Origin of the sequence: Demequina iriomotensis (genome assembly GCF_000971395.1) — a bacterium.
Classification (GTDB): domain Bacteria; phylum Actinomycetota; class Actinomycetes; order Actinomycetales; family Demequinaceae; genus Demequina; species Demequina iriomotensis.
In genome coordinates this window covers 1-48882 of sequence record NZ_BBME01000022.1, presented here as the reverse complement: position 1 = coordinate 48882, position 48882 = coordinate 1, and the positions used below count along the sequence as shown (strand labels likewise).

Annotated in this window: 40 protein-coding genes; 29 read left to right on the top strand and 11 right to left on the bottom strand. The window is 66.7% G+C overall.

All coding sequences use genetic code 11. The annotated features are described in order from the left end of the window. From AOM09_RS14245 to AOM09_RS14235, 3 genes are all read right to left on the bottom strand, one after another. Positions 1-976: hypothetical protein (locus AOM09_RS14245; RefSeq protein ID WP_156162393.1), on the bottom strand; the 976-nt coding region annotated here is incomplete at its 3' end. A 341-nt stretch (positions 977-1317) separates the two neighbouring features. Further along, positions 1318-1896 carry a tyrosine-type recombinase/integrase gene (locus AOM09_RS14240; protein WP_228375162.1) on the bottom strand — a complete coding sequence of 193 codons (579 nt, stop codon included), beginning with the start codon at positions 1894-1896 and terminating at the stop codon, positions 1318-1320. Between the two features lie 662 nt (positions 1897-2558). After that, positions 2559-3254: a hypothetical protein gene (locus AOM09_RS14235; RefSeq protein WP_062389949.1), complete on the bottom strand. Its 696-nt coding sequence runs from the start codon at positions 3252-3254 to the stop codon at positions 2559-2561. 146 nt (positions 3255-3400) lie between these two features. Between AOM09_RS14235 and AOM09_RS15035 the strand changes: the two genes are divergently transcribed. From AOM09_RS15035 to drmB, 5 genes are read left to right on the top strand one after another with little or no spacing between them, the layout of a single operon-like run. After that, on the top strand, positions 3401-4342 hold the full coding sequence (locus AOM09_RS15035; protein WP_228375161.1) for a hypothetical protein: 942 nt from the start codon (positions 3401-3403) through the stop codon (positions 4340-4342). Between the two features lie 47 nt (positions 4343-4389). Continuing rightward, positions 4390-5853, top strand: a complete 1464-nt coding sequence (locus AOM09_RS14230) for a DISARM anti-phage system protein DrmE domain-containing protein (RefSeq protein ID WP_228375160.1) — start codon at positions 4390-4392, stop codon at positions 5851-5853. After that, entirely contained in the window at positions 5841-7541 is a 1701-nt protein-coding gene (locus AOM09_RS14225) for a nuclease-related domain-containing DEAD/DEAH box helicase (protein ID WP_082099274.1), read from the top strand. The genes AOM09_RS14230 and AOM09_RS14225 overlap by 13 nt, the downstream gene beginning before the upstream one ends. Then, complete coding sequence (locus AOM09_RS14220; RefSeq protein ID WP_062389944.1) at positions 7538-11056, top strand: helicase-related protein; 3519 nt, start codon at positions 7538-7540, stop codon at positions 11054-11056. The genes AOM09_RS14225 and AOM09_RS14220 overlap by 4 nt, the downstream gene beginning before the upstream one ends. Further along, positions 11053-12984 carry a DUF1998 domain-containing protein gene (gene drmB / locus AOM09_RS14215; protein ID WP_062389941.1) on the top strand — a complete coding sequence of 644 codons (1932 nt, stop codon included), beginning with the start codon at positions 11053-11055 and terminating at the stop codon, positions 12982-12984. Before AOM09_RS14220 ends, drmB begins: the two co-directional genes overlap by 4 nt. 197 nt (positions 12985-13181) lie before the next feature. Here the strand turns inward: drmB and AOM09_RS15030 are convergent, their stop codons facing one another. After that, positions 13182-13886: a KpnI family restriction enzyme N-terminal domain-containing protein gene (locus AOM09_RS15030; RefSeq protein WP_228375159.1), complete on the bottom strand. Its 705-nt coding sequence runs from the start codon at positions 13884-13886 to the stop codon at positions 13182-13184. Between the two features lie 136 nt (positions 13887-14022). On the opposite strand from AOM09_RS15030, the gene AOM09_RS14210 reads away from it, so the two are divergent. The 3 genes from AOM09_RS14210 to AOM09_RS14200 are packed head-to-tail and all read left to right on the top strand — an operon-like array spanning position 14023 to position 18087. Continuing rightward, positions 14023-15429 carry a ParB N-terminal domain-containing protein gene (locus tag AOM09_RS14210; protein ID WP_062389938.1) on the top strand — a complete coding sequence of 469 codons (1407 nt, stop codon included), beginning with the start codon at positions 14023-14025 and terminating at the stop codon, positions 15427-15429. Then, on the top strand, positions 15429-17267 hold the full coding sequence (locus AOM09_RS14205; RefSeq protein ID WP_062389935.1) for a DEAD/DEAH box helicase: 1839 nt from the start codon (positions 15429-15431) through the stop codon (positions 17265-17267). Before AOM09_RS14210 ends, AOM09_RS14205 begins: the two co-directional genes overlap by 1 nt. Further along, positions 17251-18087, top strand: a complete 837-nt coding sequence (locus tag AOM09_RS14200; protein ID WP_062389933.1) for a protein NO VEIN domain-containing protein — start codon at positions 17251-17253, stop codon at positions 18085-18087. The genes AOM09_RS14205 and AOM09_RS14200 overlap by 17 nt, the downstream gene beginning before the upstream one ends. 189 nt (positions 18088-18276) lie before the next feature. On the opposite strand, the gene AOM09_RS14195 is transcribed toward AOM09_RS14200, so the two are convergent. The 5 genes from AOM09_RS14195 to AOM09_RS14175 form a co-directional block, all read right to left on the bottom strand. Further along, positions 18277-19527 (bottom strand): DNA cytosine methyltransferase, encoded by a 1251-nt coding sequence (locus AOM09_RS14195; RefSeq protein ID WP_062389929.1) that lies wholly within the window; start codon positions 19525-19527, stop codon positions 18277-18279. A gap of 515 nt (positions 19528-20042) precedes the next feature. Continuing rightward, the gene (locus tag AOM09_RS14190; RefSeq protein WP_062389926.1) at positions 20043-20411 is read right to left on the bottom strand and encodes a hypothetical protein; all 369 of its coding nucleotides are present in this window, start codon (positions 20409-20411) and stop codon (positions 20043-20045) included. Between the two features lie 177 nt (positions 20412-20588). Next, a complete protein-coding gene (locus AOM09_RS14185) occupies positions 20589-20921 on the bottom strand; it encodes a DUF3024 domain-containing protein (protein ID WP_062389923.1) in 333 nt (110 codons plus the stop codon). 12 nt (positions 20922-20933) lie between these two features. Then, positions 20934-24485: a MobF family relaxase gene (gene mobF / locus AOM09_RS14180; protein WP_062389920.1), complete on the bottom strand. Its 3552-nt coding sequence runs from the start codon at positions 24483-24485 to the stop codon at positions 20934-20936. 399 nt (positions 24486-24884) lie between these two features. After that, complete coding sequence (locus tag AOM09_RS14175; protein WP_062389918.1) at positions 24885-26054, bottom strand: hypothetical protein; 1170 nt, start codon at positions 26052-26054, stop codon at positions 24885-24887. A gap of 230 nt (positions 26055-26284) precedes the next feature. Between AOM09_RS14175 and AOM09_RS14170 the strand changes: the two genes are divergently transcribed. From AOM09_RS14170 to AOM09_RS14110, 13 genes are all read left to right on the top strand, one after another. Further along, positions 26285-27253: a helix-turn-helix domain-containing protein gene (locus AOM09_RS14170; RefSeq protein WP_062389914.1), complete on the top strand. Its 969-nt coding sequence runs from the start codon at positions 26285-26287 to the stop codon at positions 27251-27253. A gap of 164 nt (positions 27254-27417) precedes the next feature. Next, complete coding sequence (locus AOM09_RS14165) at positions 27418-28497, top strand: ArdC-like ssDNA-binding domain-containing protein (protein ID WP_062389910.1); 1080 nt, start codon at positions 27418-27420, stop codon at positions 28495-28497. Next, the gene (locus AOM09_RS14160; protein WP_062389907.1) at positions 28497-29417 is read left to right on the top strand and encodes a bifunctional DNA primase/polymerase; all 921 of its coding nucleotides are present in this window, start codon (positions 28497-28499) and stop codon (positions 29415-29417) included. Before AOM09_RS14165 ends, AOM09_RS14160 begins: the two co-directional genes overlap by 1 nt. A gap of 8 nt (positions 29418-29425) precedes the next feature. Beyond that, the gene (locus AOM09_RS14155) at positions 29426-30055 is read left to right on the top strand and encodes a DUF2637 domain-containing protein (RefSeq protein WP_062389958.1); all 630 of its coding nucleotides are present in this window, start codon (positions 29426-29428) and stop codon (positions 30053-30055) included. After that, complete coding sequence (locus AOM09_RS14150) at positions 30052-30465, top strand: hypothetical protein (RefSeq protein WP_062389904.1); 414 nt, start codon at positions 30052-30054, stop codon at positions 30463-30465. Before AOM09_RS14155 ends, AOM09_RS14150 begins: the two co-directional genes overlap by 4 nt. 10 nt (positions 30466-30475) lie before the next feature. Continuing rightward, the gene (locus AOM09_RS14145) at positions 30476-31378 is read left to right on the top strand and encodes a hypothetical protein (RefSeq protein WP_062389901.1); all 903 of its coding nucleotides are present in this window, start codon (positions 30476-30478) and stop codon (positions 31376-31378) included. Further along, the gene (locus AOM09_RS14140) at positions 31375-32415 is read left to right on the top strand and encodes a ParB N-terminal domain-containing protein (protein WP_062389898.1); all 1041 of its coding nucleotides are present in this window, start codon (positions 31375-31377) and stop codon (positions 32413-32415) included. The genes AOM09_RS14145 and AOM09_RS14140 overlap by 4 nt, the downstream gene beginning before the upstream one ends. Before the next feature lie 5 nt (positions 32416-32420). Then, positions 32421-33107, top strand: coding sequence for a hypothetical protein (locus AOM09_RS14135; RefSeq protein WP_156162392.1), 687 nt, complete (start codon positions 32421-32423; stop codon positions 33105-33107). A 13-nt stretch (positions 33108-33120) separates the two neighbouring features. Beyond that, positions 33121-34287, top strand: coding sequence for a M23 family metallopeptidase (locus tag AOM09_RS14130; RefSeq protein ID WP_062389892.1), 1167 nt, complete (start codon positions 33121-33123; stop codon positions 34285-34287). Positions 34288-34304: 17 nt separating this feature from the next. Then, positions 34305-34571, top strand: a complete 267-nt coding sequence (locus AOM09_RS14125) for a DUF6112 family protein (protein WP_062389889.1) — start codon at positions 34305-34307, stop codon at positions 34569-34571. 21 nt (positions 34572-34592) lie between these two features. Continuing rightward, positions 34593-34916 carry a DUF6112 family protein gene (locus tag AOM09_RS14120; protein ID WP_062389886.1) on the top strand — a complete coding sequence of 108 codons (324 nt, stop codon included), beginning with the start codon at positions 34593-34595 and terminating at the stop codon, positions 34914-34916. A gap of 27 nt (positions 34917-34943) precedes the next feature. Beyond that, positions 34944-36365, top strand: a complete 1422-nt coding sequence (locus tag AOM09_RS14115) for a hypothetical protein (protein WP_062389882.1) — start codon at positions 34944-34946, stop codon at positions 36363-36365. Positions 36366-36377: 12 nt separating this feature from the next. Continuing rightward, positions 36378-37841 carry an SCO6880 family protein gene (locus AOM09_RS14110; protein ID WP_062389880.1) on the top strand — a complete coding sequence of 488 codons (1464 nt, stop codon included), beginning with the start codon at positions 36378-36380 and terminating at the stop codon, positions 37839-37841. 162 nt (positions 37842-38003) lie between these two features. Here AOM09_RS14110 and AOM09_RS14105 read toward each other — a convergent pair whose 3' ends face one another. Further along, a complete protein-coding gene (locus AOM09_RS14105; protein ID WP_156162391.1) occupies positions 38004-39782 on the bottom strand; it encodes a hypothetical protein in 1779 nt (592 codons plus the stop codon). Between the two features lie 202 nt (positions 39783-39984). Between AOM09_RS14105 and AOM09_RS14100 the strand changes: the two genes are divergently transcribed. From AOM09_RS14100 to AOM09_RS14085, 4 genes are read left to right on the top strand one after another with little or no spacing between them, the layout of a single operon-like run. Beyond that, positions 39985-40446, top strand: a complete 462-nt coding sequence (locus AOM09_RS14100) for a hypothetical protein (RefSeq protein ID WP_062389874.1) — start codon at positions 39985-39987, stop codon at positions 40444-40446. Positions 40447-40451: 5 nt separating this feature from the next. Then, complete coding sequence (locus AOM09_RS14095) at positions 40452-41927, top strand: putative type IV secretion/conjugal transfer ATPase (protein ID WP_174452929.1); 1476 nt, start codon at positions 40452-40454, stop codon at positions 41925-41927. Further along, on the top strand, positions 41927-42514 hold the full coding sequence (locus tag AOM09_RS14090) for a hypothetical protein (protein ID WP_156162390.1): 588 nt from the start codon (positions 41927-41929) through the stop codon (positions 42512-42514). The genes AOM09_RS14095 and AOM09_RS14090 overlap by 1 nt, the downstream gene beginning before the upstream one ends. Beyond that, positions 42511-44322 (top strand): type IV secretory system conjugative DNA transfer family protein, encoded by a 1812-nt coding sequence (locus AOM09_RS14085; protein ID WP_062389868.1) that lies wholly within the window; start codon positions 42511-42513, stop codon positions 44320-44322. The genes AOM09_RS14090 and AOM09_RS14085 overlap by 4 nt, the downstream gene beginning before the upstream one ends. A 353-nt stretch (positions 44323-44675) precedes the next feature. Here the strand turns inward: AOM09_RS14085 and AOM09_RS14080 are convergent, their stop codons facing one another. Then, the gene (locus AOM09_RS14080; protein ID WP_062389865.1) at positions 44676-45470 is read right to left on the bottom strand and encodes a hypothetical protein; all 795 of its coding nucleotides are present in this window, start codon (positions 45468-45470) and stop codon (positions 44676-44678) included. A 450-nt stretch (positions 45471-45920) separates the two neighbouring features. On the opposite strand from AOM09_RS14080, the gene AOM09_RS14075 reads away from it, so the two are divergent. From AOM09_RS14075 to AOM09_RS14060, 4 genes are all read left to right on the top strand, one after another. Then, positions 45921-46349 (top strand): single-stranded DNA-binding protein, encoded by a 429-nt coding sequence (locus AOM09_RS14075; protein ID WP_062389864.1) that lies wholly within the window; start codon positions 45921-45923, stop codon positions 46347-46349. A 10-nt stretch (positions 46350-46359) separates the two neighbouring features. Then, positions 46360-46929, top strand: a complete 570-nt coding sequence (locus AOM09_RS14070) for a hypothetical protein (RefSeq protein ID WP_062389861.1) — start codon at positions 46360-46362, stop codon at positions 46927-46929. 290 nt (positions 46930-47219) lie between these two features. Next, positions 47220-47780 (top strand): ankyrin repeat domain-containing protein, encoded by a 561-nt coding sequence (locus AOM09_RS14065; RefSeq protein ID WP_169747671.1) that lies wholly within the window; start codon positions 47220-47222, stop codon positions 47778-47780. Positions 47781-48294: 514 nt separating this feature from the next. Further along, on the top strand, positions 48295-48726 hold the full coding sequence (locus tag AOM09_RS14060) for a single-stranded DNA-binding protein (RefSeq protein WP_062389955.1): 432 nt from the start codon (positions 48295-48297) through the stop codon (positions 48724-48726). The last annotated feature ends 156 nt before the right edge of the window (positions 48727-48882 follow it).

The window sequence follows — 48882 nt, the reverse complement described above, 5'->3', positions numbered from 1 at the left end:
GGTCGTTGTCGGGGCGCACCGTGCCGAGGCCGGCTTTGTCCCAGGCCGCGATCTCAGCCGGGCCCGAGCGGACATCAGCGTTCGTGCGATTGATGTAGATACTTCGCCCACCGTGGAGGTGGACCACCTTGCCGTATCCGGGCCACGCCGCTTCTGGGGTCATAAGCTTGAGCCCGAGCGCTTCGCAGACGCGCATGAGCGGCGCGACCTGCGACTGCGGTGTTCCGGCGGGTATGGCGTCAGTCATGAGGTGCTCTCCAGGTTCGATCGGTTCGACTGTAGTTCGAGTCTGTCCGGCAGTCTCTCGGGAGCCCGGGGTGTGAGCGCCCGATGCCGGAACGCGGCCAGCGAGGAAGTCCTGCACCGCCGCCCAAGGCCCCGAAGTCAGCTGCGGTGAGATCGGTGCCGGATCGACGATCACACCCCTGGCCGTGCGTACCTCTGGCGGGAGCTGCCAGAGTCCTGGGCGTTTGACGACGACATAGCGTTCTCCGCAGGCGGCCAGAGGCAGGACGGCGTCGATGAGCCAGCGCCGGATGAAGGCCGACGTGGGCAGCAACCTGACCAAGCGCTGGTTGTCGGGCTCCGCGCTGATTCTGGGACTCCGATACGGCGAGGCGTTGACCCAGACCGCGTCACCGCGGTAGACGAGGGGCCCGTAGTTCACGCGGTCGTAGTACGGGGACACGTTCGACCAGTCCGCATTCTCCGGATCCCGAATGCGTCCCAGATACCAGTCGAACGCCTCGGCATCGGGGAACTCCTCGGGTGTCGCCGTATTGCTGTAGCCGCCGTTGGCGCCGAGGATGACGACCTTTGCCGAGGTCACCGGGCCAAGGTAGGGGCAGGTCGGGTAGTCCAGGTTGAACGAGTGCTGCCCCGCCAGAACAACCCGGTCGTCCGGATGGGTCCAGTGGCCCGTTGATTCATCCCGTCCGAATCGCGCCCAGTACTCGACGATGTCGCTCACCTGCACGGCCGGCCTCCTCGCTCGAGATAGGGCTATCGCCTGAGGATCGCCCCCGGCGTCACTCCTGTGCGTCCCCGCGCTGCCGTAGCCATCATGGTCAGTGTTCGGCCACCGACGGTGCCCATGTCACCCAATTCCCCAACCTGACACGACACGTCCGAGGGCCCGCCGTGGCAGTGCCCGCCTATGCTCACCAGATAGCCCCGAATCGGCTGGCCGCCGTTCCGCGCCATGCACTGAGGCGGAACGACTATCAACCCCACTTACCCAGTTCGTCTCGCGCCCGTCCAGTAGCCTCGCCACTCCCGCTGGACGACGGTGCGGCACGATCGCGAGGGCGCCAGGGCTCACAGCCCCAGGTGTCGGCTCGACGTGGTCTGCATCTGCGTGATCGGTCGGATGTGGGAGTTCACGAGGGTAGCGAGGTCGCGGTGGCGGCTCTGCGCGGCGATGCGGTCCAGCGGCACTCCGGCCATCGCAGCGGAGGTGGCGTGGCCGGCGCGAAGGGAGTGGGCGACGACCCGGTCGCCGGTGAATCCGACGGCGCGGGCGCGGGTCTTGACGATCCGCACCACCGACGCGGCGTTGATCGGTTCGGCGTCGGCGGTGCCGTTGGCGTGCACACGGGTGAACAGGTGCTCGGCGTCAACTGGACGGACGCGGTGCCATGCGTCGAGCGCCGCAAGGGGGTGAGAGTCGGGCCATCGGCCTTGCGCGATGGCGATGGTACGGCAGACGCCGTGGGGGTCGCCTTTGGAGCGGCGCACGTTGACCATGATCCCGCCCGCAGCGGGGGTGATGTCCCCCACCTCAAGCGCGGCGAGCTCGCACCGTCGCATGGCCGAGGCGAAGCCGAGCATGATGATCGCGGCGGCGTGTTTGCCGATCGCGGTGGCGCGATCGATGGCGGCGAGGAAGTCGCGGATGTCCTCGACCAGAAGGGGCGTGCGCGGCGGCAGGGTGCGACGCCGAGGATGCGCCGCAATCCTCGGCGGACGCGCGTGACCAGCTCGCTGGTGGTGGGGTCCTCCTGGCCTGCGATTCCGTGCCGGTGGGCGAGGGTGCAGGTAACCATGCCACTGGTCAGACCGCGCTCGGCCTGGTGGGTGATGTACGCGCAGACGACCTCGGGTGCGGCTGGCAGCGCGGTGAACCCACGCTCACCGCAGTAGCGCTCGAACCCTCGCCAAGCTGAGGCGTAGGTCGTCAGCGTCGCGGGCGGGTGGTGCGCCTCGAGCGCGGTGTCGATCCGCGCCACGTCCGCCGGCGTGAGCCCCGCCGGGCGGGCTCGTGGTGCGCCGCCTGCCGTCTGCCAAGGAGTCATGCAGCCAGGCTGGCAGGGCGAGCGTGATCATCACGAAGGCAACAACTCTCCGACGTAGACCCCCCGACCGAAGAGACCAAGGAAGTCAGTCGGCTACTCACCTGATCGGCTACGTCGCATCGATCGCTCATCGGGTAGGTCTACCCCTCGAGTCGCGCTCCGTCGCAACGAGTAAGCACTGCACTAGCTGCGCGTATCAAGACGAACCGTGGCGCACCGGCGCGGATGCCTCCCTGCTGCGGCGGTCTGACGGACAGTTTCGCGTCAGCCGCTCTCGACGTCGCCGCGCTGTTCTGTGACCGCGGCCATCCTCCGAGCGACCATCTGGAGGACGGCCTCGTCGAACGGTGGGATCTCCTCGTGGATCCACTCCGTGTCTACGCGGCGGTCGTCGGCATACCGAGCTCGCCCGCTCTCGACCGCGTCGTGGTTCGAGGTGTTCACGAAGGTCTGCTCGCCCTCGATCATGGTGCCGGAGGATTCGATGATTTCCTCACGTCCGACGTAGTCGAAGAGGTCCGCGAGGACCTCGAACGGGATGCCGTGCAGGTGCTTTCCGCGGTCGAGGTCCGAGACGAAGACGACGCTGGTCGTTGCGTCCTCCTCGAGGTAGATCTGGAAGACGAAGCTGTGGATGACCTGGTTGCACAACCTTCCGACTTCCAGGTCGTTCCTCATCCCCTTCTGGAGGTCGTAGAACTGCTCCGGATCGAACCGATCGAGCACCATCGGCTTTCGTCCGACCAGCGGATACTGCACGGTCGGGATGCGCTTGGACAGGAGCTTCGAGGAGGACTTGGCCGAGTCGATGAGGCGGCGGATCGAGTACGCGCTCATCATGATGTCGCGCTCGGCGAGGAAGTATGTCCGCTCAGTCCAACGCTCCTGGGTATTCCACCGCCGAAGTCTGAGCGATGACTTGAGGAGTTCGTCCCTCCACGGAACCGAGTCACCGATCATGGCGAGATTCTCTCAGGCGCGACTCTTACCCAAAGCAGCAAAGGATCGCTCGATGCTCAGTAGTCGAAGAACGGCGCGCCGCGATGTCGGACCGTCGCGATACGGTCACCCATATAGTGGCACCCAGTCGCGAAGAAGGGGGCAGAGTGGCCGAACCGTCAGTCCGTGCGCGCACAGTGCTTGGAATCGCAGATGCGCCCGGCGACCCGTTGGTGGCGTTGGACTGGGTCGGCAAGTTCGTCGCGCTCGGCTCCTTGCTCCGGCGCCATCTCGCCAGGCTTGACGATCGACAGTTGGTCGTCGCGCTTTCGGTTCCGCGCCGCGACTACGTAGCCGCCCTCGTCGGGTCGGGCTGGATGCTTTCGAAGCCCGCTCCGGTACTCGCTAGCCCGCTAGAAGTCTTTGAGACCTCAGATCGCCTGACGTGTTTGCGAGCGGTCACCGATGAGCAGATCATTACGGGCCCATTCATCAAGCTTGAGGAACACCCCAGTGGCACTCGAGTCCTTACGGGCGGCAAACGCCTGCCGGTGGAGCGCTTTCGAGCGGTGGCTCCTGTCGAGTCAGCGACGGTGTCCATCTGCTCTGAAACTCCACCGGCGGGTTACCTCGCAGAACTCACTGGCGCCGCTGCCGCATGGCTGGCCAGACTAGCCGCGCCGCCAATGGACCTGGCGTTGGTCGGGACCCGCACATGGCTACAGGCTGATCTCGAAGCTCTCATTGGCGACGGAGCGAGTGCGGGTGCGATCGGAACGGCACTCGGTACATACGTACTCCCATGTGGTCCAGATGCGGCAACCTGGTCGACGCCGATCATTTCGGCGCCGCGACTGGGTGAAGGAGAGGCACTTCCCGACTCGTGCTTGGCCGCTGTACTGGATCGCTACGGTGCGATCAAGTACCTCAACGAAGTCTCGGTGCCCATCGTTGTCTGCGTTGTTGATCGCTCCGTGGCCAGCGAGTCGGCTGCAGAAACGGTCATCGAAGCTCGTCACAACAACAGTCAGCCGGTGTCGCTTCACGACGAACTCCGATGGCGCCCGCCTGCAGGAGTTGAAGCCATAGCCTTCACGGTAGCCCGATGAGTCGGGTACACGATGTCGCACGACGGTACGACGCCTCGGCTTCGCTAGTGCAGAACGGTGTATCGATATTCGCGGTCGGTGATCCGGCTGGCGCTCAGTTGAACGCGGCAATCCGACGCTGCCTGTTCGTACTCGGAGATGAACGCAGCGAGGTCTGGGACGACGTCCTTCGGGCGGCGAACGTGCTGCGCTGGCGCCGCATGACACAGCCGCAGCCTAGGCAATTCCAGGTACAGCAATCCTTGATCGATGAGCTCGTCCGCCGGGCCCAGCGGCTACGCAACCTCGTCGCTGAAGGGTCGCTACTTGATCAGATCGCCGAGGCGGCCCAGGCCATCGGAGAGACAGACTGTCCGACCGGCGATGTCCTGCTCGAGTCGATCGATGAAGTGGGACCGGACCAGTGCATTGTCGTCGCGAGCAATGGCACCGCTCGTGCAGGCCTTCAACGATGGCTCGACCAAGTCGGGTCTGAGGTCGTAGTCGCGAGCCAGCTCGACAAGGTCGCACCATCTATCGACATCAGCTACGTCATTGCGCCGCCGACCTTCGTCTCGACTTCTGTTGTAACCGCGCCCGCGACTCCGGAAGTCACATTCATCATGCCGACATGGTTCCGCAATCGTTCGGTCCCGTCATCATCGCTCGGCGCCCACGCCGAAGGACCCATCGTCGTCCACTCGACCGTGCACCAGATCGGCGACATCGCCGAACCTAGCAGCGCGGAGGTCGACGATGAAGCGATCACAGATTTCTACTTCCCAGAGCCCGCGTGGGGCACGCGCACATCCGGGGATCGGGAGCCCAATAGCGAAGAGGTGGAGGCGCGAAAGATTCTGCTTGCAGGGGGGCAGGGCCTGTGGCTCGACGACGGTGAACGGATCCGTTCGCTCGACCCACGTCAGCCGGAGGGTGCCCGGGTCGCGTATGAAGCCGTCCCAGACGTTGTCCCAGGAACGTACTTGGTTCTCCGCGAAGGCGAGTCCGAACGTGGGGTCATGTACGACCGGGCGATCGCCGCACTAGGCACCGCGGCACCAGGCATAGTCGCGACTCAAGCACACTGGAAGGGTCTCCTGCAGGCACGTCTGAAACGATTGGGATACCGGCGAGCAATGGCGGACCTTGAAGAGCTCGGCGTACGTTCGAGCGGTCAAGTCCGGGCCTGGGCCGGGCCACTTCTGATCTGCCCTCAGCGCGACGCCGACTTTGGCTTGCTTCTTGAATGGCTCGGCGCGCCATCGCAGCCGACCCACGGCAATGCGATCTCACTTCGGCGGGCGGTTTACAGGGCGAGCGCTGATCTTCGCAAGGAGCTCGAGGCGGCGGTTGGGCGCGCCGACCTCGTTGCGCTTGAACGCGATGGCATCCTGCATCTGGATCTGCCCAGCGAAGGTATCCGGGGGATGATCGTCGCCCGGGTGCTCGCCAAGGCACCCTTCACCGAAATCGTCGGTCGGCATCAAGTGAGGGTGCCTTTCAAAGATCGGAGTGCTGAGTGGCTCGACTGATACCACCGCTCTTTCCGGAAGATGCGGCGCCAGGCGAAAAGGCGGTGTATCGGGCGCTCGCTAAGGACCGGACGACTGATGATTGGATCGTTCTGCACTCGCTGAACATTGCCGAGCATGTCCGCAACCCAGAGGGCGAGGCGGACTTCGTCGTCATCGCCCCCAACCTCGGCGTCTTGGTGATCGAGGTGAAGTCACATGAGCACTTCTCCTTCGATCACGGGGTCTGGAAGCTCGGCAACCAGGCACCGACTGCACGTGGCCCGTTCAAGCAGGCCAGCGAAGCGATGTACTCGATTCGCGAAGACTTGCTGAAGAAGAAGGTCGATCTCCGGTCGATCCCGACCTTGAGCGCCGCCTGGTTCACTGCGACCCGCGCCCGGACGATGCTGAAACCTACGAACGAGTGGTCCGAGTGGCAGGTGCTTGATTCGGAGGACTTGAAGAAGGACCCCATTGGCGCGATACGTCGCGCCTTCGCCGGCGGCGTCGCCAACCTCGACGCTACTTTCAGAGGGTTCTCCGATCGCGGCGTAGGACCCGACCTTTCAATGGCAGCGCGGCTAGCGTCACTCCTTCGACCGAACTTCGAGTTTGGTGTTGTGGCCGGGGATATCCGGTCTGCTCGTGAGCATCAACTCGTTCACTTCGTTGAGGAGCAATTCCTCGCCCTCGACGCGATGTCCGACAACAAGAGCGTGCTCTTCACCGGCCCGGCAGGCTCGGGCAAGACCCTTCTCGCCATGGAAGCCGCGCGGCGCGAGCTTGCCCTCAAACGTACGGGGAGCCTCGTGTGCTTCAACAAGTTGCTCGCACGACGCCTCATGGTCGACATGGGCGACCCGCATTTGTCGGTGGGCACTTTCCACAGCCAGCTCTTGGCACTAACGGGAATCAAGGCGCCTTCGACCGCCGGGGATCGGTTCTGGACTAGGGAGCTTCCCGATCGGGCGGTCGAGGCACTTCTGGAGCGGGGTGAGCCGCCGGCCGACTTCCTGATCATCGATGAGATTCAGGACCTCTTGACGGACGCGTACCTCGACGTGTTCGACTTCATGGTCAAGGGCGGATTGTCCGGAGGCCGCGTTCTGATGTTTGGCGACTTCGAGCGCCAGGCCATCTACGACGACGGCCGCGGCCGCGCGCTGCTCGAGGCGCGCATGCCCCACCTTCCCTCCCACCGACTCACGATGAACTGTCGGAACCTGCCGAGGATTGGAACCAGCGTGAACTTCTTCAGCGGGCTCACCCCCGGCTACCGGAAGTTCCGACGGGACGACGACGGCACCAACCCAGTCTTCTTGAAGTATGCACGCGGAGCGGACCAGTCAGCGTTGCTGAGGAAGGCAATTGAAGGCTTGCGGGAAGAGAAGTTCGACCTCAGCGAGATCGTCGTGCTGAGCCCACTCGGAAGTGGTTCAACTGCCGCGACGACCACTGACCCGTGGTTGCGGAACGTGCTTGTCCAAGCCGACGACGGCACCGCCAAGAGGGGCAAGATTCGTTTCTCCTCGATACAGGCATTCAAAGGCCTCGAGGCGCCAGCCATCGTCGTGACAGATCTCGATCGGAGGAACGTGCCCAACTTTGAGTCAGTCCTCTATGTCGGTCTCACGCGTGCCACCGATCGCCTCTACGGTGTCATCGAGGAAACCACAGGACTTGCAGGGATGGCAGGGAACCCATGAGCGGCGTAGAGGCACGGGACATTGTTGAGGCGGCAGTCCGGCGCGAACTCTTCGGGCCTCCCGACGGCGAGGCACCCAACGGCACCCCTGTCAACTGCTCCGGGCCGACTCTCACCTTTCGAGCGAAGGATGAGACTCACGGCCAGTTCCACGATCGCGACACGCTCGAAGAGGTGCTGACACGCTCCGATCCGCTGCGCCGCTATGGCGTCGGCATTCTCCATAGCGGTGGCACGCCGACCGGCGGACTGGCGTCCGAGGGAGACGACTCCGCCATCATTCCAGGTCTAGCGGAGAGTGACGAGAACCCCCAACCCCCGCCTACGGAAGTGAGAGGGCCACGTCGGCAGGATCAACCGGACTCCGACGATTTCGACCTGTCCGATGCGAACCGACGGAAGCCGGCCGCTATGGCAATTTCCTTCAAGGTGCGCGTCGAAGATGGCGCCGAACTCGACATCCGTGTCACCGGCGCCTACTACGACCGCATCAATGTCACCGCACCAGAGACGCCCCCGCTCACTTGGTGGGTGCGTCGTCCATTCGTGCTCGATACGGTTGCGTCAGCAGAGGTGCTGCGCCGGGATCGGAAGCGCTCAGCATTGTCGACGACTGCTGTAACAGACGACGCCAGGGTTGAGCCTCGCATTAGGCCGAGCGTGTCGGTATTCACTCGCTCGGTGCCCGGAGAGGCGGATCCTGAACTGCGCTTGGTCACGCTCGCAGTCGTCAACGACACAGTTGGCACAGGACCGGGTAACGCGTTCTTTCAAGTGGCGTTCTCCGCCACCGTATCGGCGGGACTCTCGATCGAGCCGTACCCGGCCGTCGAGCAAAGGGACAGCGACGCAGAGGAAGAGTCGATCGCCCTTCTCTACCGTTACCAACGCACGTTTGCGATCGGCCATGGATGCGCGGCCACATGGGACCACCCGGCCGACGAGGATGGAGACCCAACTGTCGCGTTCGTCAATGCGGACGCACTTCCCGCTTACGAAGTCACCAGCCTGACACCCGACGTCTTTGAGGAACACGCAGACGGGACCCGCACCGCGGTCAGCGTGAGCATGCAGGCGCTCGCCGAGACGACACCCGAGGGATACGCCCAGGTTGAGAAAGTCATCGAGCTCTACGCCCAGTGGATCAGCGACCGGCACGCGTCGATCGATGATCTACCGACGCGATTCCACGATGCCGCACGGGGACATATGACGAAGTGTGCTGAGGCTCTCGCAAGGATGCAGGAGGGTTGGCACCTCGTACAAAACGACGCCCTCGCCGCCCGAGCCTTCCAACTCGCCAACTACGCGATGCTTTACCAACAGGTCAGATCGCGACTCGCGACACGAGATCTCATCAAGGACAAGCAGGGCGTCTATCGACCCGACGGCGCCCACCCCGCGGCCAAGCCCGATCCGGCTGGGGGCCGGTGGCGCGCGTTCCAGATCGCGTTCATCCTGGCGAGCCTGCCCGAACTCGTCGACCCGACCCACGAGAAGCGCCAGCTAGTCGACCTGATCTTCTTTCCGACTGGTGGCGGTAAGACAGAGGCGTACCTCGGAGCATCGGCAATCTCGCTGCTCGCCAGGCGACTCCGGAATCCCGACGACGCCGGCACCGACACGCTCATGCGTTACACGCTTAGGTTGCTGACGGCTCAGCAGTTTCTCCGTGCCTCCTCCCTGATCTGCGTGCTGGAGGACGTCCGTTCCGGCATAGAGAACGAGCTGGGTTCGGCACCGTTTGGCATCGGCGTATGGTTGGGCGGTGACTCGACGCCCAACCGTTGGACTGCGGCTGAGCGCGCACTAGGGGATCTTCGACGCGACTCCCGAGCATCAAACAAGTTCCTGCTCCTCAAGTGCCCGTGGTGCGGTACGCGGATGGGACCCGTCAGCAAGCCGCGCGGGCAGGACACCCCAGGCTACGTATGGTCGGGAGGTCGGTTTCTCTTCCGGTGCCAAGACGAGGCATGCCGGTTCAGCGGTCGAGCGGGCCTGCCCGTCCACGTAGTCGACGAGGACATCTACGAGTCGCGTCCTTCCATCGTGATCGGCACCGTCGACAAGTTCGCGACGATGGCATGGCAACCGGCCGCGCGAACAATGTTCGGGCTCGGCGAACACGGCGAACGCATCTACTCTCCGCCAGGCTTGATCATCCAAGACGAGCTTCACCTCATCTCGGGACCACTGGGCTCGATGGTCGGCCTTTACGAACCGATGATCGATGACCTCACGACCGATCGTCGAGTCGAGCCGCCGATCCCCGCCAAGATCATCGCGTCGACCGCTACCGTACGCCGCTACGAGGATCAGATCCTCGCGCTATTCGGACGCAAGGATGTCGCACTGTTCCCGCCCCACGGGCTTGAGGAGGGCCGATCCTTCTTCGCCGAACCGGCACGTCTCCCAGATGGGGAACGCGCACCGGGGCGGCGCTACTTGGGTGTCATGAGCCCCTCGCTCGGCTCAACGCAGACGGTTCAGGCACGGGTCGCCGCTGCGACGCTCCAAGCCGGTCCGCAGATCCCGGAGCCAGCTGATCGAGATGGGTATTGGACGAACCTCAACTTCCTGAACAGCCTTCGAGAGCTCGGAAACACGCTGTCATTGCTGGACTCCGACGTTCCTGACTACTTGGTGGGTCTTCAGCGGCGCGACGGGATCACGCCGCGCTACCCCCGCAACAAGATGGAGCTCACGTCGCGTCGCCGCAGCGACGAAATCCCGAAAGCAATCGAGGAACTCGAGTTCCGGCTCCCGCATCCGGAGTGTGCGGATGGCGCGAAGTGCGTCAGCACGGGTTCGTGTCCCGAGAACGCGAAGTGTGTTGACATTTGCCTTGCCTCGAACATCATCGAAGTTGGAGTTGACATTGACCGGCTCGGCCTCATGACGATCGTCGGTCAGCCGAAGACGACGGCGCAATACATCCAGGTGAGTGGCCGAGTCGGGCGCAACGTGAAGACGCCTGGGCTCGTCATCACGATCTATGGGGCCGCGAAGCCTCGCGACCGCAGTCATTACGAGCGGTTCCGCACCTATCACCAACAGCTGTATGCGCAGGTGGAGCCCACCTCGGTTACGCCCTTCGCCGAGCCAGTCCTCAAGCGAGCGCTCCACGCCGCCGCGATCTCGCGGATGCGTCAACTCAACCCGACTCTCGAACCAAGCCCGTTCCCACGAGCCGAGTTTGACGAGTCAATGGCGCTACTTCGCGCCAGAGCCGCGATTGTCGACGATGAGGAACTACCGGTGTTCGACCAATGGGTGGCCGAACGATCTCGGCAATGGTCGAAGGGCGAGCGCACGGCCTGGGCGACAGCGACCTACTTCAATGGCGATCCCCTGCAGGGCTTGATGCGTCCAGCCGGCGATCTGGCCGATCCCGGCAACAAAAACATCACCTGGGAAACGCCGATGAGCATGCGAAGCGTCGACGCAGAGTGCCAGATCTCCGTCACGCTCGACTACATCGACGACGATCTAGAAGAGCCGGAGGTAATGGCATGACATCAGGGAACATGCGCCGATCCCAACTTGTGTCGCCATTCGGCGTCGGGGCGATGAGTGTGCTCGTTGACGGTACGTCGGTGATCACGGCGGGGCTGGATCACTGGTTCCCGCGCAACAATCCTGACCTCGCGCTGGAAGAGTTTCGAGTCAACGACTGGCGTCTCGAGGCACGGCTGAATGTCAACGAGTTCCGTCTGCCACCGGACTACCGCGCGGGATCTCCTGAGGACCACCGCAACGAGAAGCTGAGCGTGCCCGCATTGCGCTTCCCTGGCTACTCGTTCTGTATGTATTGCAAGCGCCTCAAGAAAGCTCCGCTCAGCTTCCAGGATTCGGTCCGCTGCGACGAACCGGCCTGCGTGGGGAAACGGCAGCGAGGACCCAAGATGTCCCAGGTGCCCTTCGTGGCGATCTGCGCTAAGGGTCACCTGGATGACTTTCCCTTCAGCGAGTGGGTGCATCGCTCAAGCAGCCCGAGCTGCACTGGCGTGCTCCGCCTGTTTTCGACAGGTGGAGGCGGTCTCGAAGGACAGGTGGTCCGCTGCGGCTATGACGCACAGAACAAGCGCGATGCGCGCAAGGGATGTGGAGCTACGCGGTCCCTACAAGGCATCACCACGGGTGGAGTGAAAGGCGAGTCTGGCGACGACACCACCTTCGTGACGCAATATCTCGTCGGCCGCTCGGAACCGTACCTGTGTACCGGTGCACGGCCGTGGCTTCACGAGATGGCCGGCGCGTGTGACCAACCGATTCAAGGTGCGCTCCGCGCCAGCGGCAACGTCTACTTCCCATATGTGGAGTCATCGATCTTCATCCCGCAGAAGGTGGGAGCAGTCAGCGGTGCGATGCGAGACCTGATGAAGCGAGCTGACGTCGAACCGGTCATGACGTTGCTCTTCACGATGCTCGGCAAGAACGCAACTGTGGCGCACATCCGAAACGCCACCCGCGGCGTTGGAGACCTCTTCGATCAGTACCCTGACGAAGAGTTGCTCGCCGCGTACCACGACCGATTCGGCATCGGCTCGCCCGCCGCAGACGGCGACGACGAAGACGAGTCAGACGACCTCGACATCTGGCGCTATCCCGAGTTCAAGCTCCTACGAGAAACGCCGCAGGACGACGAGCTGCGCGGTTCGGATCCCGGTGTCCACAGCGCTATCGCAGGGCACGTTGATCGAGTGCGGAGTGTCACGGTACTGCGCGAAACGCGCGTGCTCCGGGGGTTCGCGCGCGGTCGCGACAACTCCCTCAAAATCGCTGACGGAAAAGCCTTGCTTCGTCGTCGCCCCCTACCTCCAGAAAGGGATTGGCTGCCGGCCTACGTGGTCAAGGGCGAGGGGATCTACTTCGAACTCGACCACGAGCGCCTCGCTGCGTGGGAAGCGCGCGTCGAGGTCCAGGCGCGGGCCGATCTCATTTCCAAGCAGTACGGACAAGTCATCACCGATCGCGGCGGCAGCGCTAGGGACGTCTCGCCGCGACTCGTCATGCTGCACACACTCGCGCACCTGCTGATCAACGAACTCGTCTTCACCTGTGGTTACAGTTCAGCCTCACTTCGCGAGCGTCTCTACGTGTCGCGTGACGACGGTCGGGACATGGGAGGCGTCTTGATCTACACGGCTGCCGGAGATTCCGAAGGCACTATGGGCGGGCTCGTGCGCATGTCACGGCCAGAGCGTCTGAAGCCTGTTTTCGCAGCCGCACTTGGTGACGCGCACTGGTGTTCAACGGACCCCGTCTGCATGGATGCCGGCGAGCGAGGCCAGGGGCCAGACTCGTGCAATCTCGCGGCCTGCCATGGCTGTGCGCTGCTACCAGAGACGAGCTGCGAGGAGTTCAACAGGTTCCTCGACCGGGGCCTTGTCATTGGCACCTTCGACGATCCGAGCCTCGGCTACTTCTCTGACTTGACTTGAGTGCGGTCACACGGCGCTGGTGCTCTCTTTGAGCTTCGCGAAGGAGAGCACGTCGGCTGGACGTCCACCGCCAAGGCCGCCACTGCAGAAAGGCGCACTACAGCGACGGGATCGGCGCCACGGCGAGCACTGTCGAATGGCATCAGGGATGCGTCAGCGATGCCGGGGGCGCGAGGTCTTTGGCCACACGCTCGACCTCAACGTATGTCGCGGGCGGCACTGATTGCATCAAGGACGGACTTCCGCTGTTCCGGTGGCACAGCCAGGAACGCTGACCAGGCGCGATCAAGATCGGTCGTGCCTCGGCGCCCCCGCTCCATCCACCGCGTGATCCGCTTCTGATCGTGCACGTCCAGTGCACGAATCGCCTCGACCGCGTCAGCGACAGAAATCGGTTCGGAACCACGCCCCGACCTGCACCGCTTGCACTCGGTCACAAGGGCAAGCTCTTCCGTTCCATCAGGATGCCGGACTAGTCGGCGCGAGACGCCGAGCACTGCGGTGAGGACGGCATCGTCCGGATAGGTCTCGCCGCCGGCGATCCCGCAGAGAGTGCACATGTAGCTGTCTCGAGCGAGCACTGCCTGTCGGTCCTTGGTCGAGATTGCCTTCTGTGGCGCTGCATCGCGCCGCGCCTTGGAGTCCCAGACTGGCACGCCCGCCCGAACAAATCGCTGGTCCTCAGTGGTGAGGCGCGCGTCCTCAGTATTCGAGTACACCACCCATCCGAAGTCACGAAGATCGCGGATCCGCCGGTCTATCTGGGAGACGCCAGGAAACGCTTCGCGCAATTGGTTCTTTGTGAAGGTGTTTCCCTCACCGACAACCTGGAGCAGCCAAAGAGCACCTCGGATCATCGACCCCCCGTCGGTCACGTCCCATCGGGGCATTTGTGTAGTCATGCCGTATTCCTCCGATTCGCGCGCCCCGTCGATTCTGCGTGTTGGCATTGGATGTCAGAGCCTCGTGCAAAACTCTTTCATACTCGGGCACGTCGCCTGAGCATTGGTCAAGCGAGTCACTGAGGGGAACGAGAACATGGCCGATTTTGGCATGCCGCCGAAGGGCGATGAGATCCGGGAGCTGATCACCCAGCGTCTCAAGCACGCGATGACCGAGGCGGGCGCCAAGGTCACAGTCGACTGGCGCGGCGAGCCCAGGCATCTCTATGTGATCTCGATGCCGGTGGACTTGCTGTACTTCAACCCGGACACTCACCGCATCCGTGCCCAGCGGACTCTGGACCCGGTGCGAAACCAGGCCATTGACGCGGACCCGTGGGGCGAGGACGCTCAGACCTACTTGCACGACCTATTGCGCCAGCGGCCGGCCAACCCCGACCAAGTCGACCCCGACTTCACCGCCCTCAAGGACGAACTGGACGACTCCGGTCAGCGCGAGCCGGGAATCGTGAGTCCTCACGGAATCCTTGTCGACGGGAATACGCGTGCCGCCGCGCTGCGCGACCTTGGCGTGCAGAACATCAAGGTTGGAGTTCTCCCCGATGACACGTCCCGCCTGGACATCAACAGCGTTGAACTGACGCTGCAGCTCCGTCAGGATCGCCGACGCGACTACTCCTACATCAACCGGTTGATCGCGATCGACGAGGAGCTCAGCCGGGGGCGCACCGAGGCTGACGTCGCGAAGGACTTCAATATCAAGCCCGCGACGCTGCAGCGAGATAGGTGGGTCTACGGGCTGATTCTCGACGCAATCGATCGGAGCAAGACGACCGACGGCGCCTCACTACGTCTAGTGGACTTTGAGCAGCACCAGGAGAAGCTGCGTGAGCTTCACCGTGATTACTCGAACCTTGCGAAGTCCAACCCGGACGCCGCCACGCGCCTCAAGCAGTCCCGGCTCGCGATGGTGTTGCTGGACTACCCCAAGACCTCCCTACGCCTCGCCGAGGACGACTTCCACACGCGCTACCTGGACCCGCGGCTTCCCGAGGACCTCAAGCCGACGCCGGCGAGTGCAACAGCGGTCTCCGTCCCCGGCCTGCCAGGAGTGACGATGCCCGGTATCAGCAGCGATTCAGCGGCCGCGGAGGCCTTGACCGACAGATTGCTTCGTGCCAAGGCCGTCGCCCACAGCGGCAGCATCTCTACCACGTCGGACGTCACGGCGGCCGCCGACGTCATGCGACGGGCGCGTGAAACCTTCGATGTCGCTGTCAAGATGGCTGGCCAGAACGCCGAATTGGTGAAACGCCAGACTGCCGTGCCCGAGCGACTTACCGACGCCGCCGAGTACGTCACGCAGTGCGCAAACGAGTTCGCTGAAGCCAAGGCGAAGCGAGCGCTGGACGAAGAGGCGTTCGACGACGCCTTGATCGTTCTGAGAGAGAGCCTCGCAGGACTCGCGCGTCAAGCAGGCCGTACCTTCACCGCACCAGGCGAGGGCGTGGCATGGCTGCTTGATACCGTCCGGGCAAAGTGATGAGTGAGAGCCACGCCACTCGCTCACTCTGGCTAGCCCTCGCCCCCGACGCCACGCGCGCACGGCTTCACAGCGCGGTCGGCCTCGAGGCTGACCTTCGCCGCCTGGCTCTCGGATTCCAGTCCAGTACGCAACGAGCGCCGACGATCGTCGAGGTCGACCTCGACGATCTACTCACCAATCTCTCGGTCCTAGGTGGATGGCCACATCAGGGCGACGGTGAGGTCGTCTGGGAAGCCGACTTGCGAGCGCTGGTGGTTGACTCCCTCAATGACGCTCACGCGGTATCGACTCGGCTCGAGGGACCAGAAGACCACGAGATCGCGACTTCCGTCGACTCTCTGCCCGAACGCCTAGGGCCCTCCTGGCAGGGCGACCTCACATCGTTCCAGGCACGGGATATCGCAAAGCTCCTCTCTCTGCGCCACGGAGCCAACTTCTCAGTTCCGGGAGCTGGAAAAACTCGCGTCGGCCTCGCTGTCTTTCAGGCCCTTCGTAACTCCGAGGGGCTGGAGCGCCTCTTGGTGGTGGGCCCCAAGTCCAGCTACAGCGCTTGGCAGTACGAGAACAGCGCCTGCCTCTCCCAGCCACTGTCGATGAGCGTTCTGGAAGGCAACCCCCCAGAAGGAGCCGACGCTCTGATCGTCAACTACGAGCGCTTGCCATCCATGGTGAACCCTCTCGGGCGATGGTTGGCGGAACGGCCCTCGATGATCCTTCTCGACGAGGCGCACCGTATGAAGTTGGGTGTCGAAGGCGCCTACGGCGCGGCGTGCCTCGCACTCGGACCTCGCGGCCGACGCCGCCTGATCCTCACCGGGACTCCCGCGCCCAACGGGGTCAAAGACCTCGAAAGCCTCTTCTCGTTCGTGTGGCCCGGCACGGGACGGCAAAGCATCGTGCGCGCGGTGGCGGGCGGTGACCTCGCCCAAGCGAGTCGGGCGCTCAAGTCGCTCTTCACTCGCACGACCAAGGGGGAGCTCGGTCTACCGCCAGTGGATACGACCATCCGACGCATTCCCCTGCCTCCGCTTCACGATGAGATCTACAAGGCATTGATCGGGCAGTTCTCAGCGCGTGCGGCGGGCGCGGAAGGTGATTTCCAGAGCCTTGGACGCATCCTCGTGTACATGCTCATGGCGGCAACCAGCCCCGCCTTGCTCTCGGTCGGCACGACCAGATACGAGCCCCTCGACTATCAGGTCCCGCCGCTGACAGTCCCCGAGAACTCTCCCCTCTTTCAGCTCATGCAAGACTTGCCTGCATACGAGATGTCACCCAAGTTTCAGGAAGTCCTCGCGATCGTCCGTGACAACGCCGCGCAAGGGCGCAAGACCCTCGTGTGGTCAACGTTCATCCGCAGCCTCAACACTCTCCAGCGCATTCTTGGACAGTTCCAGCCGGCACTGGTGCACGGCGGAACACCGGATCGGGAAAGCCAGATTGAGCGCTTTCGGCGTGACCCTGAGTGCATGGTCCTTCTGTCGAACCCAGCCACGCTCGGTGAGGGGATCAGCCTCCACCACGAGTGCCACGATGCGGTCTATGTTGATCGCGACTTCGCCGCCGGGCGTTTCTTGCAGAGCCTTGACCGCATTCACAGACTCGGTCTCGACCCAGACGTCAGAACCCGGATCACGGTGCTCGCATCAGAGGGAACAATCGACGAGGTTGTCGCCAGCCGGCTCGCGGCAAAGTTGAACTTCATGGGGGGCATCTTGGACGACCCCGCGGTCCAACAACTGTCTGACCTTTACGAGGAGCCCGCTATCGGCGAAGGGCTTGATCGCGGCGATCTTCAGGCGCTGATGGGGCACTTCAATGCGCCTTCCTCCTGAGCCCGTCCTCCTGGCCGCGACGCGGTGGCTCGACGTTCTTCCGTCCACCGGCGGTATCGCGCGCGCCCAAGCACTGCTGAATAGCCACGCCGGGTACAGCGACCTCACGCCGACACAATACGCAACCGCGCTCACTCTTATCAGGGAGCTTGGACTCTTGGATGGCCTTGAGAGCAAGGTTCCAGGGGCACTTCGGGTTCTGGGCGCGTTGTTCGAGCGCGGATCTCTGCCTTGGGTCGTGGACGCAGACACGCTCGTCCGGGACCCAAGTGAACTGCCAACCGATGTTCTTGGTGCAGGGGCGGCACTCGGCCTCGACGAGAACGTGGTGTTCGGGCTCCTCGTTTCGCGCTGGGGCAAAGTCGACACAGCCGCAAGAGAACGCATCGGCGCTGCGGGCGAAGCCGCACTTGTCAGGCTCCTGGAGTCGCGGACAAGTGGCCATGTCGAGCAAGTCTCACTGTGGTCCGACGGTTTCGGCTATGACATCGACATCGTTTCGGATGGTATCGAAGGCCATCTCGAGGTGAAGAGCACGACGCGGCGCAGTAGAACCGTGGTCTACCTCTCGCGGCACGAGTTTGAAGTCATGCTTCGCGATGCGCACTGGGCGCTGGTGTTGGTTCGCTTGAACTCGGAACTCGAAGCGGTCGGCGTCGGAGTCATACCGAGCAAGTGGATCATCGAACACGCACCCCGCGACGTGAGCGATCCCGTGAACTGGGCCTCGTGCAAGCTTGAAGTCCCACCCGACGCAGTCGAGGACGGGATTCCACAGTTGCGAGGCACCCTGACTAGTCCCCTGCCTCCCTGGATCTAGCCGACGACATCCATCAGCACCGCCGGAGCGAGACCGGGACGGTTATCCGACCGAGGACTCGCAAAGCGCCTTCGCGTCGTGGTGCGCGATCCGCAACGCGGGCCGACGGCAACGTCGCGGCCGTCACGAGCAGGGGCTTGTGACTGACCCTGCAAACCCGCGGCCGTCACAAGCCGCCACTGAGAGCTACTAGCTGACCCTGCTCCGGAAGCGTTCCATGTAGTCATGGCGCTCGTGGTTGGCCTGGCCGGTGAACCCCTTGAACTCGCCAAGGCGGTACTTAGTACCCGTAGCGGTCATCTGCTGTTCGAGCTCGAAATCCTGCGCGAGTAGGGCCAAGCGCCGCTCCACCGACGCATGGCTACCCTCATTGAGCGCATTAACCAGTCGTTCGATGCTGACAAACCCGTCGGAGCCCGCGAGCGCCCGATAGACCGGGTCGTGCACATCTGCGCCAAGTTCCGGCACTTCGCGCGCAACTCCGTCATGCTCGAGGGCCGCACGGATCGACCTCCCGACAGCCTCAGCGACGGGGGGCGGAAAGGCGTTTCCGATCTGGCGGTATTGCGAGGTCTTACGGCCAGCAAAATGCCACTTGTCCTCCGCGCGCCAGCCTTGAAGACGCGCAACCATCTCAACGGTCAGTCTCGGCAAGCGCACCGAGGGATGGGGCGCATCTGCGTCAGGCGCGCTATCTGCCACGCCCTTGCCGTCGACTCCCAGCGCCTCCCAGGCACGCTTTGCACGGGTCGGTCCGAGGTCAGCTCCACCGTGCTTCTTGCTTCCGCCAACCAAGGTTGGCCCAATGCCATCCGCGAGTCTCACCCAGTCATCCACGTGCTTCCAGCCATTGGCGGCCATAAGGTCGCGAAGAACCTCGCCGACTGAAGCTCGGTCTCCGTCTGGCTCCGGCCAGCGGAAGAACGCGAAGTCAGCGGGCTTCATCGCAACAAGCACGAACCGGGGCCGGAGTTGTGCGACCCCGAAGTCTGCGGAGTGGATCAAGCGCCAGTCGGCGACATAACCCAGCTGGTTGAGCCGATCGAGGACGCGCTGCCGATACCCCGAGAAGCGATTGCTCGAGAGGCCCCTCACGTTTTCCAGCATGAGCGCGCGTGGCCGAACAACGGCTACCTGCTCCACCGCCCACGCGAATAGATCACGCTCGTCAGACGATCCGAGCTGCTTGCCCGCGATAGAGAACGGCGGGCATGGCACGCCTCCCGCGAGAAGATCGACTCCCGCATATTCGCGCGGTGCCCACACTTCGGGGTTCGCGACATCTCCGACAGCAACCGTGCCGCCCAGATTGAGTCGTAGGGTTTCCGCGGCAGTCGCGTCCAGCTCGACTGCGAGGGTGTGCGTGAAGCCAGCCTTGTGAAGGCCCAAAGCCTGACCACCCGCGCCGGCGCAGATCTCGACGACTTGCAATCCCGTCACTGCTGCCTCCCTAGGAATTGACGTCGGATCAATCGACTTGCTTGCATGAATCATTGCGCCTAACCCGTCATAAAGGCGGGCGCCGACACGCGTGTCTCGCCGAGACGCTTTCGCGCAAGCACCGGGCACGTCAACACGTGCGCTTCCGCACGACGCGCGAGCGCCCAAGCCTACCGAAATTCGCCTCAACCGAGGCGCGCGCCGCACCCCACTCCCGCGCTTGGAGCTCCCGCGACATCCGCCCCGTGCCGCTTCGCGGCGCGCGCCGATTCTGCGCACCCAGCGCCCATTCGAACATGTGTTCGACTCTAGACGCCATGTGCCGCCAAGGGAATCCTGCACACGTCGGTTGTGCGTCGGATGGCGTCTGGAAGCAGAGCGCGGCTGTCGACGCGGCACTGAATGGACATGGCGCCCGGGGGTCGGGGGTCCATTGCAGGCTCGGCCATATCCGAGAAGGGCAGCCCGGGGGTGGAGTCCGAACCAGGGTGCGGGCCGCTAGGCAGGTCACGCAGTCACGCGAGCAGTGTCTCGGCGGAGGTCCCTGGCGAGCTGGAGCCCTGGCGGACCGGCGTGCGCGCGGGCGACTCCTCCGCACACGCCCGCAAAAGCATCACCAGCGTGATCGGCCCGTTGATGACGAACTTCAGCGCGTTCCAGAGACACACCAAGACGGCGAGGTTCAGCCATCCCGGCCCACCGTCCGCGATCCACTGCACGAGCCCCCCACCGACGACCAGGTAGACCCCGGCGACGAGCATCGCCGGCACTCCCCACTTCAGGCCGGCACGCCGGTGGGTGGCGCGAATCAGGATGTTCGAGGGCATGCATCGCTGTAGGTAGTCGCGAACGCCGACGCCCGTGGTCCAGATGAGTCCGAACATGCTCCCGGCCTCCCGTGGAAGCGCGATTCTCCGCCGAGGAGGCAGCGCGTGGAGGGTGCCCGGGGGGCGTCTGTCCGGAAGGACGCTCAAGTTGGTGTCTTCTGCCTCGTCAACCAATGTACGCCCGACCCGCGACGCCGGGGAAGGTCGCCCCGCGGCACTGTGCAGAGCCTCGACCTACCCGAAGAAGATCGGGTCGCCGCTGTCCCCGATCCAGTCGAGGAGCGCCTGGACGTTCTTCGTCGGGCGCTTGCGCTTGTACTCGTGGAACTTGAGGTGGCGGTCGCGCCAGTAGATCGCCCACTGACCAGACGCCATCGTGTACCTGAGCCGCGCGATCGGGAACCGCGTGTCATCGCCGATCCCGTCCCACGGCGGTCGCACCTCGACGATGTCCACATGCCTCTGCGACACGTCCGCCTCGACACGCACCTGGTACCACAGGCGCTCCGGCACCTGCTCGCGACACCAGAGGTCGATGCGATGGAGGTCGGTCTCGGGAAGGGCCATGGTCCAAGGCTGTCACAGAGCATGCGCTCTGCTCTCCCCCGCCACGGACCGCGGCTCATGCGCGGACGCGGCTCGCTGGGCGATGCGGCGAGCCTCGCGGAGTGCTGCGACCGCGCGCGCCTCGTCGAGGCGCTGGGCAGCGCTGCACGCGGGCGCACCGAGCGCCAAACCGTCAGTCGTAGCGCGATACCGGTCGCGGTACGCGGCGACGATGCGGGCGGCGCGGCGCCACTCGGCCGAGGCCGTAGCCGTCCCCGGCCCCAGTTCTCGCACCCATGCCTCGTTAGCAGCCACCGCCGCGTCGACCATCGCCGTGGCGCGGGCCTCCATGAGCTCGCGACGTTCCTCGAGGGCGCGGCGCATGTCAGACTCCATAGGCCCTGAAGCGACGGGCACCAGTCCCGCGATGAGCCTCGACTGCTGCCGTGACGCGCCTGACGAACGCGCCCGCGCGGTCGCCCGCTCCACTCGACCATGGAGCACCGCGGCGATGTCCTCCGCGTCGGCGAATCCGCGTGCGGCGACCAGTCGCGGGAGCAGGCCGTCGACGTCGTAGCGCTTCGCCTCGGCACGCCTGAGTTCGGCTGTGAGCGCGCCGAACGCCTCGGACTCGATCGCGGCCTCCGCATCAGCCGGCGAGAGCCCTGACCCCCGCACCAGTGCGGCCCACCGGTCGTGCTGGGCGGCGGCAGCGATGGTCTCGTACTCGGCCGCAAGCTGAGCGATCGAACTCCAGGAGTCCTGCTCAGCCGCCAAAGCCTCGGTCGCCGACAGTTCCGCACCCACACGAGTAAGCACTCCGGCGAGTACCGCGCGGGCAGTGACCCCGTCATCGTCGCCCGGGTGCGCCGCACCATGGTCCTCGTCGGGCCTGTTCAGCGCCACGTAGGCGGTGTTCGAGGTGCGCCCCCGCGTCATGGCGACGTAGAGACTCTCGCGCGTGGTCGTCGGCTCGACCAGGGCGTGCGCGGTATCCGTCGTCGTGCCCTGTGCGCGGTAGGCAGTGACGGCGTACCCCAGCTCGACGTGCGCGGCGACGTAGGTGGCGGGCAACACGACACCGCCGCCCCGGCGCCGGTCGGTGCGGCGCACGACGAGCGAGCCGTCTCGCCGCAACTGCGTGACGGTCCAGCGCATCCCATTGCGCACCCAGTCGCGACCGACGCGCAGGCGGCGGTCGTTCTGCCGGGTGACAATCGTGTCCCCGACCGATGCCGCTGTGCCATCGTGAAGGGCGCGCTCGGCCGAGGCATCAATCGCGTCGGCGAGCACGACGTCCGCACGCGCACGCCGGTTCAGCGTAACGACGGCATCCCCCGAGTCGGCGATCAGCAGCGACTCGAGGCCGGCCTCGCGGTCCCGCCGCCACGCCGCATACGCCGCATCGGCCATCGCGTCGGCGTCACCACCGACGATGCGCCCGCGGACGTCGTACGCCTCGAGCGCCACGACTCGTCCGTGCCTCAGATCACGCGACGCGGCCCGCTCCCACGCATGGGTGAACCGATGCACGTCGACCAGCTCGGGGGCATCGTCGCGCTCGGCGACGAGCATGCCGAACGCGCCGCCCGCCTCGACAGACTGAAGCTGCGCCCAGTCTCCGACGAGAAGGACCTTCGCGCCCGCGTGGGCCGCCGCGTGGACGATGCGGTCGAGGGCCAGGGTACCGACGAGGCTGGCCTCGTCGATGATGACGAGCTGGCCGGCGACGAAGCCGGCTTCCCCGCGGTCGTGCTTGGTGAGCCACATCGCAGTGTTATCCGTGCCGATGCCGACATCCTCCGCGAGCACGCTCGAGGCAGTCGCGGACGGCGCGAGCCCGACCACAGACCCACGCCCGTGCTCCTGCTCCCACGCGCGACGAAGCGCGTGCATCGCGGTTGTCTTGCCGGTGCCCGCGGGTCCAACGAGCACGTCCAGCAATCTTCCCGACGCACCGATTGCAGCCAGGGCGGCGAACTGATCCTCGCCGAGAGCCCGGCCAGACCCAGCAGGCTGCCTGGCCGCAGCCTCGAGCAGATGCAGGTCGAGCGTGGGTGCGCCGAAGTTCGCCGCATGGTCACGCAACCGATCCTCCGCTGCGAGTTGCACCTGTGACGAGAACACCGCCGAGTGCGTCGGCCGGAACACCGAGGTGCCGTCAGCCCGCGTGAACACGGCGGGTGATGAGGCCAGTTCCGGCGGGGTGAGCCGCACCGATGCCTGCTCGGCGGCTTCGACGACGAGGCCAATGATCGCCTCGCGGTCTTCGGTGGACCCGAATCGCCAGTGCATCGTCTGGCGTGCAGCCTCGGCGTAGAGATTCCAGCGCCGCCACGTCGACCGCTTCTCGCCGACGACAGCCACCACATTCGCACCGATGCGCGCCACCGCCTCGAGCGGAACGTCGTCTGCGCGCAAGACGAGGGGCGCATCGTCCCCCGCAACCGCCCGAGCCCACACGGTTGCATCCGTCTCCAGCACTCGTCCAGCCCGCAGCCGCCACTCGGCGGTGAGGTCGGCGAGCGACCGCGCCTGCTTCTGGGGGCGGGTGGCGAGTGTCGCCTGCTGCCGGAGCTTGATGATCGTGGCGCGCGACGGGCGCCGACCGTGGGTTGCGGTCCACTCCTCGACGAGGCGCCGCGCCTCGACCTCGATGTGGCGTGCGCGATCGCTGAACTCGTCCACCAGCGCCTCGGGAACGGTGGTGATGGCCCACGTGGGGTTGCGATCCCGTCCGCGCGCTCGCTGCTCCCACTCGACGCCGAGCGCTCGGGTGAGTCGATCGGCGAACAGTGCCTCGTGCAGCTCGGAGAGCGCGACGGTGGCACCGTGCAGGGGGCGGCTGTCGAGCGAGCGCCACTTGCCATCGAGCGCAGTGCGCACCTTGTTGCTCACCACGACGTGCGTGTGCAGGTGCGGGTCGCTGGCGCGCGAGTCGAAATGGTCGAAGGCAGTCGCGATGAGTCCGGTGACGTCGAGTTGCGCGACGGCTCCATCGCCTGGGGTTGCACCGGCGCGCGTCGCTGCAACCTCGCGCTCCATGACTGCAACGACGTCGGAGACCGCCGCATGGTGGGCTTTTGCGATGATCGCCTGGGTATCCGCGTCCGCCACTGCCCAGAGGACCGACGCGGACTTGGGGATCGAGAACGTGAAGTCGTACCCGGCGACGGCGCGGCGGGTGCCCGATGCCGTTTCTTGCGCCTCGATCTCGGCTTCCGCAACGGTGCGTTCCACGATGCCCAGCGCGGGGTCGAGCGCGGCGACGCGCTTGGCGATGCGGTCGGCGACGGACTCGTATGCGGGGAACGAGCGCCCCAGCGGGGCGCCGGTGAGAGGATCGCGGCCCATGCCGACGAGCAGTTGCAACTGCGCCTCCGAGACCTGGTTCCCGACGACGATCTGGCCGTCGCCTAGCGAGGCGACGCCACTGCCAAGCCACCGTCCGGGCGGCGTTCCCGCCTCGGCGTAATAGCGCGTGAGCGGCGTCGAGAGGGACCGGTCGGTGTCGCCCGCGGCCACGGACTTGAGCAGGTACTTGTAGCCGTCGCCGGCGCTCATGACGCGCATCGAGACCGTCATCGCGCACCTCCTCGACGGCGAGGAGTGCGTCACACGCCCGAGCCCGAGGGGCGGTCGAAGGTCGTCGCATCGAGCGGCGCCACCTCGATCTGCCAGAAGCGTGGCGCTATCGGATTGGCGTCTGTGCCCAGCTTGGCGCTCCGGTCGCGAGCCGTCGTCCGAGACCTTAGTTCCAGTGCAATTGGCGCGAACCTCGGTCACGGTGGCAGCGAGCGCCCGTTGGAGGATCGTCGCAAGCCCTTGTCAGATCCGAGTTCCGATGAGCCACGCCAGGCGACCAGCAAGACCGCTGTTGTTGCCCGCAAAATTCCTATGGCAGTGCCTCGGCAATGCACCCCCAGGTGCCGTTCCCCATTGCGGGTGTCGCGCCGCACCAACGCGCTGCACCAACCACACGCGTCACGATGCGGTGGGACCATCGCTTCCGCGCTTGAGCAACGCCTCACGTGCGATTCGCGACAGTCCGTCGCGCTCCCGCACCGGGTCGAGGTCCCCATCGATGAACACACGGCGCGTGACTTCGTCAACGATCTCACGCTGTCTCGTGTCGGAAAGGTTCGCTGTGAACGGGCCAAGTAGCGTCAGTGCCAGATCAGTTCGCTTCGCTGCGCGAGCCTCTCGGTGCTGCTGTGCGCCCCGTCGGCCAATGATCGTGGCGAGACCCAGCGCACCGCCCGACACCGCGATGCGCATCAACTGGAGCCCGACATTCGAATCGGCGTCCAGGTCGTACTGGGCGAGGTGCCAGATCAGCGCCACGACTCCGGCCGCGCCGACCGCGAATGCCGCTATGTCGTAGAGCCACGCTGAGACTGTCTTGTTTCTCGCGTACCTGCCATAGTCCTGCGCGACCACCCGAGCTGTGATCGCGTGGACAGTCTTGCCTGCCTTCTCGGCGGAGTCTCGCAGCGACTCGAGGGCCTCTTTCGCTGAAGCATCCGCAATGTCGAGAGCCGAAAGCCACTCGACCTCCACGTCCTTACGCGCCTTCTCCATAGACGTCTTCCACGCATCGAGGGCGGTCTGGGCGCTGGCGTTGAACTCGTCGATCGCCAGACGAAAGCGCGCCTCTTCCGCATCAATCTCGGCGGACAAAGCCGAGCGCTGCTGCTTGACGTCGTCGATCTGGCCCTCCAAATGCGCGACATGATCGGAAACTGAATTCAGACTCGCTCCGACCTTGTTCTCGTAGGACTCCATTGCGGCATTCAGGCCAGCGTAGAAGTGCTTCGGACGGAGTGGCGGCCACGTCGCGAGCGCCGAGATTACCGCGGCCGAATAGGGGTTAGTGCTCACCATCGGCCGCCCGCCAGCAACCACCTGGTCGAGCCATCCACGCCAGGTATCGACAGGGCTCACCACGTTGTCGAGCATCTGGGACGTCACGAGGAACTTCTCCGTCCGCGCCTTTCGTTCCTCCAGATGCTCAAGCACCTGTCCCGCATACGCAAGGGCAGCTTGTTGATCACTATCCGCAGGATCGGGGTGGATCTGGTTGAGCGCGGCGCGCGCACTAACAACGAGGCCCCAAAGCCCGTGCGTATCGAACTGCTGTTCAGCGATTCCCATGTGACATCTCCTCAGCCGAGAGGAAGCGTATCGCCCGAGCAACCAGGTACTACGTCCTCGACTCGCGCAATCCGGCTCTCACACGGCCCGGGTCACTCCAAGGACTTGTGAGCGCACGCCACGGGTGATGAGCAGTCGGTGGATGTGAGCACCGCGACCTGTGGGGTTCGGACTTATCCACAGAACCGGCACGCGCTGCCCGATATCCCTGGTTCGGGTCAGAATGAAACATGGACCGCACACCAACCGGGGGCGCCGGCTTCGCGCGAATCAGCGAGTGTGGGCCGATCGCCGTGGTCACCGAGGAGCACAGGCAGCCGACGCAGGCCGTCTCGTTTCCGAGCGTCCAACTGATTCTCGTCCGCGAGGGCGCGGCGATCGTCAACGACGGCATGAGCGACATCCGAGCGGAGACCGGCGACGTGGTCGTGGTCCGCTCCCACACCATCGCGCGCCAAGTGCCCGATGGGCAGGTGAAGACCTCCACGCTCTACGGCGACTCCGACTACATGTTCCAGCACTGGTACTGGGGCATGCAGCCGCATGTCCCGAACCCCGACGTCGCCCGCGCGCTGGCCAAGGTCCACTACACATGGGGCGCGAAGCGCGTGCGGCTTGGCGAGCCGGAAGCTACCCGCCTAGGCACGCTCTACGACCAGCTCCACGACGCCCTCGACATCGACGAGAGCGCCTTCTACCTCGCCCACGGCCTGGTGTGCGGGGTAATCGACGCCCTCTTCCCGCATCTGCGCATCGACGGACTCCCCCCAGTCCACACCACTGGTCCTCACGCGGCCACGCCCCGCGTGCCCGGCGTTGGGTTCGGGCACCCAACGGTGCGTGAAGTGGATCGCCTGCTCAGCGCCGACCTCGCGCGGGCATGGGTGGTCGCCGACCTCGCACAACAGGTGCACATCTCGTCCCGGCAGCTGACGCGCGATTTCAGAGCTGACACCGGCATGAGCCCGATGGCCTACCTCGGCGCCCTCCGCGTGCGCGAGATGGTGCGGCTCATCGCCGAAGAGGACCTGACTGTCGAAGCGGCGGCGCACCGGGTCGGATGGAAGCGCAATCACGCCACTGCAGAGTTCCAGCGACACATGGGCATCAACCCAGGAGAGCTGCGGCGTGCCCTCCATGCCCCCGATCCGGACAACGGTGCCCCGGATATCGACATCTTCGGCACTCCGCGCGATTAGTCGAAACATCCGGTTGCTAGGCACGATGCCTACAACGTCAGGCTGCGCATCACGCTCCTGGCGCCGCTGCCCCACCAGGGCTGCGACCGTCCGGTGCTGCCTGGCGCACCTGATCGACACGAGCCAACCGGCTCCCCGATCAGGCGACAGGAGGTGGCCGCGCCATGGCTGGATGGGAGGCAACCCGCGAAGCGCGGGAAGCACGAATCGAGACGCTGCACGAGCAGCTCACCGGGGCAGTCGAGAGGCTCGTCACCGGCGACGACTGGCGTCGCGGCATGGAGTTCGCGATGCGGTTCCGCTCGCGCTCCTTCAACAACACACTTCTGATCTGGGCACAGCACGCCGCCGCCTACGAGTCCGGCCGCGTGCCCGACCCGTCACCGCGATACGTGGCCGGCTTCAACCAGTGGCGCGCACTCGGGCGCGCGGTGCAGCGTGGCCAGAGCGGCTACATGATCTTCGCTCCCATCATGGGGCGGTTCGCCTCATCGACGCCTGGCGACACTGAGTCGTGGCGGACGATGGAGAGGGGCGAGCAACCCGGAGCCGGCGAGACCGTGCGTTCGAGGCTGATCGGCGTCAAGCCCGCCTACGTCTGGGACGTCTCGCAGACCGCAGGCGACCCGATCCCGGAGCCGCCGCGACCGCAGGTGCTCGACGGCGGGGCCCCCGCGGGCCTCTGGGACGGCCTCGCTGAGTTGGTCCGGCAGCAGGGGTTCACCGTCGGCATGGTCCCCAGCGAGCGCGAGATCGGCGGCGCCAACGGCCTCACGGACTACGTCGCTCGCAGCGTGCAGGTCCGCTCGAACATGGATCCCGCCGCGCGAGTCAAGACCCTCGCCCACGAGCTGGCGCACGTGATGCTCCACGACCCGGATCGGGGCGACGCGGTCTACCACCGAGGCGTCGGCGAGGTCGAGGCCGAGTCGGCCGCGCTCATGATCGCCGCTGCCCATGGGCTCGACACCTCGGGCTACACGATCCCCTACGTCACCTCGTGGGCGAGCTCGGTCGAGGGCAAGTCGCCGGTGGCGGTCGTCCAGGATGCCGGCGCGGGCGCACGTACCGCTGCGGTGTACATCCTGGACTCGCTGCAGACCGTCCAGGTGACCGACGGCACACCTCCCGGGCTCACCCAGGCCATGCGCGCATCGTCCCCCGACACCCGCCGTGCCGCACCGGCACCCGCTCCCGCACCGATCGCCGCGAGCGCGGAGCTCACCGCCGCGAGGAGCCTGTGATGGACGTGGCGCACCTCCTGGCCACCGCGCTCGGCAGACGGGCAGACGATGCGGCGCTCAGGTTCGCGGATGCCGGCATCCCAGTCTTCCCGTGCGCCCCGGGCGAGAAGCGACCGCTCACCCGACATGGGTTCCACGACGCGACCACCAACGCGTCCCATGTCGCGCGGTGGTGGCGGGACTGGCCGCAGGCGAACATCGGCCTGCCGACGGGCTCGATCTCCGGGATCGAAGCGGTGGACGTCGACATGCACGGCCCGGTGCACGGCTTCGACTCGTTCGAGCGCGCTCGGCGCGAGGGACTCGTCGACGGGTGGACGGCGCTGGTGCGCACGCCGTCGGGCGGGATCCATGCCTGCTTCCCTGCCGACCCGCACCGACGCCAGGCCTCGTGGCAGGCCGCGAGCGCGGGCGTCGACTTCCGCGGTGAAGGCGGCTACATCCTGGTGCCGCCGTCGCGGGTGCGAGTGGGCGCCCGCCGTGTCGCGTACGAGCTCATCGGCGCGGGCCACGACGAGCCAACACCGGTGGATGCGGCCGCCCTCCGCCGCTTCCTCGACCCGCGGCCCGCCGCAGCGGCGGCGTCTGCGCGACCTGCGCGCGTCCCGCTGACGATTGCAGCCGATGCGCCGCCGGGCCTCGACGTCGAGCGCCTCGCGAGCTGGGTGGCCAGGCGCGGCGAGGGCGAGCGCAATCGCGGCCTGTTCTGGGCCGCATGCCGCTTCGCCGAACACGGCATCACATTCAACGAGGCTCAGGACCGCCTCGGTCCCGCGGCCGAGCGTGCCGGACTGCCGACCGCCGAGATCGCGGCGACCGTCCGCTCGGCCTACCGCGCGGCGGCGGGTGCGTCACCCGCCGCACAGCCAGAACCTCCTCCCCCCGGATCGCGGCTCAGTACCGAGCAGGTGCTCTCGTGATCCCCGCCGTGCGCGAAGCGGGTTCGGGACGGCTCGCCGTATGGACTGCGGTCGCCGGCACTGTGTTCATCGCCGCCGGTGCCTTCTGGCTGTCTTTCACCGCGCTCCGGGACCTCGCCGCGCGCTCCGGCGTGAGCGCCGCACAGGCGTGGGCCTGGCCGCTCATCGTGGACGGGATCATCGTGGTCGCCACCGTGTCGGTGGTCGCCCTCGCCGATCACAGGTCCACGTGGTACCCGTGGCTGCTGCTCCTCGGCGGTGCGCTCGTCTCGGTTGCGGCCAACGCGATCCACGCCGTGGTGGCGGCGGATTCCGATGTGCCCGCTGTGTTGGCCGCCTCGGTCGCTGCCGTTCCGCCAGTGGTCCTGCTCGCGATCACCCACCTGACCGTGGTCCTCACCCGACGCTTCAGCTCAGACGCGACCCCCGCATCGTCACCCGCCATCGCGTCACCGCCGGCCGCCGGCACTGCGACAGATGCGGACGAGTCCCCGCGTCAGCTCGCAGCGCGACTTCACGAGCGCGGGATGTCGAACAAGGCGATCGCTCGGGCCGCCGGCGTCCACCCATCGACGGTGGGTCGCTGGCTCTCGGGGAGCACCTACCTACCTGAGTTGCAGAAGGGAGCAGCGCCATGACCGACACCATCGACCCCTGGCGAGACCCGCTGGGCGTCCCACCTGACGAGGCTCCCGTGCGTGGCGCCGGCGCACCGGCGGACGACGAGCCATCCGAGTTCGCCCGCCACGCCGACCCCTCGAGGCGCGACTTCGCTCCCGAGGTGACGGCCGAGACCCAGCGCCTCCAGCGGGGGATCGTCTGGATGCGGCCTACCGAGCTGATCCCGCATACGACCGCTCGCGCGGCCGGGCGAGGCATCGACTTCCAAGCCGAGCTGGCCCGACGGAAGCGGTCCCTGCCAGCGCACACCGCCGCCGCAAGTCGCCGCGCGATCAGCGCGAAAACGTCCGCGCTGCCGCCGCTCGCCTCGTTCGGAGCGCCGGCACCGCGGCAAGACGCGATCCAGCGCAACGAGCCGGGACTGTGAGGAGGTTGCGATGTCCACCGCTACGACAAGCTCCGACGCCGCACAACAAGCCCCGTGGGACCTCGGCGAGCCGTCAGCCGAGGAGCGCCAGGCGTTCGAGACCTCCGAGGGCCTACGCGCGCTCATCGTCCGTCTCCACGCGGCCGGGGACGGCGCGTGGCGCGACGACCCGGACGCCGCCGCCCTCATGGCCTTCTGCACCAGGCGGTACGGGCGGATGGCCCGCAAGCACGGCTGCGACCCGTGGATCGCGGCGGCGGCGGCGTTCGACGCCATGCGGCACTCATCGATGCGCACCGCCGACGACCCGTGGGCGATGGTCACGCGGGCGGTCAAGGTCACGCTCGTGGCCGAGGAGCGCGCCAACGGCCTCCTGTGCTCGGTCGACCAGGCCCGTCGGCCGCAGAACTCCGTCTTCCACGACGCCGAGCGGTTCAGCGACCGCGAGCACCCGCTCGCCGACTGGCACGAGTCCCTTCGCGTCGAAGCGCCCGACAGCGACGCCGGGTCGATTCCCGATGCGGTCGACCGTGCACACGTCGGTGCGGCCATCGCCGATGCGCTGACGCTCCTCACCCACCTTGGGTGGCCGTACGAGTCGGCCAGGCGCGCCACCGAGTGCGTGTGCGACCGCCTCGCGGACTACGAGACCCGGATGCAGGCGTGGGAGTCGCTCCGCCGCGACTTCCACCAGCGCGTGCTTCTGAACCTCAGCTCCGAGTCGTGGAACGGCCTGCTCCGGGTGCTGCTCGGCAACCCCGAGCCCGAGCACGCCCACACGCGCGCTGGCCGGGGCGTGCTCTTCCGGCTACTGCATGAGGAGCCGCTGGTCGCATTGCTCGACGATGCGGATCTCGTCATCGCGATCGTCGCCTCGGCCCCGCGTCGCCCGGGCGAGCGGAGGGCATCGTGAGCGGCGGGCAGGAGCACATCGCACTCAACCGGTCCCTCAGCACCATCACGGTCGGCCACCGGCACCGCACGGACCTTGGCGACATCGACGAGCTCGCCGAGTCGATCCGACGCGAGGGGATCCTCCAGCCCATCGCCATCACCCCCGACGGCGTGCTGCTCAGCGGTCGCCGGCGTCTCGCCGCGCTCGAGCGGCTCGGCGAGAAGAAGGTGCCCGTGTGGGTGGTCGACGGAGTCTCCGACAAGCTCACCGCCCTGCTCGCCGAGCAGGCCGAGCAGGTGCACCACAAGCCGCTCACCGAGACCGAGAAAGCGGCGCTGTACCGCGAGCTGAAGCAGATCCTCGCCGAGGATGCGGTGCGCCGCCAGCAGGCGACGCGGTTCGGTGCGGCGCCACCCGCCCCTGCCGGAGACTCCGGTGGAGTCGTGACGACTCCACCGTCGCTCGGCCATGGCAAGACCCGCGAGCAGTCCGCCTTGATGGTCACCGGACGGAAGTCGCAGAACAGTCTGGAGCAGGTCAACAACCTGCAGGGCATCGAGGCCGATGCGACCCTGCCGGGCGAGATTCGCACCTTCGCTCGCGAGCAGCTCGCGCTCATCGACGAGCACCGCGCATCGATCGAGGCAGCCCACGCGCAGACACAGGCGCTCGTCGACCTCGCCTCTGACGTGCCGCGCGACGGCGACTTTGACGTTCCCGACGACTTCGAGTCGCTCGCGCGCGCAGCCCTCGAGAAGGCGAACGCCGAACTCTCCGCCAAGCGCGCGACCCGCCGCCAGCAGACACGCAAGCTGCGGGAGGCCGCCGCCACTCCCCTGCCCGCCATCCCCTACCCCGTGCGCGCCTTCACCAACATGTGGCGCGAACTCGACGGCTGGTGGGAGCACTACGACGCGGATACCCTCGCAGAATCGGTCACTGACGACGAATGGGACGAGGTCGAGCGTGTGCTGGCGAAGACGATGAGCGTCATGGCTGAGGTCCGCGCGCGCCGCGCCGGCGCGCGGCCCGAACCGAAGCGGGACATCGCCTGATGACGATGCCTCCCGCACCCGGTCGCTCGCGCCGGCTTGTCATCGTCCTGGCAGTCGCCGGGGCGATTCTCGCTGCCCTCGTCGGCGTCGGTCTCTACGGCCTGCTGCTCGCGCCGAGCGCGGAGCCCGCGGCCTCGCCGACGCCGTCCGAGACCGCAACCCCCGGCCCGGCGCCGGACACCTCGAGCGTGGCGACCGGACCAAGCGCCCCGCCCGCGGTGAGCACCACCTCCGACCCCGAGGCCTTCGCGCGTTCCGTCGCCGAGGCGCTGTTCACGTGGGACACCGCGACGGACTTCGGTCCGTCGGACTACGCGCAGGCCATCGTCGATGTGGGCGACCCGACCGGCGAGGAGGCACCCGCACTCGCCGAGGACGTGCGCGCGTACCTGCCGACGCAGGAAGCGTGGGCGGAGCTCCGGAGCTACCAGACGCGCCAATGGATCACCATCGACGAGGTCGCGGTGCCGGCGGGCTGGGCCGATGCGCTCGAGCAGGCCGCGGAGGGTCAGCTCATCCCGGGCACGGTCGCGTACACGATCGACGGGACCCGGCACCGTGCAGGCACCTCCGGCACCGATCCGGTGGAGACAGAGCACGCTGCCGCGTTCACGGTCTTCGTCGCCTGCGAGCCCACCTTCGACGAGTGCGCCCTGCTGCGCCTTTCCCAAGTCGACGAGCCCCTCCGGTGAGGCGGGCCGTGACATGCGCAAGGGCATCGTCATCGGGCTCGGTGCGATCCTCTTCGGCCCCACCGCGGCGCTGATCGGCGTCGTCCTCCTCATGTCCCCCGCGGCGCTCGCCTCGTGCACGACCAGCGGCGCACTGCTCGTCGGCGAGGTGCCCGAGTCGCTCACTGTGACCACCCGGAGCGGCTCGACGGTGACGCTCGACCATCAGCAGCTCACGCACGCCGCCACGATCATCAGGGTCGGCGGCGAGATCGAAGGCGTCGGACGCAACGGCATCGTCATCGCGCTCATGGCGGCGCTCACCGAGTCGACCCTCCGCATGCTCGCGAACCCCGCCCATGCCGACTCGTTCGACTACCCGAACGACGGTTCAGGATCCGACCACGACAGCCTCGGACTGTTCCAGATGCGTCCGACTGCGGGATGGGGAACGGTGTACGAGCTCATGGACCCCGCGTACCAGGCCCGTGCCTTCTTCGGCGGACCCGACGGCCCGAACTACCCGTCCCCGCGCGGACTGCTCGACACGCCGAGTTGGCAAGTCATGGACCCCGGCGCGGCCGCGCAGGCCGTGGAGGTGTCGGCCTACCCCGACCGCTATCAGAATTACCAGCCCGTCGCGGAGGCCATCGTGTCGGCACTGACGCGACCCGCGCCGTCCGTCCCGGGCTCGGCGGTACCGCTCGGCAACGTGGCTGAGACGAGCCGCATCGTCTTCCCCCTGCCGACCGGAACCTGGGTGCGTACCGGTGGCTTCGGGCCACGCTCGGATCCGATCACCCACGCAGCGGACTTCCACGCCGGTGTGGACTTCGCTGCTCCGCGCGGTACGCCGATCCTTGCTCTCGCCGACGGAGTGGTGAGCGTCGCCGAGTACTCCGAGTCCAGCGGCGGCGTGATCGGGATCGAGCACACCATCGACGGCCAGCGCATCGCCTCGGTGTACCTGCACATGTGGGCCAGCGGGATCTACGTCACCGTCGGCGAGAGCGTCACCGCGGGCCAGCACATCGGCGACGTCGGCACGTCGGGTCACTCGACCGGGAACCACCTCCACCTCGAGCTGCGACCCGGCGGGACGGAGGCAGACAGCGTCGATCCTGAGCCGTGGCTGAGCTCGCACAGCCCGGAAGACCTGCTCGCGGGCTCCGAGTCCACCACCACCTCGTGCTTGGCATGACAGGAGGCAACATTGCCATGAACATCTCCCCGGACTTCGGAGCCGTCGGCGGCATTGGGGACCTCCGCCTCATCGTCGGCGCGCTGCTGACCTACGTGCTGATCTTCGCCGTGCTCATGCTGGTCGTCTCCGCGATCGTCTGGGGCATCGCGGCCTCGAGCGGCAACTACCAGCTGGCGCTGCGCGCCCGCACCGCCGTCCTCGTCGCCGTCGGCGCCGCTGCGCTCGCGGGTGCGGCTGTCGCCCTGATGAACTTCCTGCTCGGCGTCGGCGAGACGCTGTAGCCCGTCAGCACCCTCGCGGGGATGCCTCGCGTACCTGTCAGGCAGGTTTCTCTTCGACCTCGACAGGAGCACCTCGTGATCGACATCGACCCCAACAGCAACGGCCTTCCCGGCATCGACCAGCTCCAGACCATCGTGGGCTCGGTCATGACCATCGGCCTCATCCTCGCCGTCCTGGCGCTGATCATCTCGTCCGTCACGTGGGGCTACGGAGCGAACTCGTCGAACCCGCACCTCGCCGCCCGCGGCAAGCTCGGCGTTCTCGTCTCGTGCGGAGCCGCGATCCTGTGCGGTGCGGCGGTAACGCTCGTCAACTTCTTCTGGAACGTCGGCCAGACGGTGTAGCCGAGGCCTTCGGTCGAAGGGACTGCCATGGCGAGCGTGTGCGACATCCCAGTTATTGCCGAGGTGTGCAACACCGTCGGCGAAGGCACCGCATCGCTGATCTCGGCACCGTTCGACTGGCTGGCATCCGCTCTCGCGGGCGCAGCCGCATGGATCTTCGAGGCGGTGTGGGCGGTCTTCGACACGACCACGCTCGTCGACGTGACCCAGCAGCACTACCTGACCGTCTACAACGTCCTGTTCGGCGTCGCGGTCTTCGTGATGCTGATCTTCTTCTGCCTTCAGCTCATCACGGGGCTCGTGCACCGAGACCCGGGGGCGCTTGGTCGAGCGGCGATCGGACTCGGGAAGTCCGTGCTGGGCTCCTTCATCGTCATCACGCTCACCGCGACGCTGCTCGAGGTCACGGATCAGATCGCCATCGGCATCGTCCAAGCGACCGGCAACACCATGGAGGGCATGGGCGAACGCCTCGCGATGATGATGGGCGGGCTGGTGGCCGTCAACATCGGCGCCCCCGGTGTCGGAGCCATCGTCACGATCTTCCTCGCAGGTCTCGCCGTCGCCGCAGCAGCGATCGTCTGGTTCTCGCTCCTCATCCGCAAGGCGGTGCTACTGGTCGCAATCGTGTTCGCACCGATCGCCCTGGCCGGCATGACGTGGGATGCCGCCCGGGGATGGGTGGGCAAGTGGGCCGCGTTCGTTCTCGCGCTCGTGTTCTCGAAGCTCGTCCTTGTCGTGATGTTCCTCGTCGCGATCAACCAGACGGCCGCGCCGATCGATCTCGATCTCGCATCGATCTCCGACCCGATCGCCGGAGTGGTCGTGCTCCTCATCGCCGCGTTCGCGCCCTACATGACCTACAAGTTCATCTCGTTCGTCGGTGTGGACATGTACCACGCGATGTCGACGGAGCAAGAGGCGAAGTCCGCCCTCAACCGGCCGATCCCCGTGCGCGCGCCTGCCATGCCTCAGGCCGCCCGGTCGGTGCTCGACGGCGGCAGTGGGAGGTGCGCTGGTGCACCGCCACCCACCACGCCCGGCCGGACGATGCCCGCCGCAGGTGCGCAGGCTGCGTTGCCGGCGGCCGAGCCCGCCGCTGCATCCGCTGCGAGCGGCGGGTCCGCGACCGCGGGTGCCGGTGGCTCCGGCGCAGCAGCTGGGGGCGGCGCGGCTGCGGTGCCCGCCGTAGCCGCCGTCGCCGCCGCAGGAGTCGCGAAGGCAGCCGCCACGGCAGGACCCAAGGCGGGCGCTGTGGTCGGCGGCGCGGCGACGGGGCATGCGGACTCGGCGATCCCGAACGCACCGGACTCCCCCGGCGCGCCGCCCGCTCACGTGCTGCCACCCCCGCCACTGCCCCGCCCCGCCGGGTTCACTCCGGTGCCCCGCGCATCGTCGCCCATCCCGCCACCGCCGCGGCCTCCCGTCGACCAACCCACCTCCGTGTAAAGGACGGCTCCTATGGCGATCGACCACGGCGCCCCGCCAGTGCGCCTCTCTCCGGTGCAGTTCTCCCGACTCGCCAAGCGCGGCGTCATCCTCGGGCTGTCGCTGCCCCAGGTCATCGTGCTGGCGGTCGGTCTCATCACGTTCGTCGCAGCGATCTACTCGGGCGGAGCACTCGTTGTCGCGTGGAGCTCACCGATCTGGGTGACCGCCGCCATCGTCGCCTTCGTGCCCGTCGGCGGCCGCAAGGTCATCGAGTGGGTGCCCGTGGCCGGCCGCTGGGTGTGGCGGGCCACCGGCGGCCAGCTCGTGTTCCGGCACCACGTGGTCAAGCCGCGGCCCGCAGGCACGCTCGCGCTGCCCGGCGACGCGGCCGCGCTGCGCGAGTGGGAAGACCCCGAGACCGGGGCCGCGATGATCCACGACCCGCACGCCCAGACCCTCACCGCCGTCGTCGGGGTGACGCATCCCGCATTCGTGCTGCTTGACCCTGGTGAGCAGGAACGACGCGTCAGCGGCTGGGGTCGCGTCCTGGCCACAGCGTGCCGCTCGGGGCGTATCGCGCGCGTGCAGATCTCCGAGCGCACTCTCCCCGACTCGGGCAGCGGCCTCGCCGAGTGGTGGACGCGCTACGGCAAGGACGACAACACCTGGCCCGCGGTGAACTACCGCGAGTTGATCGGTCGTGCTGGGCCCGCGAGCGAGCGGCACGCCACGACGATCTCGCTCGCGCTGGACATGAAGGCGTGTGCGCGTCAGATTCGGGCCGCAGGCGGCGGGATGAAGGGCACGGCCGCAGTCCTGCGTCAGGAGATGGCAACCTTCGCCTCCGCGCTCCGAGCGGCCGAGATCACCCCGACGGGATGGCTAAGCGCGGGCGAGGTTGCCGTCATCCTGCGATCGGCCTACGACCCCGCAGCGGGCCAGGCGCTCGAGCGGCACGGCGAGATCGGCCGGTCGTTGGCGACGGCGGGACCGGTGGGCCTCAACGAGACGTGGGAGAGGCTCCGTACCGACTCGGCGTATCACGCGGTGCTGTGGGTGTCGGAGTGGCCCCGCTCGTCGGTGTACCCCGACTTCCTACGTCCGCTGCTGCTGACCTCCGGCATCCAGCGCACCTTCACGATGATCTACACACCCGTGCGCGCCGACGTCGCCGCCCGCGACATCCGCAAGAAGAAGGTCGGGCTCATGTCCGACGCCACCCAGCGTGCCCGCATGGGTCAGATCGAGGACGCGGAGCGCGCCGCAGAGTTCCAGGACGTGCTCCAGCAGGAGTCCGACCTCACCGCCGGCCACGGGGTGCTGCGGTACACAGGACTCATCGCCGTGTCCGCGCGGACCGAGGACGCGCTCGAGGAGTCCGTCGCGGCGGTCGAGCAGGCGGCTGTGCAGGCGTCCTGCGAGACTCGGCGGCTCGTCGGGCAACAAGCGCAGGCGTTCGCGGTGGCGGCGTTGCCGCTATGCCGGGTCGTGTGAGCGACGGAAACCTCGCGGGCACGCACGACAACAGCGACCGTTGTGCCACACGTCAATGCCGGTATGCGCGGCAGCCAGTCGGACCTCGTACGCGCCAACGCCAACCCGGATGGGCCAAGTCGGCGTGTTAGATCGTCAAATAGCTCTAGGCGACCCCTCACATCAGGCTGAGGCGTCGATCATGACCAAGTTCGGCGCGAGTTCCTGCTCGAGCATCCACTTCAGGCTCTTCGCGAGGTCCTTGACCTTGAGTTCTGCTTGAGCCGTGACCTCCTTGCCGACCTTCGACTTGTCATTCAGTTCGCTGAACTTCGCGAAATCCTCGTGGGCCTGAGCGTGCGCGGCTACGAGCACATCCCACTCCGCGTGAGGTCGATCCCCATCAATTTCGAGGGCGCGCGACACCAACGCACGAGCCATGAGGTCCACCGCACCTTGCTTCGTTTCCTCGGGAGTCTGGCCAGCCAGTCCCCGTCCGAGCGCCGCGGCGGCCCCACCGCCCGCAACGCCGACGCCACCGACCACCATGAGGCCGCCAGCGACGCCGCCGGGCCCCAGTGCGGCGAGACCTCCCATCACAGCCGCGCCGCCAGCGAGCCCAGCAGGCGCCGCGAGCGCGACGAGCCACGGTGCGGCGATGACTGCAACGCCCGCGATCGCGACGATTGGTATCAGCTGGAGCGGTGACCTGCCGGCCTTGAACACCGACTCGGCGGACTCGACACACTCGCGAGCGATCTCTGCATAGGCCTCGGCCAGTCCGAAATCTCGCGCTACCTGCTCGCGGACCGAGCGCGCCTGTGCCGCGTAATCAATAGAGAACGGCGAGAGAGGCTGGAGACGGTGAAGGACGATCAGGAATGCGGGGACACCCGTGTGCGGAACCCGGCCCGAAAGCCAGGGAGAGAGATCCTTGTCGAAGTCATCGAACAAGGGCTCGCGCCCGTTGGTTCGGGCCGACTCGATCGCGGCGTCAATCACCGCGAGCCGGATCGACTTCACTCGGCGGCGACGGTCGTCTTTCGCCTGATCCGTGGAAGCATGCAGACTCGATTCGATGCGATAGCAGTACTGGACCGTGAGGGCGGTGAGCAGGTCGAGCCCATCCCACTCTTCGCGTGAGGCTCCACGCTCCCACCTCTGCAGTTCGCGGCCCCTCACTCCGTAGAGCGCAGTGCCGAGCTCCTCGAGAATCGCGTCTTGAGTGAGGCAGGACTGAACAGAATGATCCAGAGCAGGCGCCGCCACTCCAACGTTCACCGCTTCCGGGACCGCAGAGCTGATCCCAGAGCCGTGGGAGACGGCGTCAGCCGTGTTGTATACGTTGAGCCAGCCTTGCACGCGCGCAAGGTCTGCGGAGCTGAAGGCCGTCGACACGAACGACTTGAACGGCTGGCGACCCAGCGGCGAGCCGAGCGTGAGCAAGAGCTTCACGTTCATACCGGCCGGGAGCTGACCCAATAGCTCGAGTGCAACCGCGGTTCCTAGCGAATGCGCAACCACGATCCAATCGCCGACTGGTGACTCGATGCTCTCAAGCACGCGTTCGATGATCTGCGGGTGACGCTTGGAGCCGAGGAATGCCTTCACCTGGCCAAGAGGTGGTGCGAGCTTGATCGCTGCTGCATCGATCGCAAGATCGAGAACTGACGGACGCGATCCGAGTCTCGCACCGCGCACGCGACTTACGAGGTTGCTTTGGCGCTCTGCAAAAAGCAGGCGGGCATGGCCCGCGTGCTGGCGCGCCCGTAGCGACTCCTGCGCATCGGGTGAGTCATCGACCTTCGCCAGAAGGTCGCCATACCACGGTGCGAAGAACTCATGAGCTTCGATTGGCGAGCGAGCGATTCGCGCGAGCGCCGCGTTTACGTCCTCAAGCCAGCCTGGTGTGTCCGGTGCGTTGATCCCGTGCAGGAAAAGCACCCGCGTGCCAAGTTCCATGCGCCGAGGCTATCGTGCGCGGGCCATGGGTCAACCCCCAGGAGGCGCAGGGCAGCGTTACCTGTTGGCCGTCAAATCCGGAGGCCGCCTCATGCGACCGGTCATCGCACCACAAACGGGGTTTGCGTGCGTTTGACCTGTTGGCCTCCCGTGCGCGGGGACTCCGTGCGTACCTCTGCTGCACCATGACTGGAGGTACGGCATGCCGACGTTCGAGGACCCGCTCGCCGACGCCGAGGAAGCAAGGCAGGCGCTTCGGGCATTGGCGCATACGACCCGAAGCTTTGCGAGCCCCTCGCAGACGTACGCAGTGGTCGGCGAGTTGCTCGGCGGGCTGCGGTCATTGCACCAGGTGCTCGACCACGTCGCCTCGGCACACACTCGGCACGAGGAGTTCGCCTTCACTGACGACGGGGAGCACTGGACCGGCGTCGAGGAGGCGTTCGCTGCGGCTCGAGGGTTGGAGCGAGCCGCGCGGCTCGTGGCACGGGCCGAACTCGCAGTGGACCAGGCGTCTCAGCATTCGGGCCGCATCGCGTGGGATACCAAGCCGTTCCGACCCATCGTGCCGGTGAGCGACCGCCTCGCGCCGCGCTTCGGCCCGTCTGACCCGTTCGCCCGACCCGACCAGGCCGCCGAGCAGCCGAAGGGGATGTCGCTGTGAGCCAGATGGAGAAGGACAAGCTGCACACCTCGGTGCTGCTCGGGCCAGCGAAGGAACGGAGGCGGGACCGCAAGGCCCGTCGTCGCGCCGCCGCCCAACTGGCGACAGTCGACCGGAGGACGAAGGAGGCGTTCGCCAAGGCGGAGTGGGAGGAGGAGCGCGCCCGGCAGAAGGCGACCGCCTACCTGCCATCCTCGGGCGAGGCACGATCCGCCGCGCTCCGCACGCCAGGAAGGCTTCACCTCCCGAGGCACCAGGACACCTCGGCCACGCTCCAGGGCGCCTATCCCTTCATGGCCGAAGGCGGCTTCGGCTCCCACGGCGTTTTCATCGGCGCCGACCTGTTCTCAGGGTCGTCCTTCGTTTACGACCCGTGGGTGCTCTACTCGCGCGGGATCATCACCGCGCCGAACGTCGTGCTGGCCGGCATCGTCGGCTCGGGCAAGTCATCGCTCGCCAAGAGCCTGTACACGCGCTCGATCGCCTTCGGCCGGCGCGTCTACGTGCCCGGCGACCCCAAGGGTGAACACACCGCGGTCGCGGAGGCGGTCGGAGGCAAGGCCATCGTGCTCGGTCACGGCCTGCACAACCGACTCAATCCGCTCGACGAGGGCCACCGGCCGAGAGGACTCTCCGATGTCGAATGGACAGGCCACGTTGCCGCACGGCGCCGCGACCTCGTCGGCGCGCTCGCCGAGACGGTGCTCGCCCGACCACTCGCGCCGCTGGAACACACCGCCATCGACCTCGCCTTGGCCGCGACGGTCCGCGACGCCGACGTGCCGATCCTGCCGATGGTCGTCGACCGTATCCTCGAGCCGGGCGACGACGGCGATCGCCGCCTGATCGAGGACGGCCGTGTCGTCGGGCACGCGCTACGCAGGCTCGTCGCGGGCGACCTCGCGGGGCTATTCGACGGGCCGAGCACCGTGAAGTTCGACCCGTCGCTGCCGATGATCTCGCTCGACCTGTCGCGGGTCGCGGAGAACTCGACGCTCATCTCGCTGCTCATGACGTGTTCGTCGGCGTGGATGGAGTCGGCGCTGCTCGACCCCGAGGGTGGACAACGTTGGGTCGTGTACGACGAGGCGTGGCGCCTCATGTCTCACCCCGCCCTGCTGCGCCGCATGGACGCCCAGTGGCGGCTCGCTCGGCACTACGGCATCGCGAACATGCTGATCTTCCACAAGCTCTCCGACCTCGACAACGGCGGCGACCAGGGATCCGCGATGCGAGCCCTCGCATCGTCCCTCCTCGCCAACGCCGAGACGCGGATCATCTACCGACAGGAGGCCGACCAGCTCGGCGCGACGGCGACGGCTCTGGGCCTGACCGGCACCGAGCGGAACCTCCTGCCCGGCCTCGGCACCGGGCAGGGGTTGTGGCGCATCAAGAACCGCTCGTTCGTGGTCCAGCACCAGCTTCACCCCAACGAGATGGAGCTGTTCGCCAGCGACCAGCGCATGACGGTAGGTGCCTGATGAGCCTCATGCCGACATCGACGCGGCGTTCCAAGGGACGAGCGCAACCGACCGCCAACACTCACGCCCCGGTGCCGGTACCGCCCGTCTTCCCCCTGCTGGTCGCGCACATCGCGGACGACGGACAGATGACGGTCACGGTCGACGGCCATCCGCACCGACCCGAGGCGTTCGCCCCGGCGTGGATGCGCCACAACCTCGTCTCACTTGTGAATGGCCTCATCAGGGAGCGCAACTCGCCGGTCCGCGTACTGATCCACGAGGCAGACGGCAGCACCTTCGACGACATCGTCGCCGAGCCCATCGAGGCCGAGGTGCCTCTCGTCTTCGCCTCCGCGGTGCTCACCGACGCCGCTCCTCAGGCAGTCCTCGAAGATGCCGCCGCGCCGGCGTTGGTGGACGATGCGGCGGGTTTCCTTGGCGGCGAGGAGGTAGCCGTCGCGATCATCGTCCGGCATGTCCGAGCGCGAGCCGATGGATCGGTGCACATGCCGGTTGACACTGGTGCGGCGAACGGCTCCGAAGGAAACGAAGTGCTGCTGTTCGGACGCACATCGGCAACCTGCGCGGTGCGGACGCTCAGATGAACCGCGGGCGGGTAGGCACCGATTCGGGGGACGGGTTGACAAACATCGCCCTCGGCGGCCTTGTAGGAGTCGCCGGGTTCGCTTTGTTGCTGCGCATCGCCGGGACTGTGGCGGCGTGGGTCTCTGGCGCGCAGCCACCGTCCGGCGGGCTCACTGCTGGGCTCAGCGTGCTGACCCACGCGGGTGACCCGGGCGTAGCTCTCGGTTCGGCGAACCTCAACGCTGCCGTGTACTGGACTTCGGTCGCGATCCTTACCGCCGTGCTCGCGGTGGGCGCGTGGCTCGTCTTCCGGCTCGTGCGCGACCACCAGCACCACTCACGGGCCGATCCGAACCACATCGCGGGCATCGCCACGCCGACCGAAGTGGCGCACGCCGCGTCGGAGCGCGCACTCCTGAAGCGCGCCGCCACCCTGCGGCCCTCGCTGTCGAAACCCGCACCGTCGGACGTCGGGTACAGGGTCGGGCACGCACGCGGCAAGGAGGTCTGGGTCTCGGTCGAGGACTCGATCCTCGTCATCGGCCCGCCCCGGTCCGGCAAGGGCGCTCACCTGGTGATCAACTCGATCCTCGATGCGCCAGGCGCAGTGGTCACCACCTCCACCCGGCCCGACAACCTCACCGCGACCCTGCGCGCCCGGTCGCGAAAGGGCCCGGTAGCGGTGTTCGACCCGCAACAGCTCGCCGCAGGCGTGCCCGCCGGCCTCCGTTGGTCTCCGGTGCGTGGCTGCGAACAGCCGCTGACGGCGATGATCCGCGCCAAGGGTCTCGCCGCCGGCACAGGACTCGCCGGCCCCAACGTCGAGAACGGCGGCTTCTGGGAAGGCAAGACGCGCATGGCACTCCAGGCCATGCTGCACGCCGCCGCCATCGACCACCGAACTCCGACCGAGCTCTTCCGCTGGACCCTCGACCCAGCCGCGGCAAAGGAGGCCGTCGCAATCCTTCTGTCCCACCCCTGTGCCGCGCCCGCTTGGGGCGACCTGCTCCAAGCGACGACCGAATCAGACCCGCGCACCCGCGACTCGATCTGGCAAGGCGTCTCTCTCGCGCTTGGCGCGCTCGCCGATCCCCGGGTGCTCGACGCCGTCAGCCCGGAAGAGGACGAGCACTTCGACCCCGAAGCGTTCCTGCGCGAGTCCGGCACGCTCTACTTGCTCGCCACCGGCGCGGGCGCCGGCGCATCATCTTCGCTTGTCGCAGCATTTCTCGAGGACCTGATCGAGACCGCGCGCCGGATGGCCGCTCGCTCCGCCGGCGCGCGCCTCGACCCGCCGCTGCTCATGGCGCTGGACGAGATCGGCAACCTCGCTCCGCTGCCGTCGCTACCGGTCCTGATGGCGGAGGGTGGCGGCACCGGCATCACCACGATGCCCGTGCTCCAGTCCATGGCCCAGGCGCGCGACCGGTGGGGCCGGGACGCTGCTACCGCGATCTCCGACGCCTCCATCGCCAAGGTCATCCTCGGCGGCGCGTCGAGCTCCAGCGATCTCCAGGAGCTCTCCACGCTCATCGGCGAGCGTGACGAGATCACCGACTCCATCACCTACGGCGACCGCGGCTCCCGCGCCAACCAGCGTTCGGTCCGCCGCCTCGCCGTGATGCCGCCCGACACCATCCGCACGCTCCCCTACGGAACCTCACTGGTGCTGCTGCGCAATGCGCCGCCGATCATCACGCGGATGAGGGAATGGACGACACGGCAGGACGCTACGACCTTGAAGGCAGATCGGGCGGCGGTCGAGGCACTCTTCCGCGTCAGCCCCGAAGCGGCATCGCCCCCTACGTCACGTTGGGCCTGCGACTAACGCGCCTTGGGAACAATTCTGCGCGCATGCCACTTGTGCACGGTTGCCGCCAGCTCAGGGCCGCGCGCAACCTTTGGCACGTCATTCGACGCGCCGGGCAACGCCCTGCGGTCCACCACCGGACAACGCTCATGAACAGTTGCTCGCGATCGACCGATAGCTTGAAAAGCCGCGCGCCGTTCTACGACGCAACGGCTGAAGCATTCCCCCAAGACATGACCAGTGCACATCACGACGGGCCACCGGAGCATGAACTCAACCGGGGAATCGGCTGTGTGCACTCACGGATCGCCGCAGGTGACGCGCCGGCTGGTCAGCGCGACGCGCCAATCACCGGCGGGTCGAGCGGGTGCCTAGCGAGGCGCCACCGCGGCGCGCTCAGCAACCGTCTCCTCCAAATTGCGCCGCGAGGTGAAGCCGCTCTCAAAGCTGTACTTTTCGAAGGTCTTCTCGAACTCACGTCCGTTCAGGCTCTTCCATCGGACGGCGATCTCGAGCCTCCGCAATTGCCGCTGAATCTCGCCGAGCCTAGACCGCGCAGCCTCCGGAGTCATCCCGACTCGCTCCTCGAATTCCCGGCGAACCTCCGCCTTGAATACGTCGAGGTCAAACAGTTCGAACTCTTCGGGGATCTCATCGGCCTTGCCGGCGCCACTATAGAGAGTATTCATGAATTGCCTCGTATCTAGCGCTACTGCCCCCTGCTCAAGGTTCTTCGCGTACTCCTCGGTCTGGTTCAGCAGTTCGAGCGCTTCGGCGGCATCACAACCGAAATCGGAGACCTTGGCAGAACGCAGTGCCGCTGGCTCGACATCACCCACCTCGACGTAGGCAATCTCATCTACGCCCTTGCTTCGGACCAATAGCCTGACCTCGCACGCAGTAGACGTGCCCAGATTCCGTAGCGACACGTAGTCGATCGCAGACTCAGCAATCTCCCAGGTGACGTCGTGGCTCTCAACGACGGCAGCTTGGGCCCGCTCAGCCAATTCATTCGCTGCGACGGCGAGCTCGTTGGCGCTGCGAGCCGCCTCGACACCTTCTCGGCCCAAGCGCGCGCCGCGGTGGGCACCCCACCACGCGATTCCGGTAGCGACGGCACTGATCGCGAGCGCGAGTTTGTCGACGTCGAGTTCCGATAGAGGCACAGCAACTCCCTGGTGATCAAGTTCTTCGGCTCCGGAGGCTAGCAGGTATTAATCGAGACTTAGCGCGGACGCCAACCGCGACCGGCCTGCTGAAATCGGTGCGCTCGAAAGCGCCGCACTACGCCTATTCACGAGCCCTTGCACGGGTTGCACCACTCAATGTCGGGCTGCACATCCTGCTCTGAGTGACGCAAGTCAGGAGAACCTTCCGAAACGCCCGATCCACACCTACCGACGGCCGTCGCTGGCAAGCCACGACCCAAGCACGCCTTCCGAGTCGGGGCATGCACAAGATCTCGACTCAGCACCCGGGGTCCGTCCTAATCTCTGCGGAACTGGCCACAGTCTGAGGAGGAAAGCGGGCCGGTGCCGGGCTCCCGCCGGGGAACCCAAGCGCACCTGTTGTCCAAGGAGCGGTCGGTTTGGCCGCGCGTCAGGCAGGAGCCCGCAATGTCGATCAAGACCCAGGAATCCTTGTCGGGATTCATCGCGTCCGACCCGCAGTTGTCGTTCAATTCCAAGGGTGAGGCGCGGTTCTACGTGCGCGTTGCGCAGGAGCACTTCGACCGCAACGCCGACGGGTCCTTCACCCAGGGCGAGACGACCTTCCACGACTTGGTGATGTTCCGCCGCACGGCTGAGCGCGCGTTTCAGATGTTCGCCAAGGGCGACGCATTCGTCGCCGAGGGCTACGTTCGCAACTTCACGTTCGAGCGTGACCAGCAGACCCTCGCGGGTGAGGAGTTCGTCGCCAAGCGACTCGGCCACGACTCGGCGCGTACCGCGTACGCCGTCGATCGCGAGCGCCGACGCATCAAGGCCGTCGAGCCCGCTGCCCCGGCGCCGGCTGCGTCCGCGGCGCGACCGGTCAGCCTGTGAGGGGTTGACCGTGACGCGCGAGGATGACTTCGAGGTGCCTGGCGCCTACGAGCCCGAGTACGAGGCGAGCGCCGCCGCGGACCTCCAGGGCGACGGGTCGGCGATGGAGCCACCGCGGCCGGTGAACTGGAACCTCCTGACGTCGACCGACGCGCGGTTCGAGTGGAACGAGCTCGATGCCTGGGTGAAGTGGCTACGCGAGACCTACGCGCTCGGGCCCACGACGCTCCCGCCCTTCTGGCACAGGCACTGGGAACTGGTCTGGGAGCTCTCGGCGCTGCACCTGCATTGGCTGTGCGCGTACGACCCTCAGCAGCACGGGTCGGCACCGCTGGGGTGGCATCGCGATTTTCACGACGCGTGTGTGCGCCTCAGGAACTGGACCGCCGACTGCGGGACGAAGCTCGATCGCGATCGTCCCACCCGCGTCGCCGCCTGGCCCGGCGAGCCTCTACCCGACTCAGCAACCGAGGTCGTGATCCGTGACCGCGACGCCGACTTCGCTGCCTACGTCGACGCGGACGTCGCTCGCCGCCGTGCTCTGGAGGACGCGTTCATCGCCTCTCTCGTGCCAGCGTGACGCCGCAAACGCTGTGCACGTCAGTCACCCCGTCGTGCCGACCGCTCCGACCAAGTCGGGCCGCGGAATATCAACACATTCCCGTGCGGCTCTTCGGTCTGCTGGGCGCCACTGCGGCCGACGCGCATAGCCCCTCACTCATGGACACCGCGGCGCTAGTGAGTGACTGCGGGCCCAGATCGGGCGCCGGGCAGAAATGATGCGCGCGTCCAACGTTCCCTAGGACGTCACTCGCAGTACTTTTGCGCTGCGCGCCAGACAGGTGCGCAATTGGGTGGGTTGGGGGAACAGTGGTTGAGATCTCTATCGCAGCAGCAGTCATCGGTGCTCTGGCGCTCGTTCTATGGATCGTGCGATCACGACGAAGTGGTCGAACAACGGACCTGATGTTCGCGGCGGGTCGCGGCGACCTTGCGTCGATGGACTACCTCGTCGCCGAAGGCGCGAGTGTTGACGCCCAAGACCGCGACCGAGACTCCGTGCTGTACTACGCCGCCTCCAACGCTCAGTTGGAGGCCGTCCACTGGCTGCTGGAACGGGGCGCAGACCCGAATCCGCGGGCTTCGCGGACGGGACACACGCCTCTAACTGCAGCGGCACGGATGGCGACAGTCGGTCCCCGTCGTGACGGCACCGACGCTTCGGACTACGTCGCGATTGTCCTCGCCCTGCTGGTGGGCGGTGCAAACCCGCAGGAGATGTACAAGAAGCACTTTCGCTTGATCCGCCAGGACAGCCTCGGTCGCACTGAGATCTTCGATCTCGCCGATGTGCACCGCGGTATCGAGCTCTACGACGACTTCGGAGTCGCCTGGTTGACGCCCGAGGGACGAGCACGCGCGACGCGATAGCCGCCGCTAGCAACCCCTGCCGCCAACGAGTGGAGCTGTCGACTGCGCATGTTTCACAGACCTCAGATCGCTCCGGGGACCTGCTCGGCGTGCGCATTGATGCCACCCGCCTACGGCGATCGTGCATCGACAAGCACCGCCCGAACAGCGGTTCCCAGCCTGACCGCAATCAGCCCTCCGCGCTGCGATCTGAACAGGGGGCGCTCTGCACAGCCGGTGTGCTCGGCCGTCACTCCCCAACGAGACCCCGACTTGGCGGCGTTAGCCGACACCGACATTGCACGCCACCGCGCCATGGAGCACGCATTCGTCACCTCGCTCTCGGCTCCTCGCGCGCCGCAGCACTTCTCCATGCGCCCGCCGTCGCGGGACTGCGGCTCCCGCGAGCGGGCACGGTCACGCAACAGGACTCTGCACGTTGCACTACCTAGCGGAGCCACTGCGGATCGCGGCCGCGCACCTGATCGGTACAGGCGTCACCACGACGCCGACCACCGAGAAGGAGGGCGGCATCATGTTCCGCACCCGTGCATCACTGTCCGGCTTCATCGTGAGCGAGCCGGCCCTCACGGCCACCGAGCGGGGCGACGCCCGGCTCTACGTCCGCGTCGGGCAGGAGCACTTCCACCGCGGTGAGAACGGCTCCTTCACGCCGCTCGAGCCGACGTTCCACGACCTGGTCGTCTTCGGCCGTACCGCAGAGCGCGCTGCCGAGCACCTCGCCAAGGGCGATCGGTTCATCGCCGAGGGGCGCATCCGCCGGTTCACCCGCGTCGGCGCCGACGGCGTCGAGACCGACGCGGAGGAGTTCATCGCCGCGAGAATCGGACACGACGTCGCCCGCACGAGCTACACCGTCGAGCGCACGCGCCGCGCCAAGCAGGAGCTGTCGGCCGCGCCCGAAGAGACAGTCACCCAGCCCACGCCCCCGACGCTGACGGCGTGACGGCCCCGGCGCGCCTCACTCGTCCTTCGCGAACAACCGATCGAGCATCGCCGCCGTCGCCGGATTCACCATCTCGGGCGGCTTGATGTAGTGCTGGATCGTGATCCTCGGGTCCGTGTGCCCCAGCAGTTCCGCCGCAAGCTCCACGCCACCCTC

What these genes read in the sequence shown, in the direction of transcription:
- AOM09_RS14235 (WP_062389949.1), bottom strand. Translation starts at nt 3,254, where the DNA reads ATGATCGGTGACTCGGTTCCGTGGAGGGACGAACTCCTCAAGTCATCG.
- AOM09_RS14220 (WP_062389944.1), top strand. Translation starts at nt 7,538, where the DNA reads ATGAGCGGCGTAGAGGCACGGGACATTGTTGAGGCGGCAGTCCGGCGC.
- drmB (WP_062389941.1), top strand. Translation starts at nt 11,053, where the DNA reads ATGACATCAGGGAACATGCGCCGATCCCAACTTGTGTCGCCATTCGGC.
- AOM09_RS15030 (WP_228375159.1), bottom strand. Translation starts at nt 13,886, where the DNA reads ATGACTACACAAATGCCCCGATGGGACGTGACCGACGGGGGGTCGATG.
- AOM09_RS14210 (WP_062389938.1), top strand. Translation starts at nt 14,023, where the DNA reads ATGGCCGATTTTGGCATGCCGCCGAAGGGCGATGAGATCCGGGAGCTG.
- AOM09_RS14205 (WP_062389935.1), top strand. Translation starts at nt 15,429, where the DNA reads ATGAGTGAGAGCCACGCCACTCGCTCACTCTGGCTAGCCCTCGCCCCC.
- AOM09_RS14200 (WP_062389933.1), top strand. Translation starts at nt 17,251, where the DNA reads ATGCGCCTTCCTCCTGAGCCCGTCCTCCTGGCCGCGACGCGGTGGCTC.
- AOM09_RS14190 (WP_062389926.1), bottom strand. Translation starts at nt 20,411, where the DNA reads ATGTTCGGACTCATCTGGACCACGGGCGTCGGCGTTCGCGACTACCTA.
- AOM09_RS14185 (WP_062389923.1), bottom strand. Translation starts at nt 20,921, where the DNA reads ATGGCCCTTCCCGAGACCGACCTCCATCGCATCGACCTCTGGTGTCGC.
- mobF (WP_062389920.1), bottom strand. Translation starts at nt 24,485, where the DNA reads ATGACGGTCTCGATGCGCGTCATGAGCGCCGGCGACGGCTACAAGTAC.
- AOM09_RS14175 (WP_062389918.1), bottom strand. Translation starts at nt 26,054, where the DNA reads ATGGGAATCGCTGAACAGCAGTTCGATACGCACGGGCTTTGGGGCCTC.
- AOM09_RS14170 (WP_062389914.1), top strand. Translation starts at nt 26,285, where the DNA reads ATGGACCGCACACCAACCGGGGGCGCCGGCTTCGCGCGAATCAGCGAG.
- AOM09_RS14165 (WP_062389910.1), top strand. Translation starts at nt 27,418, where the DNA reads ATGGCTGGATGGGAGGCAACCCGCGAAGCGCGGGAAGCACGAATCGAG.
- AOM09_RS14160 (WP_062389907.1), top strand. Translation starts at nt 28,497, where the DNA reads ATGGACGTGGCGCACCTCCTGGCCACCGCGCTCGGCAGACGGGCAGAC.
- AOM09_RS14150 (WP_062389904.1), top strand. Translation starts at nt 30,052, where the DNA reads ATGACCGACACCATCGACCCCTGGCGAGACCCGCTGGGCGTCCCACCT.
- AOM09_RS14145 (WP_062389901.1), top strand. Translation starts at nt 30,476, where the DNA reads ATGTCCACCGCTACGACAAGCTCCGACGCCGCACAACAAGCCCCGTGG.
- AOM09_RS14135 (WP_156162392.1), top strand. Translation starts at nt 32,421, where the DNA reads ATGCCTCCCGCACCCGGTCGCTCGCGCCGGCTTGTCATCGTCCTGGCA.
- AOM09_RS14130 (WP_062389892.1), top strand. Translation starts at nt 33,121, where the DNA reads ATGCGCAAGGGCATCGTCATCGGGCTCGGTGCGATCCTCTTCGGCCCC.
- AOM09_RS14125 (WP_062389889.1), top strand. Translation starts at nt 34,305, where the DNA reads ATGAACATCTCCCCGGACTTCGGAGCCGTCGGCGGCATTGGGGACCTC.
- AOM09_RS14120 (WP_062389886.1), top strand. Translation starts at nt 34,593, where the DNA reads ATGCCTCGCGTACCTGTCAGGCAGGTTTCTCTTCGACCTCGACAGGAG.
- AOM09_RS14115 (WP_062389882.1), top strand. Translation starts at nt 34,944, where the DNA reads ATGGCGAGCGTGTGCGACATCCCAGTTATTGCCGAGGTGTGCAACACC.
- AOM09_RS14110 (WP_062389880.1), top strand. Translation starts at nt 36,378, where the DNA reads ATGGCGATCGACCACGGCGCCCCGCCAGTGCGCCTCTCTCCGGTGCAG.
- AOM09_RS14105 (WP_156162391.1), bottom strand. Translation starts at nt 39,782, where the DNA reads ATGGAACTTGGCACGCGGGTGCTTTTCCTGCACGGGATCAACGCACCG.
- AOM09_RS14100 (WP_062389874.1), top strand. Translation starts at nt 39,985, where the DNA reads ATGCCGACGTTCGAGGACCCGCTCGCCGACGCCGAGGAAGCAAGGCAG.
- AOM09_RS14095 (WP_174452929.1), top strand. Translation starts at nt 40,452, where the DNA reads ATGGAGAAGGACAAGCTGCACACCTCGGTGCTGCTCGGGCCAGCGAAG.
- AOM09_RS14090 (WP_156162390.1), top strand. Translation starts at nt 41,927, where the DNA reads ATGAGCCTCATGCCGACATCGACGCGGCGTTCCAAGGGACGAGCGCAA.
- AOM09_RS14085 (WP_062389868.1), top strand. Translation starts at nt 42,511, where the DNA reads ATGAACCGCGGGCGGGTAGGCACCGATTCGGGGGACGGGTTGACAAAC.
- AOM09_RS14075 (WP_062389864.1), top strand. Translation starts at nt 45,921, where the DNA reads ATGTCGATCAAGACCCAGGAATCCTTGTCGGGATTCATCGCGTCCGAC.
- AOM09_RS14060 (WP_062389955.1), top strand. Translation starts at nt 48,295, where the DNA reads ATGTTCCGCACCCGTGCATCACTGTCCGGCTTCATCGTGAGCGAGCCG.